The organism is Pseudomonas sp. p21 (assembly GCF_001642705.1).
Classification (GTDB): Bacteria; Pseudomonadota; Gammaproteobacteria; order Pseudomonadales; family Pseudomonadaceae; genus Aquipseudomonas.
The window spans coordinates 459,794-517,464 of the sequence record NZ_LWBV01000001.1; the positions used below are offsets into that span (position 1 = coordinate 459,794).

At 64.0% G+C, this 57,671-nt stretch carries 46 protein-coding genes (1 of these 46 cut by a window edge); 20 read left to right on the forward strand and 26 right to left on the reverse strand.

What is annotated here, in order from left to right; all coding sequences use genetic code 11:
* Window positions 1-53: 53 nt before the first annotated feature.
* Complete coding sequence (locus A4C63_RS02220) at window positions 54-1,202, forward strand: pyridoxal phosphate-dependent aminotransferase (protein ID WP_063911322.1); 1,149 nt, start codon at window positions 54-56, stop codon at window positions 1,200-1,202.
* A complete protein-coding gene (locus A4C63_RS02225; protein WP_015269022.1) occupies window positions 1,190-1,981 on the forward strand; it encodes an amidohydrolase in 792 nt (263 codons plus the stop codon). The genes A4C63_RS02220 and A4C63_RS02225 overlap by 13 nt, the downstream gene beginning before the upstream one ends.
* 129 nt (window positions 1,982-2,110) lie before the next feature.
* Here A4C63_RS02225 and A4C63_RS02230 read toward each other — a convergent pair whose 3' ends face one another.
* Together A4C63_RS02230 and A4C63_RS02235 are read right to left on the reverse strand one after the other, a co-directional pair.
* Window positions 2,111-4,666 carry a sulfite reductase flavoprotein subunit alpha gene (locus tag A4C63_RS02230; protein ID WP_063911323.1) on the reverse strand — a complete coding sequence of 852 codons (2,556 nt, stop codon included), beginning with the start codon at window positions 4,664-4,666 and terminating at the stop codon, window positions 2,111-2,113.
* Between the two features lie 255 nt (window positions 4,667-4,921).
* Window positions 4,922-7,195 (reverse strand): TonB-dependent siderophore receptor, encoded by a 2,274-nt coding sequence (locus A4C63_RS02235; protein WP_063911324.1) that lies wholly within the window; start codon window positions 7,193-7,195, stop codon window positions 4,922-4,924.
* A gap of 222 nt (window positions 7,196-7,417) precedes the next feature.
* Between A4C63_RS02235 and A4C63_RS02240 the strand changes: the two genes are divergently transcribed.
* Together A4C63_RS02240 and A4C63_RS02245 are read left to right on the forward strand one after the other, a co-directional pair.
* Window positions 7,418-8,098, forward strand: coding sequence for a Fe2+-dependent dioxygenase (locus A4C63_RS02240; protein ID WP_063911325.1), 681 nt, complete (start codon window positions 7,418-7,420; stop codon window positions 8,096-8,098).
* A gap of 3 nt (window positions 8,099-8,101) precedes the next feature.
* A complete protein-coding gene (locus tag A4C63_RS02245; protein WP_063911326.1) occupies window positions 8,102-8,851 on the forward strand; it encodes a tetratricopeptide repeat protein in 750 nt (249 codons plus the stop codon).
* 183 nt (window positions 8,852-9,034) lie between these two features.
* On the opposite strand, the gene A4C63_RS02250 is transcribed toward A4C63_RS02245, so the two are convergent.
* Window positions 9,035-10,198, reverse strand: a complete 1,164-nt coding sequence (locus A4C63_RS02250) for a type III PLP-dependent enzyme (protein WP_054901082.1) — start codon at window positions 10,196-10,198, stop codon at window positions 9,035-9,037.
* A 507-nt stretch (window positions 10,199-10,705) separates the two neighbouring features.
* Here A4C63_RS02250 and A4C63_RS02255 point away from each other — a divergent pair.
* The 3 genes from A4C63_RS02255 to A4C63_RS02265 all read left to right on the forward strand — a co-directional run bounded on the left by A4C63_RS02255 (window position 10,706) and on the right by A4C63_RS02265 (window position 14,712).
* Complete coding sequence (locus A4C63_RS02255; RefSeq protein WP_063911327.1) at window positions 10,706-11,191, forward strand: sigma-70 family RNA polymerase sigma factor; 486 nt, start codon at window positions 10,706-10,708, stop codon at window positions 11,189-11,191.
* Window positions 11,192-11,211: 20 nt separating this feature from the next.
* The gene (locus A4C63_RS02260; RefSeq protein WP_063911328.1) at window positions 11,212-12,174 is read left to right on the forward strand and encodes a FecR family protein; all 963 of its coding nucleotides are present in this window, start codon (window positions 11,212-11,214) and stop codon (window positions 12,172-12,174) included.
* Window positions 12,175-12,282: 108 nt separating this feature from the next.
* Entirely contained in the window at window positions 12,283-14,712 is a 2,430-nt protein-coding gene (locus A4C63_RS02265; RefSeq protein ID WP_063911329.1) for a TonB-dependent siderophore receptor, read from the forward strand.
* A gap of 106 nt (window positions 14,713-14,818) precedes the next feature.
* Here A4C63_RS02265 and A4C63_RS02270 read toward each other — a convergent pair whose 3' ends face one another.
* From A4C63_RS02270 to A4C63_RS02285, 4 genes are read right to left on the reverse strand one after another with little or no spacing between them, the layout of a single operon-like run.
* Window positions 14,819-15,976, reverse strand: coding sequence for a betaine/proline/choline family ABC transporter ATP-binding protein (locus A4C63_RS02270; protein WP_063911330.1), 1,158 nt, complete (start codon window positions 15,974-15,976; stop codon window positions 14,819-14,821).
* Window positions 15,973-16,626 (reverse strand): ABC transporter permease, encoded by a 654-nt coding sequence (locus A4C63_RS02275; protein WP_063911331.1) that lies wholly within the window; start codon window positions 16,624-16,626, stop codon window positions 15,973-15,975. The genes A4C63_RS02270 and A4C63_RS02275 overlap by 4 nt, the downstream gene beginning before the upstream one ends.
* Window positions 16,623-17,537, reverse strand: coding sequence for a glycine betaine ABC transporter substrate-binding protein (locus A4C63_RS02280; protein WP_063911332.1), 915 nt, complete (start codon window positions 17,535-17,537; stop codon window positions 16,623-16,625). Before A4C63_RS02280 ends, A4C63_RS02275 begins: the two co-directional genes overlap by 4 nt.
* 13 nt (window positions 17,538-17,550) lie before the next feature.
* Complete coding sequence (locus tag A4C63_RS02285) at window positions 17,551-18,264, reverse strand: ABC transporter permease (RefSeq protein WP_063911333.1); 714 nt, start codon at window positions 18,262-18,264, stop codon at window positions 17,551-17,553.
* A 557-nt stretch (window positions 18,265-18,821) separates the two neighbouring features.
* Between A4C63_RS02285 and A4C63_RS02290 the strand changes: the two genes are divergently transcribed.
* The gene (locus A4C63_RS02290) at window positions 18,822-20,405 is read left to right on the forward strand and encodes a peptide chain release factor 3 (RefSeq protein WP_003257876.1); all 1,584 of its coding nucleotides are present in this window, start codon (window positions 18,822-18,824) and stop codon (window positions 20,403-20,405) included.
* A 133-nt stretch (window positions 20,406-20,538) separates the two neighbouring features.
* Here the strand turns inward: A4C63_RS02290 and A4C63_RS02295 are convergent, their stop codons facing one another.
* The 13 genes from A4C63_RS02295 to A4C63_RS02355 form a co-directional block, all read right to left on the reverse strand.
* Window positions 20,539-21,618, reverse strand: coding sequence for a polyamine ABC transporter substrate-binding protein (locus A4C63_RS02295; RefSeq protein WP_063911334.1), 1,080 nt, complete (start codon window positions 21,616-21,618; stop codon window positions 20,539-20,541).
* Window positions 21,619-21,670: 52 nt separating this feature from the next.
* Window positions 21,671-22,012 carry a cupin domain-containing protein gene (locus A4C63_RS02300; RefSeq protein ID WP_063911335.1) on the reverse strand — a complete coding sequence of 114 codons (342 nt, stop codon included), beginning with the start codon at window positions 22,010-22,012 and terminating at the stop codon, window positions 21,671-21,673.
* 32 nt (window positions 22,013-22,044) lie between these two features.
* Window positions 22,045-23,451 carry an FAD-binding oxidoreductase gene (locus A4C63_RS02305; RefSeq protein WP_063911336.1) on the reverse strand — a complete coding sequence of 469 codons (1,407 nt, stop codon included), beginning with the start codon at window positions 23,449-23,451 and terminating at the stop codon, window positions 22,045-22,047.
* A 64-nt stretch (window positions 23,452-23,515) separates the two neighbouring features.
* Window positions 23,516-24,325, reverse strand: coding sequence for a nuclear transport factor 2 family protein (locus tag A4C63_RS02310; protein ID WP_063911337.1), 810 nt, complete (start codon window positions 24,323-24,325; stop codon window positions 23,516-23,518).
* A 374-nt stretch (window positions 24,326-24,699) separates the two neighbouring features.
* Window positions 24,700-25,668 (reverse strand): peptide ABC transporter ATP-binding protein, encoded by a 969-nt coding sequence (locus A4C63_RS02315; protein ID WP_063911338.1) that lies wholly within the window; start codon window positions 25,666-25,668, stop codon window positions 24,700-24,702.
* Window positions 25,668-26,636: an ABC transporter ATP-binding protein gene (locus tag A4C63_RS02320; RefSeq protein ID WP_063911339.1), complete on the reverse strand. Its 969-nt coding sequence runs from the start codon at window positions 26,634-26,636 to the stop codon at window positions 25,668-25,670. Before A4C63_RS02320 ends, A4C63_RS02315 begins: the two co-directional genes overlap by 1 nt.
* A gap of 10 nt (window positions 26,637-26,646) precedes the next feature.
* Window positions 26,647-27,573, reverse strand: a complete 927-nt coding sequence (locus A4C63_RS02325; protein ID WP_063911340.1) for an ABC transporter permease subunit — start codon at window positions 27,571-27,573, stop codon at window positions 26,647-26,649.
* Between the two features lie 10 nt (window positions 27,574-27,583).
* The gene (locus tag A4C63_RS02330) at window positions 27,584-28,594 is read right to left on the reverse strand and encodes an ABC transporter permease subunit (RefSeq protein WP_012316108.1); all 1,011 of its coding nucleotides are present in this window, start codon (window positions 28,592-28,594) and stop codon (window positions 27,584-27,586) included.
* Between the two features lie 91 nt (window positions 28,595-28,685).
* Complete coding sequence (locus tag A4C63_RS02335; RefSeq protein WP_172827466.1) at window positions 28,686-30,296, reverse strand: ABC transporter substrate-binding protein; 1,611 nt, start codon at window positions 30,294-30,296, stop codon at window positions 28,686-28,688.
* A 77-nt stretch (window positions 30,297-30,373) separates the two neighbouring features.
* Window positions 30,374-31,753, reverse strand: a complete 1,380-nt coding sequence (locus tag A4C63_RS02340) for an OprD family porin (protein ID WP_063911341.1) — start codon at window positions 31,751-31,753, stop codon at window positions 30,374-30,376.
* 218 nt (window positions 31,754-31,971) lie between these two features.
* Window positions 31,972-33,564 carry an ABC transporter substrate-binding protein gene (locus tag A4C63_RS02345; protein ID WP_063911342.1) on the reverse strand — a complete coding sequence of 531 codons (1,593 nt, stop codon included), beginning with the start codon at window positions 33,562-33,564 and terminating at the stop codon, window positions 31,972-31,974.
* A gap of 146 nt (window positions 33,565-33,710) precedes the next feature.
* Window positions 33,711-35,336, reverse strand: a complete 1,626-nt coding sequence (locus A4C63_RS02350) for an ABC transporter substrate-binding protein (protein WP_063911343.1) — start codon at window positions 35,334-35,336, stop codon at window positions 33,711-33,713.
* Between the two features lie 386 nt (window positions 35,337-35,722).
* Window positions 35,723-36,439 (reverse strand): SIMPL domain-containing protein, encoded by a 717-nt coding sequence (locus A4C63_RS02355; RefSeq protein ID WP_015269044.1) that lies wholly within the window; start codon window positions 36,437-36,439, stop codon window positions 35,723-35,725.
* 202 nt (window positions 36,440-36,641) lie between these two features.
* On the opposite strand from A4C63_RS02355, the gene A4C63_RS02360 reads away from it, so the two are divergent.
* The 4 genes from A4C63_RS02360 to A4C63_RS02375 all read left to right on the forward strand — a co-directional run bounded on the left by A4C63_RS02360 (window position 36,642) and on the right by A4C63_RS02375 (window position 41,032).
* The gene (locus A4C63_RS02360; protein WP_063911344.1) at window positions 36,642-37,898 is read left to right on the forward strand and encodes an ATP-binding protein; all 1,257 of its coding nucleotides are present in this window, start codon (window positions 36,642-36,644) and stop codon (window positions 37,896-37,898) included.
* Window positions 37,898-38,458: a response regulator transcription factor gene (locus A4C63_RS02365; RefSeq protein WP_025337806.1), complete on the forward strand. Its 561-nt coding sequence runs from the start codon at window positions 37,898-37,900 to the stop codon at window positions 38,456-38,458. The genes A4C63_RS02360 and A4C63_RS02365 overlap by 1 nt, the downstream gene beginning before the upstream one ends.
* Before the next feature lie 217 nt (window positions 38,459-38,675).
* The gene (locus A4C63_RS02370; protein ID WP_063911345.1) at window positions 38,676-39,617 is read left to right on the forward strand and encodes an AEC family transporter; all 942 of its coding nucleotides are present in this window, start codon (window positions 38,676-38,678) and stop codon (window positions 39,615-39,617) included.
* Between the two features lie 56 nt (window positions 39,618-39,673).
* Entirely contained in the window at window positions 39,674-41,032 is a 1,359-nt protein-coding gene (locus tag A4C63_RS02375; RefSeq protein WP_013971058.1) for an amino acid permease, read from the forward strand.
* A 93-nt stretch (window positions 41,033-41,125) separates the two neighbouring features.
* On the opposite strand, the gene A4C63_RS02380 is transcribed toward A4C63_RS02375, so the two are convergent.
* From A4C63_RS02380 to gatC, 6 genes are all read right to left on the reverse strand, one after another.
* Window positions 41,126-41,497, reverse strand: coding sequence for a carboxymuconolactone decarboxylase family protein (locus A4C63_RS02380; protein ID WP_063911346.1), 372 nt, complete (start codon window positions 41,495-41,497; stop codon window positions 41,126-41,128).
* 10 nt (window positions 41,498-41,507) lie between these two features.
* A complete protein-coding gene (locus A4C63_RS02385; protein ID WP_063911347.1) occupies window positions 41,508-42,551 on the reverse strand; it encodes a calcium/sodium antiporter in 1,044 nt (347 codons plus the stop codon).
* Between the two features lie 60 nt (window positions 42,552-42,611).
* Complete coding sequence (locus A4C63_RS02390) at window positions 42,612-42,992, reverse strand: septal ring lytic transglycosylase RlpA family protein (RefSeq protein WP_172827467.1); 381 nt, start codon at window positions 42,990-42,992, stop codon at window positions 42,612-42,614.
* A 144-nt stretch (window positions 42,993-43,136) separates the two neighbouring features.
* The gene (gene gatB / locus A4C63_RS02395) at window positions 43,137-44,582 is read right to left on the reverse strand and encodes an Asp-tRNA(Asn)/Glu-tRNA(Gln) amidotransferase subunit GatB (protein ID WP_063911349.1); all 1,446 of its coding nucleotides are present in this window, start codon (window positions 44,580-44,582) and stop codon (window positions 43,137-43,139) included.
* A gap of 11 nt (window positions 44,583-44,593) precedes the next feature.
* Window positions 44,594-46,045 carry an Asp-tRNA(Asn)/Glu-tRNA(Gln) amidotransferase subunit GatA gene (gene gatA / locus A4C63_RS02400; protein ID WP_063911350.1) on the reverse strand — a complete coding sequence of 484 codons (1,452 nt, stop codon included), beginning with the start codon at window positions 46,043-46,045 and terminating at the stop codon, window positions 44,594-44,596.
* A gap of 15 nt (window positions 46,046-46,060) precedes the next feature.
* On the reverse strand, window positions 46,061-46,348 hold the full coding sequence (gene gatC / locus A4C63_RS02405; RefSeq protein WP_003255165.1) for an Asp-tRNA(Asn)/Glu-tRNA(Gln) amidotransferase subunit GatC: 288 nt from the start codon (window positions 46,346-46,348) through the stop codon (window positions 46,061-46,063).
* Window positions 46,349-46,553: 205 nt separating this feature from the next.
* On the opposite strand from gatC, the gene mreB reads away from it, so the two are divergent.
* The 8 genes from mreB to tldD form a co-directional block, all read left to right on the forward strand.
* Complete coding sequence (gene mreB / locus A4C63_RS02410) at window positions 46,554-47,591, forward strand: rod shape-determining protein MreB (protein WP_003255163.1); 1,038 nt, start codon at window positions 46,554-46,556, stop codon at window positions 47,589-47,591.
* A 226-nt stretch (window positions 47,592-47,817) separates the two neighbouring features.
* Entirely contained in the window at window positions 47,818-48,804 is a 987-nt protein-coding gene (gene mreC, locus A4C63_RS02415; protein ID WP_063911351.1) for a rod shape-determining protein MreC, read from the forward strand.
* Window positions 48,804-49,292, forward strand: a complete 489-nt coding sequence (gene mreD / locus A4C63_RS02420; protein WP_063911352.1) for a rod shape-determining protein MreD — start codon at window positions 48,804-48,806, stop codon at window positions 49,290-49,292. The genes mreC and mreD overlap by 1 nt, the downstream gene beginning before the upstream one ends.
* A gap of 33 nt (window positions 49,293-49,325) precedes the next feature.
* Window positions 49,326-50,027, forward strand: coding sequence for a nucleoside triphosphate pyrophosphatase (locus A4C63_RS02425; RefSeq protein ID WP_063911353.1), 702 nt, complete (start codon window positions 49,326-49,328; stop codon window positions 50,025-50,027).
* A 54-nt stretch (window positions 50,028-50,081) separates the two neighbouring features.
* A complete protein-coding gene (gene rng / locus A4C63_RS02430) occupies window positions 50,082-51,539 on the forward strand; it encodes a ribonuclease G (RefSeq protein WP_013971067.1) in 1,458 nt (485 codons plus the stop codon).
* Window positions 51,540-51,621: 82 nt separating this feature from the next.
* Window positions 51,622-55,455 carry a YhdP family protein gene (locus tag A4C63_RS02435; RefSeq protein WP_063911354.1) on the forward strand — a complete coding sequence of 1,278 codons (3,834 nt, stop codon included), beginning with the start codon at window positions 51,622-51,624 and terminating at the stop codon, window positions 55,453-55,455.
* Between the two features lie 8 nt (window positions 55,456-55,463).
* The gene (locus A4C63_RS02440) at window positions 55,464-56,315 is read left to right on the forward strand and encodes a carbon-nitrogen hydrolase family protein (RefSeq protein WP_015269054.1); all 852 of its coding nucleotides are present in this window, start codon (window positions 55,464-55,466) and stop codon (window positions 56,313-56,315) included.
* 2 nt (window positions 56,316-56,317) lie between these two features.
* Window positions 56,318-57,671, forward strand: the 5' portion of a protein-coding gene (gene tldD / locus A4C63_RS02445) for a metalloprotease TldD (RefSeq protein ID WP_063911355.1). Its footprint extends 86 nt past the window's final position; 1,354 of the gene's 1,440 nt are visible here — the first part of the coding sequence; it begins with the start codon at window positions 56,318-56,320; its stop codon lies beyond the right edge, outside the window.

A 57,671-nucleotide genomic window follows, 5' to 3' on the forward strand; every position in this document is an offset into this window, starting at 1 on the left:
CGCTATGCTCGGACTCCACCCCGTGCCGGATACACCCCAGGAAAGAGGGCTCCATGATTCGCAGCAAACTGCCGAATGTCGGCACGACCATCTTCACCACCATGTCCCAGCTCGCCGTGCAGACGGGCGCGCTCAACCTGTCGCAAGGTTTCCCCGACTTCAACGGCCCGCAGGCGCTGCTCGATGCAGTCGGCCGGCATGTAGACGCCGGGCATAACCAGTATTCGCCGATGACCGGCCTGCCGGCCCTGCGCCAGCAGGTGGCGGCCAAGGTCGCGCGGCTGTATGGCGCACAGGTGGATGCCGATCAGGAAGTGACCATTACACCAGGCGCCACCGAGGCGATCTTCTGTGCCATTCAGGCAGTGGTACAGGCTGGCGATGAAGTGATTGTCTTCGACCCTTGCTACGACAGCTACGAGCCGTCCGTGGAACTGGCCGGTGGCCGCTGCGTGCATGTACAGCTGAGCGACGGCGATTTCCGCATCGACTGGCAGAAGTTCAGCGATGCCCTCAGCCCGCGAACGCGCATGGTCATCCTCAATTCGCCACACAACCCCAGCGGCGCGCTGATTACCCGAGAAGACCTCGACCAGTTGGCCCGACTTATCGCTGATCGCGATATCTACCTGGTCAGCGATGAGGTCTACGAGCACCTGGTCTATGACGGTGTACGCCATGCCAGCGTGCTGGCCCACGAGCAGCTGTACCCGCGTGCCTTCGTGGTCAGCTCGTTCGGCAAGACCTACCACGTCACCGGCTGGAAGACCGGCTACGTGATTGCCCCGCCGGCGCTGAGCGCCGAGCTGCGCAAGGTACACCAGTACGTCAACTTCTGCGGCGTGACCCCGCTGCAGTGTGCCCTGGCCGATTTCATGGCCGGGCACCCCGAGCATATCGATGAACTGCCGGCCTTCTACCAGGCCAAGCGTGACCTGTTCTGCGGCTTGCTGGAGGGCTCGCGGTTCCGTTTCACCCGCACGGCGGGTACCTATTTCCAGCTGGTGGACTATTCGCAGATCCGCCCGGACCTGAACGATGTCGACATGTCGCTGTGGCTGACCCGTGAGCACGGCGTGGCGACCATCCCGGTGTCGGTGTTCTACCAGCAACCCATCCCCGAGCAACGCCTGGTCCGCCTGTGCTTTGCCAAACGAGAGGAGACGCTGCGTCAGGCAGCGGAAAGACTATGCGCGATCTGAGCACACTGCCGAACCTGAAAGTCGCCCTGGTGCAGACCACCCTGGCCTGGCACGACCGCGAGGCCAACTATGCGCATTTCGAAGTGCTGCTGGAGCAGGTGGGCGAAGTGGACCTGGTGATTCTGCCGGAAATGTTCACTACCGGTTTTTCTATGCAATCGGAAAGCCTGTGCGAGCCGGAAAACGGCCCGACCTACAAATGGCTGAAGGCCCAGGCGAAGAAGTACAACACGGTGATTACCGGCAGCGTGATCATCCAGGCCGCCGATGGCAGCCACCGCAACCGCCTGCTGTGGGCCCGGCCGGATGGCGAGATCCTGCACTACGACAAGCGCCACCTGTTCCGCATGGCCGGTGAGCATAAGCATTACACCCCGGGCGAGCGCCAGGTGCAGTTCGAGCTCAAGGGCTGGCGGATTCGCCCGTTGATCTGCTACGACCTGCGCTTCCCGGTGTGGAGCCGCGATGCCCAGGACACCGACCTGTTGCTGTACACCGCCAACTGGCCGGCTGCGCGCCGCCAGCACTGGAACCGGCTGTTGCCGGCGCGGGGTATCGAGAACCTGTGCTATGTGGCGGCGGTGAACCGGGTGGGCACCGATGGCAAGGGCTTTGCCTATTCCGGCGACAGCCAGGTGCTGGACTTCCAGGGCGAGAGCCTGCTCAGTGCCGGGGAGGCCGACGGGGTGTTTACCGCGGTGTTGAGCGCGGCGGAGCTGGCGGCCTACCGGGCCAAGTTCCCGGCCAACCTGGATGCCGATACCTTCGAGTTGCACTGACAGCCTGTACCGGCCTCTTCGCGGGCTTGCCCGCTCCCACAGGTACTGCACAGCTTTCGAGATCGGTGAGTATCCTGTGGGAGCGGGCAGGCCCGCGAAGAGGCCAGCACTGGCTACATCAATGCAAGATCAGTACACATCCCGCCGATACCGCCCATCCTCGATCAGCTGCTGCACTACCGCCTCCCCGAGGATACCGTTGAGCGCCGCATCCACTCCCGCCGCCATGCCTTGCAGGCTGCCGCAGACATACACACAGGCGCCATCCGCGACCCAGCGCTTGAACTCTTCAGCCTGCTGCAGCAACACATCCTGCACATACACCTTCTCGGCCTGATCCCGCGAAAATGCCAGGTCCAGACGTGCCAGGTCGCCGCTGTCCAGCCAGCCTTGCAGCTCGCTGCCACACAGCAGGTCATGGGCGCGGTTACGCTCGCCGAACAACAGCCAGTTGCGCTGCTCGCCAGCATTCACCCGTGCGCGGAGCAGGCTGCGCAGGCCGGCCAGGCCGGTACCGTTGCCGATCAATACTAGCGGTGCAGCCGTTTCCGGCAGGTGGAAGCTGCTGTTGCGCCGCACGCGCAGGCTCAGCGTACCGTTCAGCGGCAGGTACTCGGTCAGCCAGCCGGAACCCAGGCCCAGGTTGCCATCGGCGTGGCGTTCCTGGCGCACGATCAGCTCCAGTACGCCATCGCTGGCGATCGAGGCGATCGAGTACTCGCGGCTGCCGATCGGCACCAGTGCATCGACCAGCGCTTGCGGCTGCAAGCCGATCAGGTGATCGCGACGGGTCGGCAACTGGCGGCCGGCCAGGGCCTGGGCGAGGGTTTCGCCCAGGCCATTCACCTGCACCTTGGCCCCGGCGTCCAGTGCCATGCCATCGAGGAAGGCCTCGATCCTTGGCTGGCTGTTGAGCGGCAGGATCTCCACCAGGTCACCGGCTTCCCAGCTGGCGGGCGCTTGCGGTCGCAGGCCGAGCAGGTACACCGGCTGGCCCTGGCTGCCCGGGTTGAGCAGTTCGCGGTGCACCAGTGACCAGTTACCGAAACTCGGCGGCTGCCAGGCGGCCACCGGCTGGGCGCCGGTCAGTTGCGCCAGTTCCTGCTGCCACTGCTGCAGCGCGGCCTGGTCGGCGTTGTCCACTTCCACCGGGCTGAACGCGCTGCTGGCACCGCGCTCACCCAGCCATGCCTGCAAGCGGCGGGCGAAGCCACAGAAGTGCGGGTACTGGCGGTCACCGAGGGCGAGCAGGGCATAGCTGAGGTTGTTCAGCGCCCAGGGCTGGCCGAGCACCTTGCGCTCGAAGGCGCGGGCGCTGTCGGGGGCTTCGCCGTCGCCGAAGGTGCTGACCACGAACAGCGCACGACGGGCCTGGCGCAGGTCGTCTTCACCCAGTTCGGCCAGGGCGCGCACCTGCACCGGCAGGCCGGCCGCCTGCAACTGGCCGGCACTCTGCCAGGCCAGTTGTTCGGCAAGGCCACTCTGGCTGGCAAAGCCGATCAGCCAGCTGTCGCCGCTGGCCGTGTTGCTGGTGACGTTGCCACGGGCGGCGCGTACCTGGCGCTTCTTGCGGCGGCGGTCGAGGTACAGCAGCCAGCCGGTGACGAAGAACAGCGGCATGGTCAGGCTGGCGATGGTGACGATGATGCGCCCCGGAAGGCCGAAGTATTCGCCCACGTGCAGGGCGTAGACGCTCTGCAGCAGCTGGGCCTTGAAGGATTTGTCGGTGTAGCGGTCATGTTTTTTCACCTGGCCGCTGGCCGGGTCCAGCACCAGGGTGTTGAAGGCACGCGGGTGGTCGGCGTTGTCCAGCAGGTAGAACAGGTTGGCCGGTTGGCCACCTGCCGGTGGCAGGCGCAGGTTGTACATGGCCAGGCCCGGGCCGGCGGCGTCCTTGAGGTTGGCCCAGATCGCGTCGTAGTCGACTACCAGCGGCGGGGCGTTCTTGTCGATTTTCTGCGGCCCGTGGCGGCCACGGCCTTCACCGCGCTTTTGCTGCTGGCCGGCGGCCGGTGCGTCGGCCAGCAGCTTGTTCAGGCCTTCGCGGTACCACTCGTAGGACCAGAACAGCCCGGTCAGGGCGAACAGCAGGTAGAACAGCAGGCACCAGGTGCCGGCCACCGCGTGCAGGTCCCAGTTGAAGGCGCGGCCTTTCTTGGCCCAGTCGAAGGTCAGCCAGGTGCGCCAGTCCAGCGCCTGGCGCGGCCAGCGCAGGTACAGGCCGGAGAGGCAGAAGAACACCAGCATCAGGGTGCAGGCACCGGTGATCTGCCGGCCACTGTCGCCCATGGCCAGGAAGCGGTGCAGGTTGAGCATCAGGTTGAAGAAGCCTTGCCCGGCCACTTCTCCCTTGAGTTCGCCAGTGTACGGGTCGGCGTAGCGCAGCGGGCCACGGCGCTCGCCTGGTGGCGGGGTGAAGGAGACGCGTGCGGCGTTGCCTTCGCGTACATCGACCCACAGCATCGCCACCTTGTCGTGCTGCTGGGCCTCGACTCGCTGGACCAGTTCGGCCGGGGGCAGTACGCCCTGCGGGCGTACTTCGACCTTCAAGACATCGGCATTGAACGCGCGTAGCAGTTCTTCCTGAAACGAGTACAAGGCCCCGGTGATGCCCATCAAGGCCAGCACCAGGCCAGCGGTGATGCCAAAGAACCAGTGCAATTGGAACAGCGTCTTCTTCACCACATGATCACCTTGTGTTTCTGCCGCACACTGCGCGGCGTGCATTATGCCTTGATATGCAAAAGCCCCGCTCACAGGGCGTGAACGGGGCGGGGGCTTCTTTTGGTGGTCGCCTGTACTGGCCTCTTCGCGGGCTTGCCCGCTCCCACAGGAACTGCACAGCACTTGAACCCTGTGGAGTACCTGTGGGAGCGGGCAAGCCCGCGAAGAGGCCGTTACAGGAGCAGCCTATCCGAGCAGATCAACCCCATCCCGGCATCAGAAGTGGAAGCTGGTGGTTACCAGTGCAGTCCGCCCGGCGGCCTGGTTGGCATAGTGCCCACTGTAGGCCTTGTCGTAATAGACCTCGTTGGTGAGGTTCTGCACGTTCAGTTGCAGGTCGACATGCTTGGTCAGCTTGTAGCTGGCCATGGCGTCGTAGCGCCAGTACGAGTCGACCATCACGCTGTTGGTGGTGTTGCCGAACACTTCATCGACGTAGAAGGCACCACCACCAATGGTCAGCTTCGGCGTGACGTTGTAGGTGGTCCACAGGGTCAGGCTGTTGTTCGGTGTGTTAGGCAGCTGGTTGCCATCGTTGTAACCATCGATGAACACCGTGCCGACCCGCTGCGCGCCGCCGTCGACGAGCTTGGCATCCAGGTAGGTGTAGCCGGCGAACACCTGCCAGGCGTCGGTCAGCTTGCCGCTGGCGCTGAGCTCCAGGCCATCGACACGGGTCTTGCCGATGTTCTGGTAGGTGTTGTTATCCACCAATACACGGGCGTCTTCCTTCTCGGTGCGGAAAATGGCTGCGGTCAACGCCAGGCGTTCGTCGAGCAGATCCCACTTGGTGCCGATTTCGTAGTTGGTGGTTTGTTCCGGTTTCAGCTCGCTGGTGGTGGTGGCCGTGAGCAGCGCGTTGCCGTCGGAACCTTCGCCGAGCGAGGCGCCAGGCGGGGTGGCGGAGGTGGCGTAGGACACATAGATGCTGCCGTTTTCGGCAGGCTTCCAGGTCAGGCCCAGTTGGCCAGTGACGAACTCACTGGTGTCCTGGGTCTTGAAGCTGGTCGAACCGTTGGCCGCTTTGGTCTTGACCTTGGTGTCGAAGTGGTCGTAACGCAGGCCCATGGTCAGCAACCAGGCCGGGTCGAGCTCCAGCGTGTCGGTGAAGTAGATGGCGCGCGTGTTGCCAGCCGTATCGGCACCGGCTTCGGTGCGGCTGATGGTGCCGTCCCACTCTTCATGTGGATTGGGGTTCGGGAACGACGTGCAGACACCGGAGATCTGGCCTGTTGCACTCGAGCAGTTGCCAGCGCTGAAACCGGTGACGTCATAGCCCGATTTCACCGATGTTTCCCGGCTCAGTTCGATACCGGTGGAGAAGCTGTTCTTCATGCCGCCAACGTAGAAATCACCATACAGGTCGGTCTGGTTGGTGGTCGTGCGGGTGTTGGCGACACGGTTGTTCGGGCGGCGCCAGACTTCACCGTTGAGGATGTTGCCCTTGCTGTCGTCCGGCTGGCTGTAGATGTAGTCCTGCAGCGTGTTGCCATGGCGCAAAGTGTTCTTGATGGTCAGCGAGTCGCTCAGGTCGTGCTCGATGCTGATGGTCGAGATGTCTGCACGGCTCTTGGAGAAATCGCGACCGACCAGGCCGTAGTAGTTGCTGCTGCTGCCGCCGCCGTGGGTCGGCTTGTCCGGGTTGGCCGAGGTGCGTGCGGCGGAGCTGCCGGAGCGCAGGCTGTAGGGAATACCCGAATCTGGCAGGTCGTCGCTTTCCACGTGGTAGTAGTCGAGGCTCACGCGGGTATCGGTGCCCAGGCCGAACACCAGCGAGGGTGCCACGCCCCAGCGGTCATAGTTGACCTCATCGCGGCCGGCGACGTTGCTTTCGTGGGTCATCAGGTTCAGGCGGCCGGCGACGCTGTCGCTGAACTGATAGTTGCCATCCAGGGTGTAGCGTTGGGTCTGGTCGCTGCCCCAGGTCCAGGCGCCGTCGAGCGAATTGCCCAGGTGCGCACGCTTGCTGACCATGTTGATGGTGCCACCGGCAGCGCCACGGCCAGCGATCGAGGAGTTCGGGCCCTTGGCCACTTCCACCGACTCGATGGCGAAGATTTCGCGGGTTTGCGAACCGGTATCGCGCACACCGTCCAGGTACATCGAGCTCTGGCTGTCGAAGCCACGGATGAATGGGCGATCGCCGGACGGGTTGCCACCTTCGCCGGCACCCATGGTGATCCCTGGCACGGTGCGCAGGGCGTCCTGCAGGGTCAGGGCGCTGGTGTCCTTGATCACTTGCTGAGGGATCACGGTGATCGAGCGTGGGGTGTCTACCAGCGGCGCGGTGTACTTCTGCGAGGAGGCCTTGTCGACCTTGTAATCGGTGCTGGCCTGTTCAGCCTTGCCGTTGACGCTGGTGGCGTCGAGGGTGATCGCGCTGCTGGCGGCCGGGTCGGCGGCGTAGGCCGACGAGGCGCTGAGGGCGACGCCGATGGCAGACACGATCAGGCGTGGTGAGCTCACTGCAGATGGTACGTACTGGCGCATTGCTTAGGACCTTCCCCAAGGTGTTAAGGCCGCGGATCTTAATGTAAGCGATTGTGACTCACAATTGAGAGTCGTTACCATTCGTGAAGAATTTACAATCTTTACAATTTCCCTTTACGGTTTCATCAAGCTGAAACGTCTTAAGCGGCGAATGGGGCTTGTGAAGCGCAAAAGGGAATCAATATCATTGGCGCCTTTACATTTTCCAACGGTGCTGCCGCCATGCTGCTTCACATCCCCGGCCTGTTCGATACCGATGAGCTGGCCCGTATCCGCGAGGCGCTGGAGCAGGCCGACTGGGCCGACGGCAAGATCACGGCCGGCTACCAGTCGGCCAAGGCCAAGCACAACCTGCAGCTGCCGGAAGGGCACCCGCTGGCCAAGGAGATCGGCAGTGCGCTGATCGACCGCTTGTGGCAGAACCCGCGCTTCATGTCCGCAGCCTTGCCGCACAAGGTGTTCCCGCCGTTGATCAACTGCTACCGCGAAGGAGGCAATTTCGGCTTCCACATCGACAACGCCCTGCGCCAGCCCAAGGGCAGCCCGGAGCGGGTGCGTACCGACCTGTCTTCCACGCTGTTCCTCAGTGATCCGGACAGCTACGACGGCGGCGAGCTGGTGATCCAGGACACCTATGGCGTGCAGCAGGTCAAACTGGCCGCCGGTGACCTGGTGCTGTACCCCGGCACCAGCCTGCACAAGGTCAACCCGGTGACCCGTGGCCAGCGTTACGCCGCGTTCTTCTGGACCCAGAGCCTGGTGCGCGAGGACAGCCAGCGGGCGTTGCTGTTCGAGATGGACAATGCCATCCAGCAACTGACTGCCGATGTGCCGGACCATCCATCACTGCTACAGCTGACCGGCACCTACCACAACCTGCTGCGCCGCTGGGCCGAGGTCTGAACCGTGTCCTATCAGTTGCGGCGTGAAGAAGTGGTGGATGTGGCCCGTTTGCAGGCCATGCTGGAAGAAAGCCCCGGCAAGGCTGCCCAGGCGATTCTGGCGGCGGCCGGGCAGGGTGCGGTCGAGGCACAGTTGCTGCTGGGGCAGATCCTGCTCGACGGGCGCGGCATTCAGGCGGATGCCGCCGTGGCCAGGCGCTGGTTTGGCATTGCCGCACAGGGCGGCAGTGCCATGGCGCACAACATGCTGGGGCGTTGCCTGGAGCATGGCTGGGGCGGGGAGCCAAGCCTGGCGCAGGCGGCCGTTCACTATGCGCGTGCTGCCGATGCCGGGCTGGACTGGGGGCTGTACAACCTGGGCAACCTGCTGGCCACCGGGCGCGGCGTACCGGCCAACCAGGTGCAGGCGCTGATGTGCTACGAGAAGGCGGCGCACATGGGGCATGCCAAGTCGATGAACCTGTACGGGCGTTACCTGGAGCAAGGCATCGCCACGGCGCCCAACCCGGCACGGGCGGTGCGCTGGTATCGGCGTTCGGCCGAGGCCGGGGACTTTCGTGGCATGTTCAGCCTGGGGCTGGTGCTGGTCGAGCGTGGGCAGGTGGCGGAAGCCGGGCCCTGGCTGGAGCGGGCGCGGGTCGAGGGGAACATGAATTTCCTGCGCAGTGCGCTGGTGACCTTGCAGGGGGCGGGGCCGGTCTTGATGGCTTTTGCGGCGCGGTATGCCGAGGAGATCGAGCGGCGCGAAGCTTGAGGTTCCCTCAAGGCCCGCAGTACCTGTAGGAGCAGCCTTGTGCTGCGAAGAGGCCGGCATGACAAAAGATGGCCTTTGGCAGTTATGGCCTCTTCGCAGCACAAGGCTGCTCCTACAGGGAGTTGCACAGGGCTGAAGGCGGAAAGCACAAATGAAAACGGGGCCTTGCGGCCCCGTTGTGCATTACAGGTAGTAAGCCTTCAGCGGCGGGAAGCCGTTGAATTCCACTGCGCTGTAGCTGGTGGTGTAGGCACCGGTCGACAGCCAGTACAGGCGGTCGCCGATGGCCAGGTTCAGCGGCAGGCCGTACTTGTAGTTTTCGTACATGATGTCGGCGCTGTCGCAGGTCGGGCCGGCGATGACCACTTCTTCGGCCTCGCCTTTCTTCTCGGTCCAGATCGGGAACTTGATGGCTTCGTCCATGGTTTCGATCAGGCCGGAGAACTTGCCCACGTCGGTGTAGATCCAGCGCTCGACAGCGGTGCGCGACTTGCGTGCAACCAGTACCACTTCGCTGACCAGGATACCGGCGTTGGCAATCAGCGAACGGCCCGGCTCGAGGATGATTTCCGGCAGGTCGTCACCGAAGTCTTCCTTCAGGAAGCGGATGATCTCTTCGGCGTAGGTTTCCAGGCTGTTGGTCCGGGTGATGTAGTTGGCCGGGAAGCCGCCACCCATGTTGATCAGCTTCAGCTCGATGCCGTCTTCTTCCTTCAGGCGCTCGAAGATCACCTTGACCTTGGCGATGGCGGCGTCCCATACGCTGATGTCACGCTGCTGCGAGCCAACATGGAAGGAAATGCCGTAAGGCACCAGGCCCAGGTCGCGGGCGAGGATCAGCAGGTCCATGGCCATATCGGTCTGGCAGCCGAATTTGCGCGACAGCGGCCAGTCGGCAGTGGTCGAGCCTTCGGTGAGGATACGCACGTACACTTTCGAGCCCGGCGCGGCCTTGGCGATGTTGCGCAGGTCGGCTTCCGAGTCGGTGGCATACAGGCGCACGCCCTTCTCGTAGAAGTAGCGGATGTCCTTGGACTTCTTGATGGTGTTGCCGTAGCTGATGCGGTCGGCGGTTACACCGCGGCCCAGCACCTTGTCCAGCTCGTAGATCGAGGCGATGTCGAAGCTCGAACCTTTTTCCTTGAGCAGGTCGATGATCTCGACGGCCGGGTTGGCCTTGACCGCGTAGTACACCTTGGCGAATTCGAAACCGGCACGCAGGTCGTCATAGGCCTGGCTGATCATCTGGGTATCGATGAGTACGAACGGGGTTTCCTGCTTGTCGGCGAACGCCTTCATTTTCTGGAAGGTGTCACGCGCGAAATAGTCTTCGACCTGGATCGACATGCTCAGGGACTCCATGGGCAAACTGAAAGATTAAGTGGCTGCAAACTGAACGCCCTCCGTATCCCCACTTTGGTTCGCCTACTCAGTACTTGAGCCGGATGGATCGTTTCCAGCATGGACGTTCGGCGCGCACTTTAGGGCGTGAAGAATGCAGAATCAACAGGCAATCCGGGCGTGATCGACGCGGATCGACGACCAGCCATTTGAATAACCGACTCCTGTGACCGGTTGATGTTCCCCAGCGTGTTTCAAGCGTAAAAAATAGTGGAATGGACCGCATTGACCCCTTCGCGGGTACGCCCGCTCCTACAGGCATCTCGCGATTCCTGTGGGAGCGGGCGTGCCCGCGAAGGGGGCTCAGGTGTTCATATTTATGGCCACATTTCCCTGGCACTACCGTGCATGAAAAAGACGATAAATTTTTTGTTACCGACTGGCGGAATTGCCGCGTTTGATGAGAAACATTACTATTCGCACCCTTGTCTGCCTTCCTGATGACCCCCGACCGTGTCCGGACCCAAAGGCTTCCTCGACCACTACCACGAGCTGATCGGCACCTGGACGCGCAAGCTGCGCAGTCGACAGCAGGCCGAGGACCTCACCCACGATGCCTTTGTCCGGGTACTGGAAAACCCGCGCGAGCAGGTTGAGCAGCCTCGCGCCTACCTGCACCAGACCGCGCGCAACATTGCCGTGGATGGCTTCCGTCGCGAGGACCGCCGCCAGGCCCTGGAGCTGGAAGCCTTCGATGAAGGCGTGGCCGGCAATGGCGACCCCGAGGCCTACGTGCAGGCCCTGGAGCTGGCCGACAGTGTCGAGCGGGCGCTGGCCGAACTGCCGCTCAATTGCCGGCAGGTGTTCATCTGGCAGAAGCTCGAAGGCCTGACCCAGGCCGAGATCGCCGAGCGCATGGGGTTGAGCAAGAACATGGTCGAAAAGTATATGATCCGCACGCTCCGGCATCTGCGTGAGCACCTGGATGTGTCGGCATGATGAGTCAGGAGACCTTTTCAATGAAACAGCACGGTACCGGTACCGTCCGCGAGCAGGCGGCTGCATGGTTCGCCCGCGTGCAGGATGCGCCTCGCGATGCCGTGCTGCAGGCGCAACTGCACGCCTGGCTGGATGGCGATGCACGGCACCGTGAAGAGTACCAGCAGCTCGCCCGCCTGTGGCAGGCCGCCGACTTCATCCCCCGCCAGCGCCTGGAAGCGCTGTGCCAGCCGGCCCCGGTACGTCAGTTGCCACTTCGACGCTTTGTGCGCCAGGCCTTGGCCGCCAGTGTGGCCGCACTGGCGTTGGGGCTGGGCTGGGGTGGCTGGCACTACCAGCAACTGAATCACCAGGGCAGTTTGCAGACAGCCTTCAACGAACGCCGCCAGGTTGACCTGCCGGATGGTTCGCACCTTGAACTCAACGGCAGTACGCAAGTGCAGGTCGCCTTCAGCGCCGGCCAGCGGCATGTCCGGCTGATGGCGGGTGAAGTGATGTTCACCGTTGCCCACGACAGTGGCAGGCCGTTCGTGGTCGACACCGCCCAGGGGAGCGTGACTGTCACCGGTACCCGTTTCGACGTCCGCCTGGACCCGGCCAGCACCCGCGTGGCGGTGGAGCAGGGCTCGGTGCGTGTGCAGGGCAAGGGCGCCTCGCTGGCGCAGCTCTCGGCTGGCCAGGGCTCGCATATCGATGCACAAGGCCAGGTGGCCGCACCCTATGCGGTGAATACCGATGCCCTGACGGCCTGGCGCCAAGGCAGGCTGGTGTTCGACAACGCCACCCTGGCCGAGGTGGTGGCCGAAGCTTCGCGTTACCGCAGCCAGCCGCTGCGGGTCGCCCCCGGCAAAGTCGCTCAACTGCGGCTGTCCAGCACCTTCAGCTCCGACGACACCGACGCGCTGCTGCGTGCCTTGCCGAGCATCCTGCCGGTGGCCATCAAGGCCCATGAAGATGGCTCGCGCGAAATAATCGCGAAATAGATTCAGGTTTTTTTCCGCTCGTTCGTCTTCCCCGCCAGCTGCAACTGCCAAGCATTTCCATTTGCATGCGGTTGGCGTTTATTCCGTATTCCAGGAAGTTTCGACGACGTGAACAACAACAAGCCCTTCCCACGCTTCCGCGCTCTGGCGCTGGCCCTGGCGGTCAGTGCCGTGGCCGTCAACGGCCAGGCCGCAGAGGCCGGCAGCACCATCCAGATCCAGGCCCAACCCTTGGCTTCGGCGCTGAACCAGCTGGGCCAGCAGACCAACCTGCAGCTGTTCTTCAGCCCCGAACTGGTGGCCGGCAAGCAAGCCCCGGCGGTGTCCGGCCAGCTGGCGCCCGAGCAGGCGCTGCAGCAGCTGCTGCAAGGCAGCGGCCTGACCTACGAGATGTCCCAGGGCACCGTGGTGGTCAAGCCGGCCCAGGCCGATGGCACCCTCACCACTGGCAGCCTGGAACTGGCGCCCACCGACATCAAGGTGGTGGGTGACTGGCTGGGCGATGCCCAGCAGAGCGTGGTGCAGAACCACCCCGGCGCGCGCACGGTGGTACGCCGCGAGGCGATGGTGGAGAAGGGCGCAATGAACGTGCGCGACGTGCTGCGCGGCATCCCGGGCGTGCAGGTGCAGGACTCCAACGGCACCGGCGGCAGCGACCTGTCGCTGAACGTGGGCGTTCGCGGCCTGACTTCACGCCTGTCGCCACGCTCCACGGTGCTGATCGACGGCATCCCGGCCGCCTTCGCGCCCTATGGCCAGCCGCAGCTGTCGATGGCGCCGATTTCCTCGGGCAACCTCGACAGCATCGACGTGGTGCGTGGCGCCGGCTCCGTGCGCTATGGCCCGCAGAACGTCGGCGGGGTGATCAACTTCGTTACCCGGGCGATCCCGGAGAAGGCGTCGGCGGAGCTGTCCACCACCCTGGAAACCTCCCAGCATGGTGGCTGGAAGCATACCGAATCGGCCTTCGTCGGCGGCACGGCGGACAACGGCATGGGTGTGGCGCTGCTGTACACCGGGGTGAATGGCAACGGCTACCGTGAAAGCAACAACGGCAACGACATCGATGACGTCATCCTCAAGACCCACTGGGCGCCGACCGACGTCGACGAGTTCTGGCTCAACTTCCACTACTACGATGGCCGTGCCGACATGCCCGGCGGCCTGACCCAGGCCCAGTACGACAGCAACCCGTACCAGTCGCTGCGCGACTACGACTACTTCGCCGGCCGGCGCAAGGATGTGTCGTTCAAGTGGCAGCGGCAGCTCGACGATGCCACCCAGTTCGAAGTGCTGACTTACTACACCGACAGCTTCCGCGGCAGCGCCATTGCCTCGCGCGACATGAAGACCCTGTCGTCGTACCCGCGCAACTACCACACCTTCGCCATCGAACCACGGCTGTCGCGGATCTTCTTCGCCGGCCCGACCTCCCAGGAAGTCAGCGTGGGTTACCGCTACCTGAAGGAAGCGATGCGTGAGCAGTCGACCCGCCTGGCGCTGATCGACAACGTGCCGACGCCAACCCCGACCTCTGACGGCCATGTGTTCCAGGACCGCAGTGGTGGTACCGAGGCCAGCGCCTACTACATCGACGACAAGATCGACGTGGGTAACTGGACCATCACCCCGGGTATCCGCTTCGAGCACATCAACACCGACTGGCGCGACCGCCCGGTGCTCGGTGCCAACGGCCAGCCGGTGCCAGAGAAGAAACGCAGCATCACCAGCAACGAGCCGCTGCCGGCGCTGAGCGTGATGTACCACCTCTCCGATGCGTGGAAGTTGTTCGCCAACTACGAGACCTCGTTCGGCAGCCTGCAGTACTTCCAGCTGGGCCAGGGCGGTACTGGCAACAGCACGGCCAATGGCCTGGAACCGGAAAAGGCCAAGACCTACGAAATCGGTACCCGCTATGACAATGGCGGCTTTGCCGGTGAGCTGACGGCGTTCTACATCGACTTCGATGACGAACTGCAGTACATCAGCAACGATGTGGGCTGGACCAACCTCGGCGCGACCAAGCACCAGGGTATCGAGGCTTCGCTGCGCTATGACCTGGCGGGGCTTGACCCGCGCCTGGAAGGGCTGTCGGTGAGCGGTGGCTACATCTATACCCGCGCTACTTATGAAGGGGACATTCCTGGCTTCAAGGGCCGTGACCTGCCGTTCTATTCACGCCAGGTGGCCACTGCCGGGGTGCGCTACGCGGTCAACCACTGGACCTGGAACCTGGATGCCTACGCCCAATCCAAACAGCGTGCACCGGGTACGGGGATCAATGCCGATGGCAGCTTCAACGGCGACTACATCACCGAGCCGAGTGCGGACGGGCAGTTTGGCGACATTCCGGGTTACGTGACCTGGCATGCGCGTGGCGGCTATGAGTTCGGACCGGAAATGTCCAACCTGAAGTTGGCGGCGGGGGTGAAGAACCTGTTCGACAAGCAGTACTTCACCCGCTCCAGCGACAACAATGCCGGCATCTATGTGGGTGAGCCACGGACCTTCTATGTGCAGGCCAGTGTAGGGTTCTGACACCGCGTCGCCAGCTTCGCGGGTGAACCCGCTCCCACAGGTATCGCGCAGGTCTTTAGCCTTGCGCCGACCCTGTGGGAGCGGGTTTACCCGCGAAGAGGCCGGTTCAGGAAATCACCGCCTCGGCCGGCGAAACGATGCTGGTCTTGGCCCCCCGCGATCGCCCCGAGCTCAGGTAAGCCGCAATCGACTCCTGGGTCACTTCACCCAGGAACACCTGCTCGGCATCCAGCACCGGCAGCCACGCCCGGTTGAATTCGTACATCCGCGACAACAGGATGCGCAAATGCTCATCATGCGACGCCGTGGCATTGAACGGCCGCAGGAAGTCGCCACAAGTCCCTTGCTGGCGATGCATATCACGCCGGCGCACGTAGCCCAGTGCCTTGTTCTGCGCATCGGTCACCACCACGTAACGGCGGTCGTGCTCGTCCAGTAGCTCCAGCGCATCGCTCACCGGCGTCTGCGGGCTCACCGATGGCGCGTTGTCTGCCGCATCCTCCGCACGCACCAGCAGCAGGCGCTTGAGGGTGCTGTCCTGGCCGACGAAGTTGCTGACGAACTCATCCGCCGGGTGCGCGAGCAAGGTGTCCGGGTGGTCCAGCTGCAACAGCTTGCCGGCGCGGAAGATGGCGATCTTGTCGCCCAGCTTGATCGCTTCGTCGATGTCGTGGCTGACCATGATCACGGTCTTGTTCAAGGCCCGCTGCATCTCGAAGAACTCGTTCTGGATCATCTCGCGGTTGATCGGGTCGACCGCGCCGAACGGCTCGTCCATCAGCAGCACCGGCGCTTCCGCCGCCAAGGCGCGGATCACGCCGATACGCTGCTGCTGGCCACCGGACAGCTCGCGCGGGTAGCGTTGCAGGTACTGCTTGGGCTCCAGCTTTATCATGTGCATCAGCTCGCGGGCGCGTTCATGGCACTTCTGTTTGTCCCAGCCGAGCAGGCGCGGCACCACGGTGATGTTCTCCTCGATGGTCATGTTGGGGAACAGGCCGATCTGCTGGATCACGTAGCCGATGTGCCGGCGCAGGGTGACTTCGTCCAGCCCGGTGGTGTCTTCGCCATTGATGAACACCTGGCCGGAAGTGGGGGTGATCAGGCGGTTGATCATTTTCAGGGTAGTGCTCTTGCCGCAGCCCGAGGGGCCGAGGAACACGCAGATTTCCCCTTCGTTGACGGTGAGGCTTACCGCGTCGACGGCTTTGACGTCCTTGCCGTTGACGTTGAAGGTTTTGCTGAGGTTCTTCAGTTCGATCATGAGCGCAGTCCTTCTGGAGTCAGGGCACGTTGCAGGGTTTGCAGCAGCAGGTCGGCGATGATCGCCAGCAGGCTGACCAGCACGGCGCCGACCAGCAGCATCGACATGTCGCTGCGGCTGATGGAGGTAAGGATGAGTACGCCGAGGCCGCCGGCGCCGATGGTGGCGGCGATGGTCATGACGCCGATGTTCATCACCACGGCGGTGCGCACGCCGGCGAGAATCACCGGCACGGCGATGGGCAGTTCGACCATGCGCAGGCGCTGGCCGAAGGTCATGCCGATGCCGCGCGCGGCTTCACGGATGCCGGGCTCGACGTTGGTCAGGGCCAGGTAGGTGTTGCGCAGGATCGGCAGCAGTGAATAGAGGAACACCGCAGTGATCGCCGGCAGCGGCCCGAGGCCCTGGCCGAATCTGGAGTAGAACGGCAGCAGCAGGCCGAACAGGGCGATGGACGGGATGGTCAGCAGCACCGTGGCACTGGCCTGCAATGGGCCGGCGACGGCCGGGAAGCGGGTCATCAGGATGCCCAGCGGTACGCCGACGATGATCGCCAGGCCCACGGCGACGCCGACCAGCATGATGTGTTGCCAAGTCAGATGCAGCACTTGGGCCCAGTCCAGATGGTTGAAGGTATCGATCAGGTTCATGGCTGGCCCTCGCTGTTCAGTGGATGCTCACGCAGGAAAGCGGCAGCCACGGCGGTCGGGTTCTGGTGCTCGACATCGACCCTGGCGTTGAGCTGGCGCATGGTTGCGTCATCCAGCTGCTCGGCCAGTGGCCTGAGCAGGCCGGCCAGTTGCGGGTTGGCATCGAGCACGGCCTTGCGCACCACCGGCGCGGCGGTGTAGTCGGGGAAGTAGTGCTTGTCGTCTTCCAGCAGCTTGAGGTTGAACGCGTTCAGACGGCCGTCGGTGGTGTACACCAGGCCGGCGAACACCTGGTTGTTGTGCATGGCGGTGTAGACCAGGCCGGCATCCATCTGGCGGATGTTGGCGCGGCCCACTTGCAAGTCGTACATCGCCTTCAGGCCGACCAGGCCGTCCGGGCGGTTGGCGAACTCGGTGTCCAGCGCCACCAGGTGGTTGCGGCGGCTTTCGTCATGCAGCACCTGGTTGAGGTCGCTGATCGAGTTGATCTGTGGATAAGCCTCGGCGACCTGCTTGGGCAGGCCCAGCGCGTAGGTGTTGCTGAACTTCGACGGGGTCAGCCAGATCAAGCCTTTCTTCGCGTCCAGTGCCTTGACCTTGGCGTAGGTGGCCTCGGCACTGGGCATGCGCTCATCGATATGGTTGTAGGACACCAGTGACACGCCGGTGTATTCCCACATCAGGTCGAGCTGGCCGGTTTCCTGGGCCTGGCGCGCGATGCTGCTGCCAAGGCCGCTGGTGACGCGCACGTCATAGCCGTTGGCGCGCAGGTATTGCGCGGTGATTTCGGCGAGCACGGTCTGTTCGGTGAACACCCGCGCGCCGATGCGGATCAGCGGTTTTTCCGCTGCCTGGGCAAATCCTGCGAACAGCAGGGCCGCACCCAGCAGCAAGGCGATTCTCTTGTTCATACGTTCCCTCTTGTTATCCAGCCAGGCCACGTTCCAGCCAGCGCTTGCTGGAGAAACTCACTGCCGCGTCCAGCACCAGCGCCAGCAGTGCGGTGCAGGCGGCACCCAGCAGCAGCTGTGGCTGGTTGTTCAGGGCGATGCCGGGGAAGATCAGGCTGCCCAGGCTGTTGGCGCCGATCAGGAAGGCCAGCGGTGCGGTGCCCACGTTCAGCGCCAGGGCCACGCGCACGCCGCCGACGATGATCGGCACGGCGTTGGGCAACTCCACCTGCCACAGTTGCTGGCGCGGGGTCATGCCGATGCCGGTGGCGGCTTCCTTGAGCGAGGCGGGGACGTTTTTCAGGCCCTCGTAGGTGTTGCGCACGATGGGCAGGAGGGAGGCGAGGAACAGGGCGAAGATTGCAGGCCCGGCGCCGATGCCCAGGATACTCAGGGCGATGGCCAGAACGGCCAGGGGAGGGATGGTGTTGCCAACGTTGAACAACTGCATGAAGCGCTCGGCTTTGTCGACCCGCTGCGGTCGACTTAACGCAATGCCGGCGGGGATGCCCACGGCCAACGCCGCCGCCATCGAAGCCAGCACCAGGACCAGGTGCGCTTGCAGGTAGAACCCAAGATCGTCGCGATAACGCGTGATCGTGTCGATGCCGATCCAGTGGACCAGCAGGGCCAGGATGACGAGCACGGCGGCCCATCCCAACAGCCCTTTTCCGTAGCGTTTTGCCACAGGCGGACTCCTTGTGTAGTCGGCGAGCACACTTCTTGGTTGCCGGCCAGTCCTGGCGGCGGGTGGTGTGTTCGCGAGTAGCAGCATGACGCACGCCGAAGGCTGCGATCAGGCCATGAGCCGAACCCCGTCGGGCCCGAAAATGCTGATGAAAACAGCTCCCCAACCGAAGCGGGTTGCAGGGGAGTGGACGTCTCCGTGGGCGTAAAGGTTCCCATCTGGGGCGGCTTTTGGCCAGTGCTAATCACTGGGCGTATCGAAATATGGCGAGAAAAAACAGCGTATTAATTCGCTACAAGCGTTGAAATAACTGACCTGTGGCCATTTATCGTGATAAAGCTATTGCCTGTGGAATCGGCTTTGCCTGAGCCGGCCCTTTCGCGGGTAAACCCGCTCCCACAGGGACTGCACCGCACCTGGACGCTGTGCAGTCCCTGTGGGAGCGGGTTTACCCGCGAAGAGGCCGGCACAGCACCACTCATTCCTCAGGTTTTGGTCCCGGCCCAACTTCAGGTATGATATCGCCCCTTTTAAATCCCCCAGTCAGGCGATTTCCCATGACCAACCAGGCCGCCGAAGTCGCGAAGCGCCGCACTTTCGCAATCATTTCCCACCCCGACGCCGGTAAGACCACCATCACCGAGAAGCTGCTGCTGATGGGCAAGGCCATTGCCGTCGCCGGTACCGTGAAGTCGCGCAAGTCCGACCGCCACGCCACTTCCGACTGGATGGAAATGGAGAAGCAGCGCGGCATCTCCATCACCACCTCGGTGATGCAGTTCCCGTACCGCGAGCACATGATCAACCTGCTCGACACCCCAGGCCACGAAGACTTCTCGGAAGATACCTACCGCACCCTGACCGCGGTGGACTCGGCGCTGATGGTGCTCGACGGCGGTAAAGGTGTAGAGCCACGTACCATCGCCCTGATGGACGTGTGCCGCCTGCGCGATACGCCGATCGTAAGCTTCATCAACAAACTCGACCGTGACATCCGCGACCCGATCGAACTGCTGGACGAGATCGAAGCGGTACTGAAGATCAAGGCCGCGCCGATCACCTGGCCGATCGGTTGCTACCGCGACTTCAAGGGCGTGTACCACCTGACCGGTGACTACATCGTGGTGTACACCCCGGGCCACGGCCACGAGCGCACCGAAGCCAAGATCATCCAGAAGCTGGACTCCGACGAGGCCCGCGCCCACCTGGGCGACCAGTACGACTCGTTCGTCGAGCAGCTGGAGCTGGTGCAGGGTGCCTGCCACGAGTTCAACCAGGAAGAGTTCATCAACGGTCAGCTGACCCCGGTGTTCTTCGGTACTGCGTTGGGCAACTTCGGTGTCGACCACGTGCTCGACGCAGTCGTCGACTGGGCACCGCGCCCGCTGGGCCGTGTTGCCCACGAGCGCACCGTCGAGCCTGTGGAAGAGAAGTTCACCGGTTTCGTGTTCAAGATCCAGGCGAACATGGACCCGAAACACCGCGACCGTATCGCCTTCATGCGCATTTGCTCGGGCAAGTACGAGAAGGGCATGAAGATGCGCCACGTGCGGATCAACAAGGACCTGCGTATCGGCGATGCGCTGACCTTCTTCTCCTCCGAGCGTGAGCAACTGGAAGAGGCCTATGCGGGCGACATCATCGGCCTGCACAACCACGGCACCATCCAGATCGGCGACACCTTCACCGAAGGCGAGGCGCTGGGCTTCACCGGCATCCCGCACTTCGCCCCGGAACTGTTCCGCCGCGTACGCCTGAAGGACCCGCTGAAATCCAAGCAGCTGCGTCAGGGCCTGCAGCAGCTGGCCGAAGAGGGCGCGACCCAGGTGTTCTTCCCGGAGCGCAGCAACGACATCATCCTCGGTGCGGTCGGTGTGCTGCAGTTCGACGTGGTCGCCAGCCGCCTGAAGGAAGAGTACAAGGTCGAGTGCGCCTACGAGCCAATCACCGTATGGTCGGCGCGCTGGATCGGCTGCGACGACAAGAAGAAGCTCGAGGAATTCCAGAACAAGGCCATGGAAAACCTGGCCATCGACGGTGGCGGGCACCTGACCTACTTGGCACCGACCCGGGTCAATCTGTCGCTGATGGAAGAGCGCTGGCCGGACATCAAGTTCCGCGCTACCCGCGAGCACCACTGATTTTCGAGAGCCTGCCAACTGACCCTGTGGGAGCGGGTTCACCCGCGAATGCGATATTGAATTCACCGACGCATTCGCGGCGGTTCGGCGCTCCGATGAACCCGCTCCCACAGGGACCGTGTTAAGACCGAAATTAATTCCCGGCCTTGATACTGGTCCAGATCCGGGTTCTGATACGGTCGATCTTCGCCGGCATTGCCTCCAGCGCATACAGCTTGCCCATCACTTCCTCGCTCGGGTAAACCATCGTGTTGCCCTTCATCGCTGGCTCCACCAGCCCGTCCGCCTCGAGGTTGCCGTTGGCGTACTGCACATGGTTGCTGATGTTGGCCATCACCTCCGGCTGCAGCAGGTAGTTCATGTAGGCGTACCCGGCCTTTTCATCCGGTGCATCGGCCGGCATGGCGACCATGTCGAACCACATCGGCGCGCCTTCCTTCGGGATCGAGTACCCCACCTTCACTCCGTTTTTCGCCTCTTCAGCGCGATTCTTCGCCTGCAGCACATCCCCCGAGAAACCCACCACCACGCAGATATCGCCATTGGCCAGGTCGCCGGTGTACTTCGATGAGTGGAAGTAGCTGATGTACGGCCGCACCTGCATCAACAGCGCCTTGGCCTTGTCGTAGTCCGCCGGGTTCTGGCTGTGGTGCGGCAGGCCCAGGTAGTGCAGGGCGATCGGCAACAGTTCGGGGCCGTTGTCCAGCACGGCGACGCCGCAGCTTTTCAGTTTGCTCATGTACTCGGGCTTGAAGATCAGGTCCCACGAGTCCAGTGGCGCGTTGTTCCCGAGCACCGCCTTGACCTTGTCGATGTTGTAGCCGATACCGGTGCTGCCCCACAGGTAGGGGAAGCCGTACTGGTTGCCCGGGTCGTTCACCTCCAGCGCCTTGAGCAGCACCGGGTTGAGGTTGTGCCAGTTGGGCAGTTGCGACTTGTCCAGGCGCTTGAGGGCCTTGCCCTGGATCTGCCGGGCCATGAAATGGTTGGACGGAAACACCACATCGTAGCCGGAGTTGCCGGTCATCAGCTTGCCGTCGAGGGTTTCGTTGCTGTCGTAAACATCGTAGGTGGGCACGATACCGCTGGCTTGCTGGAAGTTCTTCAGTGTGTCGGGGGCGACGTAGCTGGACCAGTTGTAGATCTTCACCGTTTCGGCGGCGCCGGCCACGCTGGCGGCCAGCATCAGGGGGGCGAGAAGGAGCGTGCGCATGTCGGGGTTACCTTGCTTTGTCTGTTGTTGTCGAAGGCAGGCGATCAGCGGATCAGAAAATAAGGACGTAGGTCTTGCGCACGGTCTCCTGGATGTCCCAGGTGCCGGTGCTGTTGGCCGGTAGCATCAGTGCGTCTCCGGCTTCTATGAGCAGCGGCTTGCCACCGTCGGGGGTGAAGGTGCAGCGGCCCTTGATGAAATGGCAGAACTCCTGCTGCACGATCTGCCGCCGCCAGCGCCCGGGGGTGCACTCCCAGATGCCGGTTTCGACGCCGTCGCTGCGTTCCACGCAGGTGACCGAGGTCACCGCCACGGGCTCGCCGAGTGGTACCGCAACGGGGTTGGAGCTATCGAGCACGGCGCTGTCGCTGTTCTTGAACTGGGTGATGTTCATGACCGGTGAATCCTGTGTCGGGGAAAGGGAAGTCAGTGCATGAAACCTTCCATGAAGTCCGCAAGACTGCTGGCCAGGCGTCGCCGCCACGACGCGCAGGCGGGATTGGCGAGGGTCCGGTCCTCGTGGACGAAACTCTGGATGATTGCGTTGTAGCCCAGCCAGCGGCAGGGCTCGGGTGGCCAGCTGGCCAGGCTTGAAAGCGGGCGGTTGTCGAGCACCCAGGGTTGCGCGGTCAGTTCGTTGTGCTGGTTGAGGATCAGCGCCGCCAGGGTGCGCCCGCCCAGGTTGCTGGCGCCGACACCTTCGCCGCCGTAGCCGCCGGCCAGGGCGATGCCGCGCTGGCGGTCGCAGAGCATGTGCGGGCGGAAGCGCCGCGCCATGCCCAGGTTGCCGCCCCACGAATGGGTGATGCGCACGTGCTTCAGCTGCGGGAACAGTTCGCTGAACAGATAGCGGCGCAGCTCGATTTCCTGTTCAGTGAGGTTGAAGTTTTCGCGCAGGCGGCCACCGAAGCGGTAGCCGCCACGGGCGCCGAATACCAGGCGGTTGTCGGCGGTGCGCTGGCCATAGGTGACCTGGCGGCTGCTTTCGCTGAACGCCTGGCCCTGGTTCAGGCCGATCTGTTCCCAGGTGGCCTCCGGCAATGGCTCGGTGGCCACCAACAGGCTCTGTACCGGCAGCTGATGTTTGCCCAGTGGCGGCAGGCTGGCGGCGTAGCCCTCCACGGCGGGTACCATCCATTGGCAGCGAATGCGCGCCAACGGGGTACGCACCTCACCGGGCTGCCAGTCGATGGCCGGGGTGTTTTCGTAGATGGGTACGCCCAGCGCTTCTACCGCTCGGGCCAGGCCACGCGCCAGCTTGGCGGGTTGGATAGTTGCGGTGTGCGGGCTGTAGATGGCGCCATAGGCGTTGCTGACCCGCAACTGAGCATCAAACTGTTCGGGGCGCAGCCAGCGGTAGTCGTCTTCGGTCATTCCTTGGCGATAAAGATCGTCGAGGTAGGCGCGCAGGCTGCGCTCCTGTTCCGGGTAGCGCGCGGCGCAGTACAGCACGCCGCCTTTGCGGTAGTCGCAGTCGATGCCTTCATGTTGCAGCACGCCGTTTACTTCATCGGGGATAGCGTGCAGCAAGTCGATGCTGGCGCGGCGCTGTTGCGGCGACAGGGCCGCGAGCAGGCGGTCTTCGCCGAGCAGGTTGCCCATCAGCCAGCCGCCGTTGCGCCCCGAGGCGCCAAAGCCGGCGATGTTGGCGTCGATGACCGCGATGTTCAGCTGTGGCGCCTGGCGCTTGAGGTAGTAGGCGGTCCACAGGCCGGTGTAGCCAGCGCCGATGATGCACACGTCCGCGTCCAGGTCCTCGCGCAGGGCCGGGCGGGCGCCCAATGGCTCGTCGAGCTGGTCCATCCACAGGCTGAGCGTGCGCAGGGGTTGCATCGAGTTCGGCTCCACATCCGTCAAGGTCTGTGGGCGATCCTAGTGGTGTCGGCGGGCGGCTGTCCTACGTGCGTGCACGCAGGGAAATTTGCTTCAGGTACGCCTTGGGCGTAAGCCCGGTGTGTTCGCGGAAACACTTGTAGAACGCCGACAGCGAGTTGAAGCCGGCATTGAACGCCAGCTCGTCGATCGTCGCCTCGACGCTGTCGTCATCGAGGCTGGCCATCAGGTGCTGCAGGCGGGCCTGGTTGACGTAGCGGTAGAAGCTTTGCCCGAGCACCTGGTTGAGCAGGTAGGAGATCTGATTGCGGCTGTAACCGCTGGCGTCGGCCACCTGCTGCAGGTCCAGCTCCGGGTCCAGGTAGGGGCGCTGGCGCTGGAAGTAGTGTTCCAGGTCCTGGGCCATGGTCGACAGTTGTCGGGGTGACAGGCCCAGGCGGCTGGTGGCCGGGCGCGGGCCGTTGCTGGCGTGGCCGCTGCCGTTCTGGCGGACCAGGGTTGCGTATTCGTTGACCTGCCAGATCAGGCCGTCCTTGACGGTGATCGCCTCGCTGGACTGGAACGCTACCAGGCCATCGCCGCCCTGAACCGTGACCTGATACTGGATGAACGCGGTGCAGCCGTCGACGCGGATGCGGTCGATGTGGACGATGTCTTCGCCGGCTTCGTGGGGCAGGCAGGCGCGCACGTAGTCACGCAGTTCCTGGTAGCCGAGCACGCGGTTCTGGAAGAAGTCGTGGTACTGGATATCGGGGTGGTAGAGCGCAATGACGCCGTCGAGATCGCGGTGCTTCCAGCACAGGTGGTAGCGCAGCACGGTGTCGGCGGTAAGCGGGGTCTGCTCGGGGCCGTCAGGGAGGGTGTGGGCGGTCATGAGCCTGATAGTGCATTGCAGAACACCCAGCTGCAAGGGTGTGGATCCGGCATATTGCACGGTTTCGCCAAGCGGCTTGGGGAGTAAGCCGTTGATTCGGTTGAGTGTGATTTTTTGACAGGGATGGCATGGCGAGTGCACCGGTCTGTTCAACATCGAACAAGGAGAAAGGCCATGCGCTCGATACTGCTCTGGATGATTGGGGTGCCGATTCCGGTGATTATCCTGATCTGGTTCTTCATGCATTGAGATCCCCGGGGCCGCTTTGCGGCCCTTTCGCGACACAAGGCCGCTCCCACAGGGGATTGCGATCCTCCTTGTGGGAGCGGCCTTGTGTCGCGATGGGCTGCAAAGCAGCCCCGACTAACTAAAGGCTAGAGGAACTGCTCGGCATAATGACAAGCCACCTGCCGCGTACTCACCTGCCTGAGCGCCGGCACCTCCTTGGCACAACGCTCGGTCGCATACGGGCAACGCTTGTGAAACGCACAGCCATCCGGCGGGTTCAGCGGGTTGGGCAGCTCCCCGGCAATACGGATCTTCGGCTTCAACGGGTCCGGGTGAATCGCCGGCGTCGCCGACAGCAGCGCCTGGGTATACGGGTGCAGCGGCCTTTCGTAGATATCTTCTTTCGGCCCCATCTCCGCCGGCCGCCCCAGGTACATCACCAGCACCTGGTCCGCCACATGCCGCACCACCGCCAGGTTGTGCGAGATGAACACATAGGCAGTGTTGAATTCCTTCTGCAAATCCATGAACAGGTTCAGCACCTGGGCCTGGATCGACACATCCAGCGCCGAGGTCGGCTCGTCCGCCACCAGCACCTTGGGCTGCAGCATCATCGCCCGCGCCAGGGCGATACGCTGGCGCTGGCCACCGGAGAACATGTGCGGGTAGCGCTGGTAATGCTCGGGGCGCAGGCCGACCTGTTCCATCATCTTCTGCACCTTTTCACGCCGCTCGGCCTTGCTCAGCGAGGTGTTGATCAGCAGCGGCTCGGCCAGCTGGTCACCAATCTTCTGCCGTGGGTTGAGCGAGGCGTAGGGGCTCTGGAACACCATCTGCACGTCGCGGCGCAACTGCTTTCGTTCAGCTTTACTGGCGCCTTTCACTTCGGTGCCGGCGATTTGCAGCGAGCCGGACGACGGCTCTTCGATCAGGGTCAAGGCGCGGGCCAGGGTCGACTTGCCGCAGCCGGACTCGCCGACCACGGCCAGGGTCTTGCCGGCCTCCAGTTCGAACGACACGCCATTCAGCGCGCGGACCAGGGCGTGGCCCTTGAACAGCCCGCGGGAGACTTCGTAATGCCGGGTCAGCTCCCGGGCGGATAGAACGACGGCCATCACGCCACCTCCTGGTTCAGCGGGTAGAAGCAACGCACCAGGCCATGGGCCTGGGGATCGAGGGGCGGGCGCTGGCGCCGGCAGTTGTCCTGCACGTACGGGCAGCGCGGTGACAGCAGGCAACCCTCGGGGCGGTCGTAGCGGCCTGGGACGATACCGGGCAGGGTGGCCAGGCGCTCGGCGCCGATGCTGTGCTCGGGGATCGCCGCCAGCAGTGCTTCGCTGTAGGGGTGGGCGGGCACGTCGAACAGCTCCGGCACCTGGCCCACTTCCACGGCCTGGCCGGCGTACATCACGCACACCCGCCTGGCCGTTTCGGCGACCACGGCGAGGTCGTGGGTGATCAGGATGAGCGCCATGTTGCGCTCCTTCTGCAGGTTGACCAGCAGCTCCATGATCTGCGCCTGGATGGTCACGTCCAGTGCAGTGGTGGGTTCGTCGGCGATCAGCAGCTTGGGTTCGCCGGCAATCGCCATGGCAATCGCCACGCGCTGGCTCATGCCGCCGGAAAGTTGGTGCGGGTAGGCGTCCAGGCGGCTTTCGGCAGCCGGGATCTCGACCTTTTTCAGCAGCTCCAGGGCACGCTGGCGCGCGGCCTTGCCCTTCAGGCCCAGGTGCTGGCGCAGCACTTCCTCGATCTGGTAACCCACGGTGTAGCTGGGGTTGAGCGCAGTCATCGGGTCCTGGAAGACCATGGCGATGTCCTTGCCCACCACCTTGCGCCGCTGGCGGCCGCTGAGCTTGAGCATGTCGGTGCCGTCGAAGGTGAGCGCGTCGGCAGTGATGCGCCCTGGGGCATCGATCAGGCCCATCAGGGCCATCATGGTCACGGACTTGCCGGAGCCGGATTCGCCGACGATGGCCAGGATCTCGCCGGCCTCCACCGTCAGGTCCAGGCCATCGACCACCGGTACCGCATTGGCGTCGCCGAAGCGCACGTTCAGGTTGTTGATCTGCAACAGTGACATGGCGTTCTCCTCAGGCGGCGTTCTTGAGTTTCGGGTCCAGCGCATCGCGCAGGCCGTCGCCCATCAGGTTGATTGCCAGCACACTGAGCAGAATGGTCAGGCCGGGCAGGCTCACTACCCACCAGGCGCGCTCGATGTAGTCCCGGGCCGAAGCCAGCATGGTGCCCCACTCCGGGGTCGGCGGCTGCACGCCAAGGCCGAGGAAGCCCAGGGCGGCGGCGTCGAGAATGGCCGAGGAGAAGCTGAGGGTGGCCTGCACGATCAGCGGTGCCATGCAGTTGGGCAGCACGGTGACGAACATCAGCCGTGGCAGCCCGGCACCGGCCAGGCGTGCGGCGGTGACGTAGTCACGGTTCAGCTCGCCCATCACTGCGGCGCGGGTCAGGCGCACGTAGGATGGCAACGACACGATGGCGATGGCGATCACGGTGTTGATCAGGCCTGGGCCGAGGATGGCGACGATGGCCACCGCCAGCAGCAGCGAGGGCAGCGCCAGCATCACGTCCATCAGGCGCATGATCGACGGGCCGAGCAGTTGCGGGAAGAAACCGGCCAGCAGGCCGAGCAGGATGCCCGGGATCAGCGACATCACCACCGACGACAGGCCGATCAGCAGCGACAGCCGCGCGCCCTGGATCAGCCGCGAAAGCAGGTCGCGGCCCAGCTCGTCGGTGCCGAGGATGAACTGCCAGCTGCCGCCTTCGAGCCACACCGGCGGGGTCAGCAGGAAGTCGCGGTACTGCTCGCTGGGGTCGTGCGGGGCGACCCACGGCGCGAACAGCGCGCAGAACACCACCAGGCACATGAAGGCCAGGCCCATCACCGCGCCTTTGTTGCGCGCGAAGGCTTGCCAGAATTCTTTGTACGGCGAGGGGTAGAGCAGGCTCTGGTCCACCGGGCTGGCCGGCGTGACGGATTTCGGAATCGGGCTAGTCATGGCGAGGGCCTCAGCGCTGATGACGGATGCGTGGGTTGGCCAGGCCGTAGAGGATATCCACCACGAAGTTGACCAGGATCACCAGGCAGGCGATCAACAGGATGCCGTTCTGGACCACGGGGTAGTCACGGGCACCGATGGCTTCGATCAGCCACTTGCCGATGCCCGGCCAGGAAAAGATGGTTTCGGTCAGCACTGCACCGGCCAGCAACGTGCCGACCTGCAGGCCGAACACGGTCAGTACCGGGATCAGCGCGTTGCGCAGGCCGTGCACGAACACCACGCGGGCCGGTGACAGGCCTTTGGCGCGGGCGGTGCGGATGTAGTCCTCGCGCAACACTTCGAGCATCGACGAGCGGGTCATGCGGGCAATCACCGCCAGCGGGATGGTGCCGAGCACGATGGCCGGCAGGATCAGGTGCATCACCGCGTCCTTGAACGCGCCTTCCTCGTCGCTGAGCAGGGTGTCGATGAGCATGAAGCCGGTCTTCGGCTCGATGTCGTAGAGCAGGTCGATGCGCCCGGATACCGGGGTCCAGCCCAGGCTTACCGAGAAGAACATGATCAGGATCAGGCCCCACCAGAAGATCGGCATCGAGTAACCTGCCAGAGAAATGCCCATCACCCCGTGGTCGAACAGCGAACCGCGCTTGAGCGCCGCGATCACCCCGGCCAGCAGGCCGACGATGCCGGCGAACAGCAGGGCGGCGAAGGCCAGTTCGAGGGTGGCCGGGAACAGGGTGAGGAACTCGCTCCACACGCTCTCGCGGGTGCGCAGCGATTCACCGAGGTCACCCTGGGCCAGCTTGCCGACGTAGTCCAGGTACTGGACCGGCAGCGGCTTGTTCAGGCCCAGGCGCTCCATGGCCTGGGCATGCATTTCGGGGTCGACCCTGCGCTCGCCCATCATCACTTCCACCGGGTCGCCGGGGATCAGGCGTATGAGCGCGAAGGTCAGCAAGGTGATACCGAAAAAGGTCGGTATCAGCAGGCCAAGGCGCCGGGCAATAAAGCTCAACATTGTCGGGGTTACCTCATCAGGCCGTGGGGCGATCAGCCCGCTACGGTGGTGCCGCCGGTTCCCGTGTGGGTTGCCGGCGGTCGTTGTTGTTCTACTTCACCTTGGTGGTGGCGAAGTTGTTGTTGGTCAGAGGGTTGATCACGTAGCCCTCCACGTTGTCACGCATGGCGGTGAACATCTTTGGATGGGCCATGCTGATCCAGGGTTGGTCGTCATCGTACACTTTCAATGCCTCGTTATAGAGCCTTGCACGCTCGTCGTTGTCGATCACTTCGCGGGCGCGGCTGATCAACTCCTGGAACTTAGGGTTGCACCAGCGCGCATAGTTCTCGCCGCTTTTGGCAGCATCGCAACTGAGCAGCGGGCTGAGGAAGTTGTCCGGGTCGCCGTTGTCGCCGGCCCAGCCGGTGGACACCAGGTCGGCCTCGCCTTTCTTGGCCCGGCGCAGCATTTCGGCCCACTCCATCACGCGGATGTCCAGCTTCAGGCCGATCTGTTTGAGGTCGGCCTGCAGCATCTCGGCAGACAAACGCGGGTTGGGGTTGGTCGGGCCGCCGCCGTTGCGCGTGAACAGGGTGATTACCGTACCTTCGGGCACGCCCGCCTGCTTGAGCAGATCGCGCGCCTTGGCCAGGTCGCGGGGCGGGTTTCTGTTCTCGTTGTTGTAGCCGATCATGGTCGGCGGGTACGGATTCACGCCGACCAGTGCATTGCCTTTGCCGAACAATTGGTCGACATGGGTCTGGCGGTCGAAGGCCATGTTGATGGCTTTGCGCACGCGAACGTCGCTCAGGTATTTGTGTTCGGTGTTCATCGAGATGTAACCGGTGACCAAGGCCTCGATCTCCTCGACCTTGAGTTTCGGGTCCTGCTTGATCGACGGTACATCATCGGGCTTGGGATAGAGTGCCACCTGGCATTCGTTGGCGCGCAGTTTCTGCAGGCGCACGTTGCTGTCGGTAGCGATAGCGAAGACCAGCGCATCGGCAGGCGGCTTGCCGCGGAAATAGTCCGGGTTGGGCTTGAAGCGAACCTGGGCATCCTTGTTGTAACGCTGGAAGATGAACGGGCCGGTGCCGATTGGCTTGCTGTTCAACTCGGCAGCCTTGCCGGCCTTGAGCAGCTGGTCGCCGTACTCGGCGGAGTAGATCGAGGTGAAGCCCATGGCCATGTCGCGCAGGAATGGCGCTTCCGGTCGGTTAAGGGTAATCACCACGGTGTGCTCGTCGGCTTTGCTGACCGACTTGAGCAGGTCCTTGAAGCCCATGCTCTCGAAGTACGGGTACCCGACGCTGGTCTTGTCATGCCATGGATGGTTCGGATCGAGCTGGCGATTGAGGCTCCACAGGACGTCATCGGCGTTGAAGTCGCGGGTGGGCTTGAAGTAGTCGGTAGTGTGGAACTTCACGCCCTGGCGCAGGTGGAAGGTGTAGGTCAGGCCGTCTGCTGAAATGTCCCAGCGCTCGGCCAAGGCCGGCTGGACTTCGGTGGTACCGGGCTTGAAGTCGACCAGGCGGTTGAATACCGTCTCGGCCGAGGCATCGGCGGTAACCGCAGTGGTGTACTGGACGATGTCGAACCCTTCAGGGCTGGCTTCGGTGCACACCACCAGCGGTTTGGCCGCCAGTTGCGTGGCGCTGCCCAGGACCAGCGCTGCCAGGGCTAGGCGCAGCGGCAGCGATTTCATGAAAGCTTTCTGCATGGGTTGAAACTCCCTGCTTGCATTGATTCCAGCGTAGCCGCCACGGCCCGCAACGAAGCGGGCCGTGGCGCCGGCCGTCAGAGAATGTTGAATGGAATGGTGGTCACCACCCGGAACTCATCCAGGCTGCCATCGCCCTGGGCCTTGCTGGCGCGGTGCGCGGTGTAGGTGGCGCGGATGCTGGTGTCTTTCAGGGGCCCGCTCTGCACCGCGTAGCTGGTGCCGATGCCCCACTCGTAGTGGGTTTCGCCATCCAGGCCATTCACGTCGTAGGCGGTGCCGCGGTAATGGGTACCGTCGATGCCCCAGCCGCGGGCGTTGTACAGGTTGAACTTCAGGCCCGGCACGCCGTACGGCGCCATGTTCAGCACGTAGGAGATCTGCAGCGATTTCTCGTTGGGGCCGTTGAAGTCCGACAGCAGCGAGTTGGCCAGGTAGATGCCGTTGGTTTCGTGCAGGTAGTCGAAGTACTCGTTACCGTTGACCTGCTGCCAGGAGGCGCTGAGGGTGTGGGCCTGGTGGGTCAGGCCGAGCGACAGGCTGTAGGTGTCGTTGTCGATCTCGCCCATTTTCTTGCTGCCGGCGTCGACGGTCTTGTAGTAGTTCAGGCCGGTGCTCAGGCTGAGTACAGCACTGTCGCCGAGCACGTGGTTGGCGCCGAAGTAGTACTGGTTCCAGAAGTCGTCGACCTTGGTGGCGTACAGGCTGGTGCTCAGGCTCTTGAACGGCTGATAGTTGATACCGGCGGTGCTGGCGCGGTCGGTTTCCACGCCGGTGGCACTGTATTCGCTGCGGAACTTGCTGAGGCTCTGTTCGGTACGCGGTGAGACGCGGTCGAAGGTGCCCAGGTCGAAGCTCAGGTTGTCGAATTCGGCACTGTGCAGGAACGCGCCCTGGAAGCTCGACGGCAGGGCGCGGTTACCAATGTAGGCGATCATCGGTGTGTCCACCGACTGGCGGCCGACGGTGAGGGTGGTGTTGGATACGCGCGCCTTGACGTTGGCCAGGCCCATCTTGCTCCACTGGCCGATCGGGTCGCCGTCGCTGTGGGTCAGGGTGCGGTTGTTGGGGCCGGCGACGGCTTCGCGGCTCTGCTGCAGGGCGATGGCGTTGTAGCCGGCGGCTTCGACGGCGAAACCGACGGTGCCCTGGGTGAAGCCGGAGCTGTAGTTGAGGATGGTGCCCTGCACCCAGTTCTCGCGGCTGTGGGTGTCGTGGCGGGTGCCGTCGCTCTTGTAGTACTTCCACAGCGGGGCGCGTGCGGCGCGTTCGCGGGCGTACCAGTTGCGGGTGCTGCCGGACAGGCTCTGGCCATCGATGAAGCCGCTGGCCTGCTCCTGCTCGCTGCTGCCTTTGAGGGTAATGGGGATGTAGTCCTGGCTTTGCGGGTCGGCCTGGGCCACGGTGGATAAGGCACTGATGGATAAGGCCAGTGCGGTCAAGGTGAATACTCTCAAGGTTAAAGCTCCCTTTCTTTTCTAGTTATTGCCGGCCTTGTGGGCCGGGTGATTGCTGCGGTGTTGCCAGGGTTGCCCGGGGTCGCCGGGCCAAATCGGGGAGTTGTGTTGGCTGTGCCGGCCTCTTCGCGGGCGCGCCCGCTCCCACAGGCGTCGTGAACCTGAGGAGATCCTGTGGGAGCGGGCAAGCCCGCGAAGAGGCCGGTACCGGCTAACGCTTAATCAACACTCACACCGGAAAAATCATTGCGCCCGAACGGGCTGACTTTGAACTCGGAAACCTTGACGCTGAGCGGTTGGTTGACCGTGGAGTGCGCCACCGGGGTAATCGGCACCTGTTGCTTGAGCCGCTGCTGGGCCTGCTGGTACAGGGCAGTGCGCTGCGCGCGGTCGGTGACTTGCTTGGCCTGCTTGACCAGGCTGTCGTACTGCGGGTCGCACCACAGCGAGTAGTTGTTGCTGCCGATGGCATCGCAGTTGTAGAGGGTGCCCAGCCAGTTGTCCGGGTCGCCGTTGTCCCCGGTCCAGCCGATCAGGGCGATATCGTGCTCGCCGCTTTTCATGCGTTTGAGGTACTCGCCCCATTCGTAGCTGACAATGCGCACCTTGAAGCCGAGCTTGCTCCAGTCGGCCTGGAGCATTTCCGCCATCAGCTTGGCGTTGGGGTTGTACGGGCGCTGCACCGGCATGGCCCACAGGGTGATCTCGGTGCCCGGCTTGACCCCGGCCTGTTGCAGTAGCTGCTTGGCCTTTTCCGGGTCGAAGGGCGCGTCCTTGAGGCTGTCGTCATAGGACCACTGGGTCGGCGGCATGGCGTTGACTGCCAACTGGCCGGAGTCCTGGTACACGGCCTGGATGATCGCCTGCTTGTTCACCGCCATGTCCATCGCCTGGCGCACTTCCAGGCGGTCGAACGGTGGATGCTGGGTGTTGTAGGCGATATAGCCGAGGTTGAAACCCGGCTGCTGCAGCACCTGCAGTTTGCTGTCGGCCTTGAGCGCCGGCAGGTCGGCGGGGCGCGGGTGCAGGGTGACCTGGCATTCGTTGCGGCGCAGCTTCTGGATGCGCACCGAAGGGTCGATGTTGATCGAGAACACCAAGTTGTCGATCTTCACCTCCTGTGGTGCCCAATAGGCCGTGTTGCCCTTGTAGCGGATCTGCGAATCCTTTTGATAACGCTGGAACACGAACGGCCCGGTGCCGATCGGTTGCTGGTTGATGTCGCTGGGGCGCCCGCTGGCCATCAGCTGTTCAGCGTATTCGGCGGAGAGGATGGAAGCGAAGCTCATGGCCAGGTTCTGGATGAACGCGGCATCGACGCTGTTCAGGGTGAAGACCACGGTCAGTGGATCGGCTTTCTCGACACGGGCGATGTTCTTGTCCAGGCCCATGCTGATGAAATAGGGGAACTCGGTCGGGTAGGCCTGGCGGAACGGGTGGTTCTTGTCGAGCATGCGGTTGAAGGTGAACAGCACATCGTCGGCGTTGAAGTCGCGGCTCGGCGTAAAGGCCTTGTTGCTGTGGAACTTCACCCCTTCGCGCAGGTGGAAGGTGTAGCGCAGGCCATCGTCGGACACCTGCCAGCGGGTCGCCAGGGCAGGGTGCACGGCGGTGCCGCCGCGCTCGAACTCGACCAGGCGGTTGTAGATCGGTTCGGCGGCGTCGTTGTCGGTGGCGCTGGTGTACTGGGCGGTGTCGAAGCCGGCGGGGCTGCCTTCGGAGCAGAACACCAGATTGTTGGCCAGCAGGGCCGGCGATTGGCTGATCAGGCCCAGGGCCAGCAGGGCGGAAAGGCGGGTGGTATGGCGCATGGCAAGTCCTGTTACGGCTGTTTGCGCCGCCTCGGGGTACGAACGGCGGCAACAGTTCGCCGACCCCGCTGCGGGTAGCGGCGGGACGACATGAAGAGGTGGCGAGGTTGGCGGGCACCCGCCGTTTAGCGGGTGCCGTAGCTAGGCTATTTGTCCACGCTGACGCCGTAGAAGGAGTTCAGGCCGAACGGGCTGATCTTGTAGTCCTTCACCTTGACGCTCATGGGCTGGTACACGGTGGAGTGGGCGATCGGGGTGATCGGCACCTGCTCCTTGAGGAGGTGCTGCGCCTTTTGATACAGCTCGGTGCGCTTGGCCTGGTCGGAGGTGGCCTTGGCCTGCTTGATCAGGTCGTCGTAGGGTTTGTAGCACCACTTGGAGAAGTTGTTGCCGCTCATGGCATCGCAGCCGTACAGGGTGCCCAGCCAGTTGTCCGGGTCACCGTTGTCACCGCTCCAGCCGATCAGCATGGCGCCCTGTTCGCCGCCCTTGGAGCGCTTGATGTACTCGCCCCATTCATAGCTGACGATCTTCGCCTTGATGCCGACCTTGGCCCAGTCGGATTGCAGCATCTCGGCCATCAGCTTGGCATTGGGGTTGTACGGGCGTTGCACGGGCATTGCCCACAGGGTGATTTCGGTGCCTTCCTTGATGCCGGCTTCCTTGAGCAACTGCTTGGCTTTCTCAGGGTCGAAGGGTGCGTCCTTGATGCTGTCGTCATAGGACCACTGGGTCGGCGGCATGGCGTTGACCGCCAGCTGGCCGGCGCCCTGGTAGACCGACTCGATGATCTTTTTCTTGTCCACGGCCATGTCCAGCGCCTGGCGGACTTTCAGCTGGGCCAGCGGGTTGGCCTCGTTGCTGCCCTTGATCTTGTCCATCACGTTGTAGGCGATGTAGCCGAGGTTGAAGCCGGCCTGGTCAGGCATCTGCAGCTTGGGGTCCTGCTTTAGCGGCTGGATGTCGGCCGGACGCGGGAACAGGGTGACCTGGCACTCGTTCTTCTTCAGCTTCTGCATGCGCACCGAGGCGTCGGTGGTGATGGCGAAGATCAGGTTGTCGATCTTCACGTCATCGGGTTGCCAATAGTCCTTGTTGCCCTTGAAGCGGATCTGCGCGTCCTTCTGGTACTTGCTGAACACGAACGGGCCGGTGCCGATTGGTTTCTGGTTGATGTCGGCGGCCTTGCCGTCCTTGAGCAACTGGTCGGCGTATTCGGCGGACTGGATCGAGGCAAAGCTCATGGCCAGGTTCTGGATGAACGCGGCGTCGACTTCGTTGAGGGTGAACTTCACCGTGTGCTCGTCGAGCTTCTCCAGCTTGGCGATGTTCTTGTCCATGCCCATGTCGGTGAAGTACGGGAACTCGGTGGGGTAGGCCTTGCGGAACGGGTGGTCCTTGTCGAGCATGCGGTTGAAGGTGAACAGCACGTCGTCGGCGTTGAAGGTGCGGGTGGGCTTGAAGTAGTCGGTGGTGTGGAACTTGACCCCTTCGCGCAGGTGGAAGGTGTAGATCTTGCCGTCATCCGACACTTCCCATTTGGTTGCCAGACCCGGGATGACGGCAGTGCCCCCACGTTCGAACTGGGTCAGGCGGTTGAACACGGTCTCGGCCGAGGCGTCAAAGTCAGTCCCTGTGGTGTATTGCCCCGGGTCGAAGCCGGCCGGGCTGCCTTCGGAGCAGAACACCAGGTTCGATGCGGCGAGGGCCGACGGTGCGCCAGAGAGCAAGCCTGCACCTAGCAGGAACGGAATGACTGCGTGTTTGAGCATGGTGGCCTCATTTTTGTCATTTTTCGATTGAGGTGGCCTCGTGAGCCGACCTGCGGATACTTATGCAGGGGGCGTTCCCAATGCAATATGGGGACGGATGATTGGCGTCAGAAAAGTGGTACGAGCGTACATGGATGTCGCATTGGTATAACTTTCAGCGAAGTTAAACGTTTGCGCGGGCAAAATGATGGCTTTTTACGGGATGTTTCTGGGCGGGGGAAGGTGTAGGAAGCACCTTTTTGGTGCGTAGGAAAGGTCTGAAACCCTGAATTTGACGCGATCCCTGTGGGAGCGGGCTTGCCCGCGAACACGGGCGAAGCCCGTGCCATCCACCGCGGTGTCTTTTTCGCGGGCTCGCCCGCTCCCACAGGTATTTCGTGGATCTGTTAAGGCATCTGCACTTCAATCAGGCCATCGGCATTCATGCTCACTTCACTGGTCCCGGCCTCGATATCCGGCGCCGGTGCCGACTCATCAGCCCCCATGGCCTTCATCGCCATCGGCGCACTGCGCAGGTACGGGCGTGGGTAACCGCTGCTGTTGAGGTTCAGGCTGACCACTTTGTAACCCTTGCCACCCAGCGCCTCGGTAGCCAGCTGCGCGCGCGCCTTGAAGGCATCCACCGCATCCTTGAGCAGTGCATCCTCGCTGGCCTTGCGCGTGGCCGGGGCGATGGAGAAGTCCATGCCACCCATTTTCAGCTCTTGCAGCAGGTCGGCGGTCAGCTGCGACAGGGCCGGGAAGTTGGCGCTTTCCAGGCGCAGCTCGGCACGCTCGCGCCAGCCGGTAATCTTCTGGCCCTTGCTGTCATACACCGGGTAGCTGTTGCGGCTGCCCTGGCTGATCTTCACGTCCTTGACCTGGCGCGACTGCTGTACGGCCTTGTTCATGGTTTCGGTGATCTGCTTGGCGAGCTTGCCCGGGTCGGTGTTCTGCGCTTCGCTGTACAGGGTCACGACCATCAGGTCGCGTGCCACTTCCTTGCTGACTTCGGCGCGCAGCGAGACCTGGTTGTAACGCGGCTCATCGGCAGCCAGCGCCGGCAGGCTGGCGAGCAGGCCGCAGGACAGGATCAGGGCGGTGCCGCGACGTGGGATTTGCATGTGATACTCCTTGGCAATATAAGGCGTGGGTTCTGGTCATCCATTCCACGCATGGCCCATCAGACCGGCAACAGTGTAGTGGGTTCAAAAGTGCCATCATCAACCTGTTACTAAGTGTGGCGCTTTGCCGCATCGCTGCAGCGAGGCGCCCGGCTTCGGTATACTCCAGCCGATTTTTCTGGAGCACTCATCAGGAGAGCTCATGCTCGCCGCCGTACAACCGCTGTCCGCTACCCGCCAGAACCTCTGGCGCCTGACCGTCATTCGGGTCCTGGTCCTGGCTGCCCAGGCCGGCTCCGTGGGCGTCGCCTACTGGACCGAACTGCTGCCCTTGCCCTGGCTGTCGCTGGCCGGCACCTTGGCCTTGTCTTCACTGCTGTGTGCCTTCACCGCCCTGCGCCTGCGCCTGTCGTTGCCGGTCACCGAGCTGGAGTATGCCCTGCAACTGGCCTGCGACCTGCTGATCCACAGTGCCTTGCTGTATTACTCCGGCGGCTCGACCAACCCGTTCGTGTCGTATTACCTGGTGCCGCTGGCCATCGCCGCCGTGACCCTGCCGTGGGCGTATTCGCTGATTCTCTCGGGCATTGCCCTGACCGCCTACAGCCTGCTGCTGGTGCAGTTCTACCCGCTCGAAGGCTTGCCTATGGCGCGGGACAAGATGCAGGTATACGGCATGTGGCTGAGCATTGCCCTTGCCGCGGCAGTGATCACCTTCTTTGCCGCGCGTATGGCCGAAGAGCTGCGCCGCCAGGAGCAGTTGCGTTCCGAGCGGCGTGAAGAAAGCCTGCGCGACGAGCAGCTGCTGGCCGTGGCCACCCAGGCCGCCGGTGCGGCCCATGAGCTGGGCACGCCGTTGGCGACCATGAGCGTGCTGCTGAACGAAATGCGTCAGGACCACGCCGACCCGCTGCTGCAGGAAGACCTGCAAATCCTTCAGGACCAGGTGAAGCTGTGCAAGGAAACCCTGCAGCAGCTGGTACGCGCCGCCGAAGCCAACCGCCGCCTGGCCGTGGTGGAGCAGGACGTGACAGCCTGGCTGGACGAGGCGCTCAACCGCTGGCACCTGATGCGCCCGGAAGCCAGCTACCGCTTCCAGCGCCTGCGCGACGGCCAGGTGCCGCGCCTGACGCCGCCGCCGGACCTGACCCAGGCGCTGCTGAACCTGTTGAACAATGCCGCCGATGCCTGCCCCGATGACCTTGAAGTGCGCCTGGACTGGGACACCCATGACATCGTCATCAGCATCCGCGACCATGGCCCCGGCGTGCCGCCGGCCATCGCCGAAGCCATCGGCAAACCCTTCATTACCACCAAAGGCAAAGGCTTTGGCCTGGGCCTGTTCTTGAGCAAGGCCAGCGTGACCCGTGCGGGCGGTTCGGTGAAACTCTATAGTCATGAACAGGGTGGCACCCTGACCGAACTGCGCCTGCCCTATGGCAAGCGAGGAGATGAATGATGAGCGAAGAAAACCAGGTCGAAGGCGAAGAGCTGCCGCACCTGTTGCTGGTGGATGACGATGCCACCTTCACCCGGGTCATGGCCCGTGCCATGAGCCGCCGCGGTTTCCGCGTGAGCACTGCCAGCTCTGCCGAGGAAGGGTTGATTCTGGCCCAGCAGGACCTGCCGGACTACGCCACGCTGGACCTCAAGATGGACGGCGACTCCGGGCTGGTGCTGCTGCCCAAGCTGCTGGAGCTGGACCCGGAAATGCGCGTGGTGATCCTGACCGGTTACTCGAGCATTGCCACTGCGGTGGAGGCGGTCAAGCGCGGTGCCTGCAACTACCTGTGCAAGCCGGCCGATGCCGATGATGTGCTGGCGGCGCTGTTGTCGGAGCACACCGACCTGGACACCCTGGTGCCGGAAAACCCGATGTCGGTCGACCGCCTGCAGTGGGAGCACATCCAGCGCGTGCTGAACGAGCACGAGGGCAATATCTCAGCCACCGCGCGGGCGCTGGGCATGCACCGACGGACCTTGCAGCGCAAACTGCAGAAGCGCCCGGTCCGGCGCTGATTCCTGCAGGGCTTGTACCGGCCTCTTCGCGGGCTTGCCCGCTCCCACAGGTACTGCACAGGTCTTGAGGCTTGTGGAGTACCTGTGGGAGCGGGCAAGCCCGCGAAGAGGCCGGTACTGACAGAAATTTCTCTGTAACACCCCACGATCCCCGCAAGTCCCGGCCGTTGGCGTATCATTAGCCGCCTAACGGCAACCCCTCCAGGATCGCTTGCGCATGCTCGCCCTTCTTATCCAGACACTGAACATCACGGCACCGGTCTTCGCCATGCTGTTCATGGGCATGCTGCTCAAACGTATCCGCCTGATCGACGACAATTTCAACCGCGTCGCCTCGCAACTGGTGTTCAACGTGTGCATGCCGGCACTGCTGTTCCTCGGCATCTACCACGCAGACCTGGCCACCGCGGTCAAACCCGGCGTCCTCCTCTATTTCATCGTCGCCACCCTGGTCGGCTTCGCCATTGCCTGGGGCCTGGCCATCTGGCGCAGCCCGCGGGCAGACCGGGGCATCTATACCCAGGGCGCATTTCGCGGCAACAATGGCGTGATCGGCCTGGCGCTGGCCGCCAGCCTGTACGGCGACTACGGTATTTCCCTGGGGGCGGTGCTCGCCGGCCTGGTCATCCTTCTGTACAACTCGCTGTCGGCAGTGGTGCTGGCGGTGTACAGCCCGGACCTTAAGTCCGACCCGTGGAGCATCTGCAAGAGCATTTTCAGCAACCCGCTCATCATCAGTGTGCTGGTGGCCACGCCCATGGCCTACGGCCAGGTGCCGCTGCCCAACTGGCTGCTGACCTCGGGCTACTACCTCGCGCAGATGACCCTGCCGCTGGCGCTGATCTGCATCGGCGGCACGCTGTCGCTGGCGGCGCTGCGCGACAGCGGCAGGCTGGCCATCGACGCCAGCCTGGTGAAAGTGGTCTGGCTCCCGCTGTTCGGCACCCTCGGCGCCTGGCTATGCGGCTTCCGTGGGGCCGAGCTGGGCATCCTGTTCCTGTATATCGGCAGCCCGACCGCAGCGGCCAGCTACGTCATGGCGCGGGCGGCCAATGGCAACCATGAGCTGGCGGCTTCGATCATCGTGATTACCACGCTAATGGCGGCGATCACCACCAACATTGGTATTTTCATCTTGCAGTGGGGCGGATGGATCTAGATCCTTGACTGCAAACAACACAAAAAACACAGCCTCACTGAGCTAAAGGACACTTCATGCAAGACCAGAGCACGCCCGAGCGGTTACAGCGCGGGCTGAAGAATCGCCATATCCAGCTGATCGCGCTGGGCGGGGCCATCGGTACCGGGTTGTTCCTGGGCATCGCCCAGACCATTCAGCTGGCCGGCCCCTCCGTGCTGCTGGGCTATGCCATTGCCGGCCTGATGGCTTTCCTGATCATGCGCCAGCTCGGCGAAATGGTGGTGGAAGAGCCGGTGGCTGGCAGCTTCAGCCACTTCGCCCACCAATACTGGAGCGAGTTCGCCGGCTTCGTCTCGGGCTGGAACTACTGGGTGGTGTACGTGCTGGTCGGCATGGCCGAGCTGACGGCGGTGGGCATCTACGTGCAGTACTGGTGGCCCGGCTTCCCCACCTGGGCCACGGCGGCGATCTTCTTCGTGGTGATCAACCTGATCAACCTGACCCAGGTGAAGGTCTACGGCGAGATGGAGTTCTGGTTCGCCCTGGTCAAGGTGGTGGCCATCGTCAGCATGATCGGCTTCGGCGCCTGGTTGCTGACCAGCGGCCATGGCGGCCCGGACGCCAGCGTAGCCAACCTCTGGCAGTACGGCGGCTTCTTCCCCAACGGTGTCACCGGCCTGGTGATGGCGCTGGCAGTGATCATGTTCTCGTTCGGTGGCCTGGAGCTGGTGGGTATCACCGCCGCCGAGGCCGACAACCCGCGCCAGAGCATCCCCAAGGCCACCAACCAGGTGGTGTACCGCATCCTCATCTTCTATATCGGTGCCCTGGCCGTGCTGCTGTCGCTGTACCCGTGGCAGAAGGTGGTGCAGGGTGGCAGCCCGTTCGTGATGATCTTCCACGAGCTGGACAGTGACCTGGTGGCGACCATCCTCAATATCGTGGTGCTGACGGCCGCGCTGTCGGTGTACAACAGCTGCGTGTACGCCAACAGCCGCATGCTGTTCGGCCTGGCCAGCCAGGGCGACGCACCGCGGCAGCTGCTGAAGGTAAGCCGTAGCGGCGTGCCGCTGACCGCGCTGGGCGTGTCGGCTTTCGCCACCGGGCTGTGCGTGCTGATCAACTACCTGATGCCGGGTGAAGCCTTTGGTTTGCTGATGGCCCTGGCCGTGTCGGCGCTGGTGATCAACTGGGCGAGCATCAGCATTACCCACCTGAAGTTCCGCAAGGCCAAGCTGGCGGCCGGGATTACCCCGTTCTACAAGAGCTGGGGGCACCCGGTCACCAACTACCTGTGCCTGGCGTTCATCGTGCTGATCCTGGTGGTGATGTACCTGACCCCGCCGATTCGCATTTCGGTGATGCTGATACCGGGGTGGATCCTGGTGCTGTGGGTGGCCTTCAAGATGAAGAAGGCTCGCCAGGCCAGGTAGGTAACACAGTACTGGCCTCTTCGCGGGTAAACCCGCTCCCACAGGATTACGCAGGCTCCGAAAGCTGTGCGGTACCTGTGGGAGCGAGGCTACCTATTGATAACTGTCGATCACTTCCTGCGCTGCACGGAAAGCATCGATTGCCGCCGGCACCCCCGCATACACCGCGCAATGCAGCAGCGCTTCGCGAATTTCCTCCACCGTACAGCCATTGTTCAACGCCCCGCGCACATGCCCCTTGAGCTCCTGCGGGCACTTGAGTGCCGTCAGCGTGGCCAGGGTAATCAGGCTGCGGGTTTTCAACGGCAGCCCGTCGCGAGCCCACACGCTGCCCCAGGCATGTTCGTTGACGAAGTCCTGCAGTGGCTGGGTAAAGTCGGTGGCATTGCCCAAGGCGCGGTCGACGAACACATCGCCCATCACCTGGCGCCGAATCTGTTCGCCGGTTTTCTTGCTATCAGCCATGTTGTTTTCCTTAGTGTTGGCGGCGCCAGGCTCGTACGGTGGTGTACAGCAACACCATGGCGAGCACCGGCAGTACGTAGAACAGCATCAACCGCTCCAGGCGGCCGGCCAGTGGCATGCCCATGGTAAACGCTGCCACGTGTAGCCCGTAGGCCAGGTACAGGCAGAGGAACACCAGGCCTTCGGCGCGGGTGATGCGGTAGCCGGAATAGAACACCGGCAGGCTCAGCACGGCAACACCGAGCATCACCGGCAGGTCGAAGGCCAAAGCGTTGGGCGAGATCGACAGCGGCTCGGGGGTGACCACTGCGGTCAGGCCCAGCACGGCCAGCAGGTTGAACAGGTTGCTGCCGATCACTGTGCCTACGGCGATTTCCCGTTCGCCGCGCAGGGCGGCGATCAGCGCGGCGGCCAGTTCCGGCAGGGAGGTGCAGATGGCAACGACGGTCAGGCCGATGATGCGCTCGGACAGGCCCAGGTCGGTGGCCACTTCTACGGCGGCCTCTAGCAACAAATGGCCCGCCAGGCTCAACAGGCCCAGGCCGGCCAGCACCTGCAGCAGCGTGCCCGACCAGAAGCGCCCGGCGCCGTTTGTGACGGCGGCCGGAGCGGGGTAGGTGCGTGCGTAGTGGCGCGACTGGTGCCAGAGTATCGCCAGGTAGCCGGCCAGGCCGATCAGCAGCAACACGCCTTCGACCCGGCCCAGGTGGCCGTTGGCGGATAACGCGTAGACCAGGGCGCTGGCGACGATCATCAGTGGAATGTCCAGGCGTACCAGTTGCCGCGACACGCGCAGCGGGATGATCAGGGCGGCCAGGCCGAGAATGACCAGTACGTTGAAGATATTGCTGCCGATTACGCTGCCCACCGCCACATCCGGCACGCCCTGGTAGGCAGCCTGCAGGCTCACGGTCATTTGTGGGGCGGTGCTGCCGAAGGCCACCAGGCTCAGGCCGATGATCAGCGGGCGTACGTGCAGGCGCTGGGCCAGGCGCAGGGCTGCGCGCACCAGCAGTTCGGCACCGCCGACCAGCAACAGCAGGGCGATACCCAGTTGCAGGAGGCTGAAGGTGGGAAGGGTGGCGAGGTCGAAAATGGTCGGACTCCTGTCGCGTCAGTCGCTAAGCCCTTGTACCCGCACGCGCGCGGTTCCGCTACGGATCATGCCGATTTTTTCTGCGGCGGCACGTGATAGATCGATCAGGCGGCCGCGGGTGTGTGGGCCACGGTCGTTGATGCGTACCACGACGCTGCGCTGGTTGGCCAGGTTGGTCACCCGTACCCGGGTGCCGAAGGGCAGGCTGCGGTGGGCGGCGGTGAGGCCGTGCTGGTTGAACGGTTCGCCGCTGGCGGTGCGTTTGCCATGGTGGCGCGCGCCGTAATAGGAGGCGGTGCCGGTCTTGTCGTAGCCGTCGGGGTCGACGTCGACGTCCTGGCTGGCGCAGCCGGCCAGCAGGGAGAGGAGGGCGAGGGTGCTCAGGGATCGTTTTAGCAATTCAGATGCTCCGATATGGCCCATTCGCGGCTAAAGCCGCTCCCACAGGTATATCACCGCTGTCGAGAGCAGCGCTGTACCTGTGGGAGCGGCTTCAGCCGCGAACGAGGGCGAAGCCCTCGCAGGACTACAGGGATAAAACAATCACCCTTCGAGCTTGGCCTTGAGCAATTGGTTCACTTGCCCCGGGTTGGCCTTGCCTTTGGAGGCTTTCATCGCCTGGCCGACGAAGAAGCCGAACATCTTGCCACGCTTGGCCTCGTCGGCTGCGCGGTACTGTTCGACCTGCTCGGCGTTGGCCGCCAGCATTTCGTCGAGCATCTTGTCGATCGCACCGGTATCGGTGACCTGCTTCAGGCCTTTGCTTTCGATGATGCTGTCGGCATCGCCTTCACCGGCAGCCATGGCCTCGAACACGGTCTTGGCGATCTTGCCGCTGATGGTATTGTCGCGAATACGCAGCAGCATGCCGCCCAGTTGGGCGGCACTGACCGGCGCCTGGTCGATCTCGATGCCCAGCTTGTTCAACAGGCTGCCCAGTTCGACCATGACCCAGTTGGCAGCCAGCTTGGCATCGCCGCCGATCTGCACCACTTCTTCGAAGTAGTCCGCCTGTTCGCGGCTGGATGCCAGCACGTTGGCGTCGTAGGCCGACAGGCCGTACTGGCTCTGGAAGCGCTCGACCTTCTGCGTTGGCAGCTCCGGCAAGCCGGCACGGACGGTTTCGAGGAAGCTGTCCTCGATGACCACCGGCAGCAGGTCCGGGTCGGGGAAGTAACGGTAGTCGTTGGCTTCCTCCTTGCTGCGCATGGAGCGGGTCTCGTCTTTGTTCGGGTCGTACAGGCGGGTTTCCTGCACCACTTTGCCGCCATCCTCGATCAGGTCGATCTGGCGCTGGATCTCGCTGTTGATCGCGCGCTCGATGAAGCGGAACGAGTTGACGTTCTTGATCTCGCAGCGGGTGCCGAACTCGGCCTGGCCTTTCGGGCGGATCGACACGTTGCAGTCGCAGCGCAGCGAGCCTTCGGCCATGTTGCCGTCGCAGATGCCCAGGTAACGTACCAGCGCGTGGATCGCCTTGACGTAGGCCACCGCTTCCTTGGCGCTGCGCATGTCCGGCTCGGAAACGATTTCCAGCAGCGGGGTGCCGGCACGGTTCAGGTCGATGCCGGTGGAGCCGCTGAAGTCTTCGTGCAGGCTCTTGCCGGCGTCTTCTTCCAGGTGCGCGCGGGTTACCCCGATGCGCTTGATGGTGCCGTCTTCCAGGGCGATGTCCAGGTGGCCCTTGCCGACGATCGGCAGGTCCATCTGGCTGATCTGGTAGCCCTTGGGCAGGTCCGGGTAGAAGTAGTTCTTGCGCGCGAACACGTTGCGCTTGCCGATCTCGGCATCGATGGCCAGGCCGAACATGCACGCCATGCGCACGGCTTCCTGGTTCAGTACCGGCAGTACGCCGGGCATGCCCAGGTCAACCAGGCTGGCCTGGGTGTTCGGCTCGGAGCCGAAGGTGGTGGCGCTGCCGGAGAAGATCTTCGACTGGGTGGCGAGCTGAGTGTGGATTTCCAGCCCGATCACAACTTCCCATTGCATGTGTGAATTCCTCAGAAGCCGTTGGGGGCGCGGGTGTGCCAGTCGGTCACTTGCTGGTAGCGGTGCGCGACGTTGAGCAGGCGGCCTTCCTGGAAGTATGGCGCCAGCAGTTGCACGCCGACCGGCAGGCCGTCGACGAAGCCGGCTGGCATCGACAGGCCCGGCAGGCCCGCCAGGTTGGCGGTGATGGTGTAGACGTCTTCCAGGTAGGCGGCGACCGGGTCGCTGCTCTTGGCGCCGAGCTTCCAGGCCGGGTTTGGCGTGGTCGGGCCGAGGATCAGGTCGACGTCGTTGAAGGCGGCCATGAAGTCGTTCTTGATCAGGCGGCGGATCTGTTGCGCCTTCACGTAGTAGGCGTCGTAGTAGCCAGCCGACAGGGCGTAGGTGCCGACCATGATGCGGCGCTGCACTTCGACGCCGAAGCCTTCGCCACGGGAACGCTTGTACAGGTCGGTGAGGTCTTTCGGGTTTTCGCAGCGGTAGCCGAAGCGCACGCCGTCGAAACGCGACAGGTTGGACGAGGCTTCAGCGGGGGCGATCACGTAGTAGGCCGGGATGGCGTGCTGCATGTTCGGCAGGCTGATTTCCTTGACCACCGCGCCGAGCTTTTCCAGTTCCTTGACGCTGGCCTGGACCAGGTCGGCAATGCGTGGGTCCAGGCCGGCACCGAAGTATTCCTTCGGCAGGCCGATGCGCAGGCCCTGCAGCGAAGCATTCAGGTTGGCGCTGTAGTCCGGCACCGGCTCTTCGATGCTGGTGGAGTCCTTGGCGTCGAAGCCGGCCATGCCTTGCAGCAGCAGGGCGCAGTCTTCGGCGGTGCGGGCCAGCGGGCCACCCTGGTCGAGGCTGGAGGCGTAGGCGATCATGCCCCAGCGCGACACGCGACCGTAGGTCGGCTTGAGGCCGGTGAGGTTGGTCAGTGCCGCCGGCTGGCGGATCGAGCCGCCAGTGTCGGTGCCGGTGGTGGCTGGCAGCAGGCGCGCAGCCACCGCCGCGGCCGAGCCGCCCGACGAGCCGCCCGGGACGTGCTCGAGGTTCCAGGGGTTCTTCACCGCGCCGTAGTGGCTGGATTCGTTTGCCGAACCCATGGCGAATTCGTCCATGTTGGTCTTGCCCAGGGTGACCATGCCGGCATCGGCCAGCTTGGCAACCACGGTGGCGTCATACGGCGCCTTGAAGTTGTCGAGCATCTTCGAGCCGCAGCTGGTGCGTACGCCGTTGGTGCAGAACAGGTCCTTGTGGGCGATCGGGGCACCCAGCAGCGCGCCGGTTTCGCCAGCGGCGCGACGGGCGTCGGCGGCACGCGCCTGGCCCAGGGCCAGGTCTTCGGTGACGCTGATGAAGCTGTTGATTTGCGGGTCGAGCTGCTTGATGCGCGCCAGCAGGGCGCCGGTCAGCTCTTCGGAGGAAAACGACTTGTCGGCGAGTCCGCGGGCGATCTCGGCCAGGGTCAATTGATGCATGGCAGGCTCTATCCCTTACTCGATGACTTTCGGAACCAGGTACAGACCGCTTTCGGTCGATGGCGCGATGGCCTGATAGGCGTCGCGCTGGTTGCTCTCGGTGACCTGGTCGGGACGCAGGCGCTGGCTGGCCTCCAGGGGGTGGGCCAGTGGCTCGATGCCAGTAGTGTCGACCGCTTGCATCTGGTCGACCAGCCCGAGAATGCTGTTCAGTGCGTCGGTAATGCGTGGCAGTTCGCCATCATTCAGGCCCAGACGGGCCAGATGGGCGATCTTTTCCACGTCGCAGCGTTCAAGCGCCATGGGGATCTCCAGGGGAAACAAAGACCGGAATTTGGCTCCGGAGTGAGGAACATGTCAGCTTTCTGGCGGTCTAACGGCCGCGAAATTCTGCTGGCATGCTCGGAAAAACAGCCAATTTAACATATTGGCTCCTTGCCCAAAATCCCTGCCATTGTTAGAGTTTGCCGCACTTTTTTACCCACGCTTTCCCCAGGGTCACTTTCCCATGTTCAAGAAACTGCGTGGCATGTTTTCCAGCGATCTGTCCATCGACCTGGGTACTGCCAACACCCTTATTTACGTGCGTGAGCGCGGTATCGTCCTGAATGAGCCCTCGGTTGTTGCCATCCGTACCCATGGCAACCAGAAAAGCGTCGTCGCCGTCGGTACCGAAGCCAAGCGCATGCTGGGCCGTACGCCTGGCAACATTGCTGCCATTCGTCCGATGAAGGACGGCGTCATCGCCGACTTCAGCGTCTGCGAAAAAATGTTGCAATATTTTATCAACAAGGTGCACGAGAACAGCTTCCTGCAGCCGAGCCCGCGCGTGCTGATCTGCGTGCCATGCAAGTCGACTCAGGTAGAGCGCCGCGCCATTCGCGAGTCGGCCCTGGGTGCCGGTGCCCGTGAAGTGTTCCTGATCGAAGAGCCGATGGCCGCCGCCATCGGTGCCGGCCTGCCGGTCGAAGAGGCCCGCGGTTCGATGGTCGTCGATATCGGTGGTGGTACCACTGAAATCGCGCTGATCTCCCTGAACGGCGTGGTCTATGCCGAATCCGTCCGCGTTGGCGGCGACCGCTTCGACGAAGCCATCGTCACCTACGTGCGCCGCAACTACGGCAGCCTGATCGGCGAGTCCACCGCCGAGCGCATCAAGCAGGAAATCGGTACTGCCTACCCGGGCGGCGAAGTACGCGAAGTCGACGTGCGCGGCCGCAACCTGGCCGAGGGCGTACCGCGTGCCTTCACCCTGAACTCCAACGAAGTGCTCGAAGCGCTGCAGGAATCCCTGGCGACCATCGTCCAGGCGGTCAAGAGCGCCCTGGAGCAATCGCCGCCCGAGCTGGCCTCGGACATCGCCGAGCGTGGCCTGGTGCTGACCGGTGGTGGCGCGCTGCTGCGTGACCTGGACAAGCTGCTGGCCCAGGAAACCGGCCTGCCGGTGATCGTCGCCGAAGACCCGCTGACCTGTGTCGCCCGTGGCGGCGGTCGCGCCCTGGAGATGATGGACAAGCACGCGATGGACCTGCTCTCCAGCGAGTGATCCCGCTCGCTGTTCACGAGCGCCCGGTTTACAGGTAGTACGCACAGTGCTACCTGTATGTGCTGGGCTGGCGCCCGTTCGGGGCGCCGTATCCGTCAACCCGCAACCAGGCTGGTGCGTTGTCCCATGTCCAATGACCTCCTGAGTCGTCCACGAGGAACGGCCCATTAAACCGCTTTTCTCCAAGGGCCCTTCGCTGGGCGTTCGCCTGCTCGTCCTGGTGGTGATGTCGGTCGCGTTGATGGTTGTCGACGCGCGCTTCGACGTGCTCAAGCCGGTGCGCAGCCAGATGGGCCTGGTACTCATGGAGTCGTACTGGATCACCGACCTGCCGCAGCGTGCGTGGCAAGGTGTGGCCGGCCAGTTCGGCAGCCGCACCGAACTGATCGCCGAAAACGAAAAGCTCAAGACCGAAGCCCTGCTGTTGCAGGGGCGCCTGCAGAAGCTGGCGGCCCTGACCGAGCAGAACGTGCGCCTGCGCGAGTTGCTCAACTCCTCGGCGCTGGTCAACGAAAAGGTCGAAGTGGCCGAGCTGATCGGTGTCGACCCCAACCCGTTCACCCACCGTATCCTGATCAACAAGGGCGAGCGTGATGGCGTGTTCCTGGGCCAGCCGGTGCTCGATGCCCGTGGCCTGATGGGCCAGGTGGTCGAGCTGATGCCCTACACTTCGCGGGTACTGTTGCTGACCGATACCACCCATAGCATCCCGGTGCAGGTCAACCGCAACGGCCTGCGCGCCATCGCCAGCGGCACCGGCAACCCGGAGCGCCTGGAGCTGCGCCATGTGGCCGATACCGCCGACATCAAGGAAGGCGACCTGCTGGTCAGTTCCGGCATGGGGCAACGTTTCCCGGCCGGCTACCCGGTGGCCACGGTCAACGAAGTGATTCACGATTCCGGCCAGCCGTTCGCCATCGTTCGCGCCATCCCCACCGCCGCGCTCAACCGCAGCCGCTACATGCTGCTGGTGTTCAGTGACCGACGTACCCCGGAGCAGCGCGCCACCGATGCCGGCATCGCCCAGGAAGAGGCTGACCGCAAGGGCGCCTCGGCCCCAGGCCAGCCGGCCACGACGGGCGAGCACGTTGCACCGGCGCCTGCCGCGCCGGCCACACCTGCGGCCCCGGTAGCCCCGGCTGCGCAGCCTGCAGCCCCGGCGGCCGCACCTGCTACGCCGGCTGCCGCACCCGCTCACACCCGGAGGCAATGATGGCTGCATCACGCCGCAACAACGGCTGGGTCATCTGGCTGACTTTCGCCATCGGCCTGCTGCTCAGCGTCTCGCCCATGCCGCAGTTCATGGACGTGTTCCGGCCCATGTGGCTGGCCTTGCTGGTGTCGTTCTGGACCCTCGCCGTGCCGAACAAGGTCGGCATGACCACCGCGTTCGTGCTGGGCCTGGCCGAGGATGTGCTGTACGGCACCCTGCTGGGGCAGAACGCGCTGATCCTCACCCTCATCACCTTCCTGGTGCTGTCCTTGCAGCAGCGCCTGCGCATGTTCCCCATGTGGCAGCAGAGCCTGGTGATCCTGGTGATCTTCGGCATCGCCCAGCTGATCCAGCTGTGGCTCAGCGCGCTGACCGGCAATCGCCTGCCCACCCTGGCGCTGGTCTGGTCAGCGGTGATCAGTGCCTTGCTCTGGCCGTGGATCAGCTTCGCCCTGCGCGACCTGCGCCGACGCTTGCATATCAATTGACGGCGCCGCCGCGACTGACAGGGAGATGTCTGCATGAACCCACTATACCTGGCCTCCGGCTCGCCCCGTCGTCGTGAACTACTGACCCAGATCGGTGTGCCGTTCAGCGTCGTCAGTGCCCCCATCGATGAAACCCCGCTGCCCAATGAAAGCGCCCCGGCCTACGTCGAGCGCCTGGCCCGGGCCAAGGCTGCCGCCGGCCTGGCTAGCCTGGAACCTTCAGTGCAGGCCATTCGCGGGCATGCCCGCTCCCACAGGTACAGCGCCGACCCTGTGGGAGCGGGCGTGCCCGCGAAGGCCCCAAAGGGGCCCGCTGTAGTGCTGGGCGCAGACACCGCCGTGGTGCTCGATGGTCGTATTCTCGGCAAACCGGAAAACCGCGAAGATGCCCTGGCCATGCTGGCCGACCTGTCGGGCCGCGAGCACCAGGTGCTGACCGCGGTCGCCCTCAGTGATGGCCAGCGCGTGCACAGCCTGTGCGTCACCAGCAAGGTGCGCTTCCGTGCGATCAGCGCCGATGAAGCGCAACGCTACTGGGCCAGCGGCGAGCCCGCGGACAAGGCCGGCGGCTATGCCATCCAGGGCTTGGGCGCGGTGTTTGTCACCGGCCTTTCCGGCAGCTACTCGGCGGTGGTCGGCCTGCCCCTCTGTGAAACGGCCGAACTGCTTGGCCAGTTCGGCATCGCCTGCTGGCAATCGCCCGCGCATACGCCAGAGGTAACAAACCAGCGGTAGCCAGCACTGCATACGCCATCCATCATTACCCAAGACCTTTGACGAGAGCCTGCCATGAGTGAAGAGATCCTGATCAACATCACCCCGATGGAGTCACGCGTGGCGGTGGTGGAAAACGGGGTGCTGCAGGAAGTGCACGTCGAGCGCACCCAGCGCCGGGGCATCGTCGGCAATATCTACAAAGGCAAGGTGGTGCGCGTGCTGCCGGGCATGCAGGCGGCCTTCGTCGACATCGGCCTGGAGCGGGCGGCGTTCATCCACGCCTCGGAAATATCCCAGCGCGAAGGCTCGGCGGTAGAAAACATCACCGCCCTGGTGCATGAAGGCCAGGCCCTGGTGGTACAGGTGACCAAGGACCCGATCGGCACCAAGGGCGCGCGCCTGACCACCCAGCTGTCGATCCCGTCGCGCTACCTGGTGTACATGCCGCGCAGCAGCCATGTCGGCATTTCCCTGAAGATCGAAGACGAAGCCGAGCGCGAGCGCCTCAAGCAGGTGGTCAGCGACTGCATGGAAAGCGAGAACATCAAGGACGCCGGCGGCTTCATCCTGCGCACCGCGGCCGAAGGCGCGCGCGCCGAAGAGATCCTGCAGGACATTCGCTACCTGCGCCGCTTGTGGGAGCAGATCGGCACCCAGATCAAGACCTGCGGCGCGCCCACGGTCATCTACGAGGACCTGGGCCTGGCCCTGCGTACCCTGCGCGACCTGGTCAACCCGAAGATCGAGAAGATCCGCATCGACTCGCGGGAAACCTTCCAGAAGACCACGCAGTTCGTTGGCGAGCTGATGCCAGAAATCGCCGACCGCCTCGAACACTATCCGGGCGAACGGCCGATCTTCGACCTGTACGGTGTCGAGGACGAGATCCAGCGCGCGCTGGAGCGCAAGGTACCGCTCAAGTCCGGTGGCTACCTGGTGGTCGATCCGGCTGAAGCGATGACCACCATCGATGTGAACACCGGCGCCTTCGTCGGCCATCGCAACCTTGAAGAGACCATCTTCAAGACCAACCTCGAGGCCGCCACCGCCATCGCCCGGCAACTGCGCCTGCGCAACATTGGCGGCATCATCATCATCGACTTCATCGACATGGAAGACGAGGAGCACCAGCGCCAGGTGCTGCGCACCCTGGAAAAGCAGTTGGAGCGCGATCACGCCAAGACCAACATCATCGGCATCACCGAACTAGGGCTGGTGCAGATGACCCGCAAGCGCACGCGGGAAAGCCTGGAGCAGGTGCTGTGCGAGCCCTGCCTGGCCTGCCAGGGCCGCGGCAAGCTGAAAACCCCCGAGACCATCTGTTACGAAATCTTCCGCGAGATCCTGCGCGAGGCCCGTGCCTACCAGGCCGAAGGCTACCGCGTGCTGGCCAACCAGAAGGTAGTCGACCGGTTGCTGGATGAAGAGTCCGGTAACGTCGCGGAGCTGGAGGCCTTCATCGGCCGAACCATTCGTTTCCAGGTGGAGTCGATGTATTCGCAGGAACAATACGATGTGGTGCTGCTCTGAGGCCTTCTGAGACGCGCCGCGGGTGGACCGGGCTGGCAAAACCGGTACCACGGGCCATCATGGATAAACGACCTGGAGGGCCATGGCCATGGGACGTCTGACCCGCGTTCTTGTCGCCTTGACCCGCTGGGGCCTGGGCGTTTGCGCCCTGCTGGCGGTACTGGTGGCGCTGTATGTCAGCCTCGGTCGCGAACTGGTGCCGTTGGTGGCCGAGTACCGCGCCGATGTGGAGGCGAAGGCCGAGCAAGCCTTGGGGTTGCCCGTGCACGTCGGTGCCCTGGAAGGCCGCTGGAGCGGCCTGGCGCCGGTGCTGCGGGTGCGCGACCTGCAACTGGGCGAGGGGGCCACGGCCCTGCGCCTGGACGACGTCAAGGTAGTACCCGATGTCTGGGCCAGCCTCACCGCCCGCGAAGTACGCCTGGCACGCATTCAGCTGGGCGGCCTGCAACTGATCCTGCGCGAGAACGAGCAGGGGGCCTGGAGCCTCGAAGGCTTGCCAAAGCAGAACGATGCGCCGCTCGACCCGGCCGAGTTGCTGCAGCGCCTGCGCCAGCTGGGCCGCATCGATGTGTTCGACAGCCAGGTCACCCTGCACCCCTGGCAGCGCGACCCGCTGACCCTGACTTACGTGAGCGCCGGCCTGCAGGCCGGGGCTTCGCGCCAGGCCCTGGACCTGCGCGCGACCCTGCCCGATGGCCAGCCGCTGGCGCTGAACCTGCGCAGCCGTGCGTCGGCCAACGCCTGGCGCGACGGCCAGGTCGAAGCCTACCTGAGCCTGCCGCAGAGTGACTGGGCGCGCTGGCTGCCGCCTCGCCTGCTGGGCCAGTGGCATGCCGACGCCTTGCGGGCGGGCGGCGAGTTCTGGGTCGACTGGCGCAACGGGCAGTTGCAGCAGGCCGTGGTGCGCCTCAATGCACCCGAGCTGCAGGGCGCCTATGCCGGGCGCAAGGCGGCCACACTGAACAACCTGGCCCTGGGCGCCTGGTTCCAGCGCCAGGAGCAAGGCTTCGATGTGGTGGTTGATTCCCTGGCCATGGACATCGGCAAGACCCGTTGGGAGTCGCACCTGCAATTGCAGCAGCGCCCCGGCGAGGACGCAGCCGCGGAAAGCTGGCAAGTGCAGGCCGACCGCCTCGACCTCACGCCGTTGACCCCGCTGATCGATGCCCTGGCGCCGTTGCCGGACAAGGTCATGGCCGTGGTCGACGGCCTGAAGGTGACCGGCGCACTGCGCAATGTGCGCCTGCAAGCCCGGCCCAAGGCCGAGGGTGACCAGCGCCTGCAGTTCGAGGCCAACCTGGAGAAGGTCGGCTTCAACGCCTATCACAATGCCCCGGCAGCCGGTAATGTCAGCGGCAGCATCAGCGGTGACCTTGGCCATGGCGAACTGCGCCTGGATACCGAGGCATTCATGCTGCACCTGTACCCGATCTTCGCCAAACCCTGGCACTACCAGAAGGCCAATGCGCGCCTGACCTGGGCCTTGGACAAGGACGGTTTCACCCTGGTCGCGCCTTACCTCAAGGTGCTGGGCGAGGAGGGCAAGATCGCCGGTGACTTCCTCATTCGCCTGTTGTTCGAAGAGGGCCGCGAGGACTACATGGACCTGCGCGTCGGCCTGACCGAAGGCGATGGTCGCTACACCGCCAAGTACCTGCCCGAGGTGCTCAGCCCGGCCCTCGACGAATGGCTGCGCAGTGCGATCGTCAAAGGCACGGTGGACGAAGGCTACTTCCAGTACCAGGGCTCGCTGAACCATGGCGTCGCACCGGAAGCCCGCAGCATCAGCCTGTTCTTCAAGGTGCGTGATGCAGCCCTGGACTTCCAGCCGGGCTGGCCGCAGGTGCAGCACGTGGATGGTGATGTGTTCATCGAGGACAGCGGTGTGCGCATCAAGGCCCAGCGCGGCGTGCTGCTCGACACCAAGGTCAGTGATGTGAGTGTCGATATCCCGCATGTCGACGAGGGCCAGCAAAGCCACCTGTACCTCGATGGCGACTTCGACGGCAGCCTGGGCGATGGCCTGAAGATCCTCAAGGAAGCGCCAATCGGCACCGGTGAGATCTTCGCAGGCTGGGAGGGCGAGGGGCCGCTCAAGGGCAAGGTCAAGCTCGACATTCCGCTGGCTCGCGGGGAACGGCCGAAAGTGCAGGTGGACTTTGCCACCAGCGATGCGCGGCTGAAAGTCGCGCCGCCGAGCCTGGAGTTGAGCCGCCTGAAGGGTGACTTCAGTTTCGATTTCGACAAGGGCCTGAGCGGCAAGGGCATCAGCCTGCAGGCCTTCGGCAAGCCGGTAACGGCGCAAATTACCGCCGAAGGCCAGCCAGGGCAGATGCAGACCCGCATCAACGCCAATGGCCAGGTCTCGCTCAAGGCGCTGACCGACTGGCTGCAGTTCAACAAGCCCTTGCCTGCGTCCGGCGACCTGCCGTACCAGTTGCAGGTCAGCTTGGGTAGCCGGGACAACCGCCTGAGTGTCACCTCCAACCTCAAGGGCCTGGCCATCGACCTGCCGGCACCGTTCGGCAAGGCGGCGGCGGATACCCGTGACAGCCGGTTCAGCATGAATCTGCAAGGCCCGGAACGGCGCTTCGATGCTGTGTACACCGACCTTGCCCGCTTTGCCTACGCTGCGCCTGCCGACAAACTGGCCCAGGGCCGTGGCGAGTTGTTGCTGGGCGCAGGTGACACCCAGCTACCTGCCGGCCAAGGCCTGCGGGTACGCGGGCGCCTGGAGGCACTGGACCTGGTGCCCTGGCAAGAGCAGGCGGCGCGGTTGGCCGGTGACGACCCGGGCGGTAGCGCGCGGCAGAACCTGCAGGGCGTTGACCTGAGTATCGGCCAGTTGAAAGCCTTTGGCCTGGACCTGAACCAGGCCGTGGTGCGCCTGGCCCGTGGTGGCCCGGCCTGGGATCTGCGCCTCGACAGCAAGGAGGTCATCGGCAACGCCCGGGTGCCGGATGCCAAGGGCGCGCCCATGGTCGTGCGCCTGCAGACCTTGCGCCTGCCCGCCGCCAGCGCAGCTGAAAAGCAGGCCGAGGCACAGGCCGAGGAGGGGCCGGACCCGCTGGCCTCGTTCGACCCGCGCAAGGTGCCAGCGCTGGACCTGAGCATCGACAAGCTCTACCGCGGTGACGACCTGTTCGGCAGTGCGTCGCTCAAGCTGCGGCCGACCGCGCGCGGCGTGACCGCCAGCGATATCGACCTCGATTTCAAGGGCCTGCGTATTGATGGTGGTGGCGGTTGGGAAGGCGAACCAGGCAGCACCAACAGCTGGTACAAAGGGCGCCTGGATGGCAAGAACCTGGCGGATGTGCTCAAGGCCTGGGGCTTTGCCCCGACCGTGACCAGCCGCGACTTCCGCCTGGATGTGGATGGCCGCTGGCCGGGTTCGCCGGCCTCGGTGAGCCTCAAGCGCTTCTCCGGCAGCATGGACGCGGCGCTGCGCACCGGCCAGTTCGTCGAGGTCGAAGGCAGTGCCCAGGCGCTGCGGGTGTTCGGCCTGCTCAACTTCAACTCCATCGGCCGACGCTTGCGTCTGGACTTCTCCGACCTGTTCGACAAGGGCCTGGCCTACGACCGGGTCAAAGGCTTGCTTGTGGCCAGTGACGGTGTCTACGTGACCCGCGAGCCAATCACCGTGACCGGTCCGTCGAGCAACTTCGAGCTGGACGGTACCCTGGACCTGGTGCGCGACCGGGTCGATGCCAACCTGCAGGTGAGCCTGCCGGTGACCAACAACCTGCCGCTGGCGGCCCTGATTGTCGGCGCGCCGGCCGTGGGCGGGGCGCTGTTCCTGGTCGATCGGCTGATCGGTGACCGCGTGTCGCGCTTCGCCAGCGTGCACTACCGTGTCGAAGGTCCGGTGAAAGAGCCTAGAATCACATTTGTGAAACCTTTCGAGAAATCCCGCTAGGAGTGCCCATGAAGGCAGCGGTAATCCAGATGGTCAGCCAGGACGATGTGCTGGCCAACCTGCAGCGCGCCGGTGCCCTGCTGGAGCAGGCCGCGTCTGGCGGTGCACGGCTGGCCGTGCTGCCGGAAAACTTCGCCGCCATGGGCCGCAAGGACGCCGCTGCCATCGGGCGCGCCGAAGCGTTGGGCGAAGGGCCGATCCTGCCATGGTTGAAACGCACCGCCCGCGACCTCAAGTTATGGATTGTCGCCGGTACCTTGCCATTGCCACCGGTCGGCCAGCCCGAGGCCAAGGCTCATGCCTGCTCGCTGCTGATCGACGAACACGGCGAGGTAGCGGCACGCTATGACAAGCTGCACCTGTTCGACGTCGACGTTGCCGACAACCGTGGCCGCTATCGCGAGTCCGACGACTACGCACACGGCGCCCAGGTGGTGGTGGCTGATACGCCGGTGGGGCGGCTGGGGCTGAGCGTGTGCTACGACCTACGCTTCCCCGAACTGTACAGCGCGCTGCGCGCCGCCGGCGCGGAGCTGATCACTGCGCCGGCCGCGTTTACTGCGGTAACGGGCGCGGCGCACTGGGAAGTGCTGGTGCGCGCCCGTGCCATCGAGACCCAGTGCTACCTGCTGGCTGCGGCCCAGGGTGGTACCCACCCGGGGCCACGGGAAACCCATGGCCATGCGGCGATCGTCGACCCTTGGGGGCGCATCGTCGCGGAACAGGCGCAAGGTGAAGCGGTACTGCTCGCCGAGCGCGACATTGACGAACAAGCGTCCATCCGGGCGCGCATGCCGGTGGTATCGCACCGGCGCTTTTTCTCGCAGGGCGCGTTGCGGCCTGCGCACACCTCGGAGTGACTATGAGCCAGATGTTATCCACCGTCAGTGAGCAGCTCCTGGCCCCAGGCGGCTTGACCCTGGACAGCCTGCAGAGCGTGCTGGGTGAGTTGGCTGGCCCCGGCATCGATGCCGCCGACCTGTATTTCCAGGGCCAGATCTCGGAAACCTGGGCGCTGGAAGACGGCATCGTCAAAGAGGGCAGTTTCAACCTCGACCAGGGCGTGGGCGTGCGTGCCCAGTCCGGTGAAAAGACTGGCTTCGCCTACAGCAACGCGATCAACCTCGAGGCGCTGACCTCGGCCGCCCGGGCCGCCCGTTCGATCTCGCGTGCCGGGCAGAACGGCAAGGTACAGGCCTTCCGCAGCCAGGACGTGACCGCCCTTTATTCGGCGGACAACCCGCTGGATGTGCTCAGCCGTGCCGAGAAGGTCGAGCTGCTCAAGCGTGTCGACGCCGCTACCCGTGCCCTGGACCCGCGTATCCAGCAGGTCAGTGTGAGCATGGCCGGGGTCTGGGAGCGCATCCTGATCGCTGCGGCCGATGGCAGCCTGGCCGCCGACGTGCGCCCGCTGGTGCGCTTCAACGTCAGCGTCATCGTCGAGCAGAACGGCCGCCGCGAGCGTGGCGGGCAGGGCGGTGGCGGGCGTACCGACTACCGCTTCTTCACCGAGGAACGGGTCATGGGCTATGCCCGCGAAGCGCTGCGCCAGGCCCTGGTGAACCTGGAAGCGATCCCGGCCCCGGCCGGTACCCTGCCGGTGGTGCTGGGTTCGGGCTGGTCAGGCGTGCTGCTGCACGAGGCTGTCGGCCATGGTCTGGAAGGTGACTTCAACCGCAAGGGCAGCTCGGCGTTCAGCGGCCGCATTGGCGAGAAGGTGGCGTCGAGCCTGTGCACCATCGTCGACGACGGCACCCTCGAAGGCCGCCGTGGTTCGCTGAGCGTGGACGATGAAGGTACTCCGACCGAGTGCACCACGCTGATCGAGAACGGTGTGCTCAAGGGCTACATGCAGGACAAGCTGAACGCGCGCCTGATGGGCATGGCGGTGACTGGCAACGGCCGCCGTGAATCCTACGCGCACCTGCCGATGCCGCGCATGACCAACACCTACATGCGTGCCGGCGACAGCGACCCGCAGGAAATCATCGCTTCGGTGAAGAAGGGCATCTACTGCGCCAACCTCGGCGGTGGCCAGGTGGACATCACCAGCGGCAAGTTCGTGTTCTCGACCAGTGAGGCCTACCTGATCGAAGACGGCAAGATTACCGCGCCGGTGAAGGGGGCGACCCTGATCGGCAATGGCCCGGAGGCGATGAGCCGGGTGTCGATGGTCGGTAACGACCTGGCGCTGGACAGCGGGGTAGGGACTTGCG

Bases quoted from the DNA above. Each gene is read 5' to 3' on its own strand.
- A4C63_RS02365 (WP_025337806.1), top strand. From the start codon at position 37,898: ATGAGCGAAGAAAACCAGGTCGAAGGCGAAGAGCTGCCGCACCTGTTG.
- A4C63_RS02345 (WP_063911342.1), bottom strand. From the start codon at position 33,564: ATGCGCCATACCACCCGCCTTTCCGCCCTGCTGGCCCTGGGCCTGATC.
- A4C63_RS02270 (WP_063911330.1), bottom strand. From the start codon at position 15,976: ATGATCGAACTGAAGAACCTCAGCAAAACCTTCAACGTCAACGGCAAG.
- A4C63_RS02315 (WP_063911338.1), bottom strand. From the start codon at position 25,668: ATGGCCGTCGTTCTATCCGCCCGGGAGCTGACCCGGCATTACGAAGTC.
- A4C63_RS02220 (WP_063911322.1), top strand. From the start codon at position 54: ATGATTCGCAGCAAACTGCCGAATGTCGGCACGACCATCTTCACCACC.
- A4C63_RS02355 (WP_015269044.1), bottom strand. From the start codon at position 36,439: ATGCAAATCCCACGTCGCGGCACCGCCCTGATCCTGTCCTGCGGCCTG.
- A4C63_RS02440 (WP_015269054.1), top strand. From the start codon at position 55,464: ATGAAGGCAGCGGTAATCCAGATGGTCAGCCAGGACGATGTGCTGGCC.
- A4C63_RS02260 (WP_063911328.1), top strand. From the start codon at position 11,212: ATGAAACAGCACGGTACCGGTACCGTCCGCGAGCAGGCGGCTGCATGG.
- gatA (WP_063911350.1), bottom strand. From the start codon at position 46,045: ATGCATCAATTGACCCTGGCCGAGATCGCCCGCGGACTCGCCGACAAG.
- A4C63_RS02275 (WP_063911331.1), bottom strand. From the start codon at position 16,626: ATGAACCTGATCGATACCTTCAACCATCTGGACTGGGCCCAAGTGCTG.
- gatC (WP_003255165.1), bottom strand. From the start codon at position 46,348: ATGGCGCTTGAACGCTGCGACGTGGAAAAGATCGCCCATCTGGCCCGT.
- A4C63_RS02235 (WP_063911324.1), bottom strand. From the start codon at position 7,195: ATGCGCCAGTACGTACCATCTGCAGTGAGCTCACCACGCCTGATCGTG.
- A4C63_RS02350 (WP_063911343.1), bottom strand. From the start codon at position 35,336: ATGCTCAAACACGCAGTCATTCCGTTCCTGCTAGGTGCAGGCTTGCTC.
- A4C63_RS02225 (WP_015269022.1), top strand. From the start codon at position 1,190: ATGCGCGATCTGAGCACACTGCCGAACCTGAAAGTCGCCCTGGTGCAG.
- mreB (WP_003255163.1), top strand. From the start codon at position 46,554: ATGTTCAAGAAACTGCGTGGCATGTTTTCCAGCGATCTGTCCATCGAC.
- A4C63_RS02375 (WP_013971058.1), top strand. From the start codon at position 39,674: ATGCAAGACCAGAGCACGCCCGAGCGGTTACAGCGCGGGCTGAAGAAT.
- A4C63_RS02320 (WP_063911339.1), bottom strand. From the start codon at position 26,636: ATGTCACTGTTGCAGATCAACAACCTGAACGTGCGCTTCGGCGACGCC.
- A4C63_RS02290 (WP_003257876.1), top strand. From the start codon at position 18,822: ATGACCAACCAGGCCGCCGAAGTCGCGAAGCGCCGCACTTTCGCAATC.
- A4C63_RS02250 (WP_054901082.1), bottom strand. From the start codon at position 10,198: ATGTCGATCCAGGTCGAAGACTATTTCGCGCGTGACACCTTCCAGAAA.
- A4C63_RS02280 (WP_063911332.1), bottom strand. From the start codon at position 17,537: ATGAACAAGAGAATCGCCTTGCTGCTGGGTGCGGCCCTGCTGTTCGCA.
- rng (WP_013971067.1), top strand. From the start codon at position 50,082: ATGAGTGAAGAGATCCTGATCAACATCACCCCGATGGAGTCACGCGTG.
- A4C63_RS02370 (WP_063911345.1), top strand. From the start codon at position 38,676: ATGCTCGCCCTTCTTATCCAGACACTGAACATCACGGCACCGGTCTTC.
- A4C63_RS02300 (WP_063911335.1), bottom strand. From the start codon at position 22,012: ATGAACATCACCCAGTTCAAGAACAGCGACAGCGCCGTGCTCGATAGC.
- A4C63_RS02295 (WP_063911334.1), bottom strand. From the start codon at position 21,618: ATGCGCACGCTCCTTCTCGCCCCCCTGATGCTGGCCGCCAGCGTGGCC.
- mreC (WP_063911351.1), top strand. From the start codon at position 47,818: ATGTCGGTCGCGTTGATGGTTGTCGACGCGCGCTTCGACGTGCTCAAG.
- A4C63_RS02360 (WP_063911344.1), top strand. From the start codon at position 36,642: ATGCTCGCCGCCGTACAACCGCTGTCCGCTACCCGCCAGAACCTCTGG.
- A4C63_RS02380 (WP_063911346.1), bottom strand. From the start codon at position 41,497: ATGGCTGATAGCAAGAAAACCGGCGAACAGATTCGGCGCCAGGTGATG.
- gatB (WP_063911349.1), bottom strand. From the start codon at position 44,582: ATGCAATGGGAAGTTGTGATCGGGCTGGAAATCCACACTCAGCTCGCC.
- A4C63_RS02425 (WP_063911353.1), top strand. From the start codon at position 49,326: ATGAACCCACTATACCTGGCCTCCGGCTCGCCCCGTCGTCGTGAACTA.
- A4C63_RS02330 (WP_012316108.1), bottom strand. From the start codon at position 28,594: ATGTTGAGCTTTATTGCCCGGCGCCTTGGCCTGCTGATACCGACCTTT.
- A4C63_RS02305 (WP_063911336.1), bottom strand. From the start codon at position 23,451: ATGCAACCCCTGCGCACGCTCAGCCTGTGGATGGACCAGCTCGACGAG.
- A4C63_RS02325 (WP_063911340.1), bottom strand. From the start codon at position 27,573: ATGACTAGCCCGATTCCGAAATCCGTCACGCCGGCCAGCCCGGTGGAC.
- A4C63_RS02435 (WP_063911354.1), top strand. From the start codon at position 51,622: ATGGCCATGGGACGTCTGACCCGCGTTCTTGTCGCCTTGACCCGCTGG.
- A4C63_RS02240 (WP_063911325.1), top strand. From the start codon at position 7,418: ATGCTGCTTCACATCCCCGGCCTGTTCGATACCGATGAGCTGGCCCGT.
- mreD (WP_063911352.1), top strand. From the start codon at position 48,804: ATGGCTGCATCACGCCGCAACAACGGCTGGGTCATCTGGCTGACTTTC.
- A4C63_RS02335 (WP_172827466.1), bottom strand. From the start codon at position 30,296: ATGCAGAAAGCTTTCATGAAATCGCTGCCGCTGCGCCTAGCCCTGGCA.
- A4C63_RS02310 (WP_063911337.1), bottom strand. From the start codon at position 24,325: ATGACCGCCCACACCCTCCCTGACGGCCCCGAGCAGACCCCGCTTACC.